At 37.4% G+C, this 42,486-nt stretch carries 40 protein-coding genes and 1 riboswitch; of the genes, 27 read left to right on the top strand and 13 right to left on the bottom strand.

Translation table 11 applies throughout. From position 1 onward, the window contains the following. The first annotated feature begins 272 nt into the window (after positions 1-272). Together BLQ56_RS10680 and BLQ56_RS10675 are read left to right on the top strand one after the other, a co-directional pair. Positions 273-788: a GNAT family N-acetyltransferase gene (locus BLQ56_RS10680; protein WP_090853554.1), complete on the top strand. Its 516-nt coding sequence runs from the start codon at positions 273-275 to the stop codon at positions 786-788. A gap of 245 nt (positions 789-1,033) precedes the next feature. Continuing rightward, entirely contained in the window at positions 1,034-3,148 is a 2,115-nt protein-coding gene (locus tag BLQ56_RS10675; protein WP_238457243.1) for a M6 family metallopeptidase, read from the top strand. Between the two features lie 255 nt (positions 3,149-3,403). Here the strand turns inward: BLQ56_RS10675 and BLQ56_RS10670 are convergent, their stop codons facing one another. Further along, a complete protein-coding gene (locus BLQ56_RS10670; RefSeq protein ID WP_090853549.1) occupies positions 3,404-4,786 on the bottom strand; it encodes a dipeptidase in 1,383 nt (460 codons plus the stop codon). Between the two features lie 341 nt (positions 4,787-5,127). Between BLQ56_RS10670 and codB the strand changes: the two genes are divergently transcribed. Together codB and BLQ56_RS10660 are read left to right on the top strand one after the other, a co-directional pair. Next, positions 5,128-6,393, top strand: a complete 1,266-nt coding sequence (codB, locus tag BLQ56_RS10665) for a cytosine permease (RefSeq protein WP_090853546.1) — start codon at positions 5,128-5,130, stop codon at positions 6,391-6,393. Position 6,394: 1 nt separating this feature from the next. Then, positions 6,395-7,663: a cytosine deaminase gene (locus BLQ56_RS10660; RefSeq protein WP_090853543.1), complete on the top strand. Its 1,269-nt coding sequence runs from the start codon at positions 6,395-6,397 to the stop codon at positions 7,661-7,663. Positions 7,664-7,867: 204 nt separating this feature from the next. Here BLQ56_RS10660 and BLQ56_RS10655 read toward each other — a convergent pair whose 3' ends face one another. Beyond that, complete coding sequence (locus tag BLQ56_RS10655) at positions 7,868-9,283, bottom strand: amidase (RefSeq protein ID WP_090853540.1); 1,416 nt, start codon at positions 9,281-9,283, stop codon at positions 7,868-7,870. Positions 9,284-9,435: 152 nt separating this feature from the next. Continuing rightward, positions 9,436-9,523, top strand: a riboswitch (cyclic di-GMP riboswitch). Positions 9,524-9,566: 43 nt separating this feature from the next. Here BLQ56_RS10655 and BLQ56_RS10650 point away from each other — a divergent pair. From BLQ56_RS10650 to BLQ56_RS10640, 3 genes are all read left to right on the top strand, one after another. Beyond that, on the top strand, positions 9,567-10,466 hold the full coding sequence (locus BLQ56_RS10650; RefSeq protein WP_090853537.1) for a hypothetical protein: 900 nt from the start codon (positions 9,567-9,569) through the stop codon (positions 10,464-10,466). 168 nt (positions 10,467-10,634) lie between these two features. Beyond that, entirely contained in the window at positions 10,635-11,495 is an 861-nt protein-coding gene (locus BLQ56_RS10645) for a Cof-type HAD-IIB family hydrolase (RefSeq protein WP_090853535.1), read from the top strand. A gap of 77 nt (positions 11,496-11,572) precedes the next feature. After that, positions 11,573-12,028: a GNAT family N-acetyltransferase gene (locus tag BLQ56_RS10640; RefSeq protein WP_238457242.1), complete on the top strand. Its 456-nt coding sequence runs from the start codon at positions 11,573-11,575 to the stop codon at positions 12,026-12,028. Between the two features lie 45 nt (positions 12,029-12,073). Here the strand turns inward: BLQ56_RS10640 and BLQ56_RS10635 are convergent, their stop codons facing one another. Then, a complete protein-coding gene (locus tag BLQ56_RS10635; protein ID WP_090853532.1) occupies positions 12,074-13,576 on the bottom strand; it encodes a glycine betaine uptake BCCT transporter in 1,503 nt (500 codons plus the stop codon). 99 nt (positions 13,577-13,675) lie between these two features. Then, on the bottom strand, positions 13,676-13,948 hold the full coding sequence (locus BLQ56_RS10630; protein ID WP_090853530.1) for an alpha/beta-type small acid-soluble spore protein: 273 nt from the start codon (positions 13,946-13,948) through the stop codon (positions 13,676-13,678). Positions 13,949-14,121: 173 nt separating this feature from the next. On the opposite strand from BLQ56_RS10630, the gene BLQ56_RS10625 reads away from it, so the two are divergent. Further along, positions 14,122-14,478: an HU family DNA-binding protein gene (locus BLQ56_RS10625; RefSeq protein WP_338011850.1), complete on the top strand. Its 357-nt coding sequence runs from the start codon at positions 14,122-14,124 to the stop codon at positions 14,476-14,478. A gap of 143 nt (positions 14,479-14,621) precedes the next feature. Here BLQ56_RS10625 and pflA read toward each other — a convergent pair whose 3' ends face one another. After that, on the bottom strand, positions 14,622-15,350 hold the full coding sequence (gene pflA / locus BLQ56_RS10620) for a pyruvate formate-lyase-activating protein (protein ID WP_090853527.1): 729 nt from the start codon (positions 15,348-15,350) through the stop codon (positions 14,622-14,624). A 163-nt stretch (positions 15,351-15,513) separates the two neighbouring features. After that, entirely contained in the window at positions 15,514-17,742 is a 2,229-nt protein-coding gene (gene pflB / locus BLQ56_RS10615; protein WP_090853525.1) for a formate C-acetyltransferase, read from the bottom strand. 389 nt (positions 17,743-18,131) lie between these two features. On the opposite strand from pflB, the gene BLQ56_RS10610 reads away from it, so the two are divergent. From BLQ56_RS10610 to BLQ56_RS10585, 5 genes are all read left to right on the top strand, one after another. Beyond that, the gene (locus BLQ56_RS10610) at positions 18,132-18,806 is read left to right on the top strand and encodes a uracil-DNA glycosylase (protein WP_090853522.1); all 675 of its coding nucleotides are present in this window, start codon (positions 18,132-18,134) and stop codon (positions 18,804-18,806) included. 20 nt (positions 18,807-18,826) lie between these two features. Further along, on the top strand, positions 18,827-19,006 hold the full coding sequence (locus tag BLQ56_RS10605; RefSeq protein ID WP_238457241.1) for a uracil-DNA glycosylase: 180 nt from the start codon (positions 18,827-18,829) through the stop codon (positions 19,004-19,006). Between the two features lie 16 nt (positions 19,007-19,022). Then, on the top strand, positions 19,023-19,280 hold the full coding sequence (locus BLQ56_RS10600) for a YwdI family protein (RefSeq protein ID WP_090853519.1): 258 nt from the start codon (positions 19,023-19,025) through the stop codon (positions 19,278-19,280). A gap of 83 nt (positions 19,281-19,363) precedes the next feature. Then, on the top strand, positions 19,364-19,678 hold the full coding sequence (locus BLQ56_RS10595) for a hypothetical protein (RefSeq protein ID WP_090853516.1): 315 nt from the start codon (positions 19,364-19,366) through the stop codon (positions 19,676-19,678). Positions 19,679-20,317: 639 nt separating this feature from the next. Beyond that, positions 20,318-20,689 carry a DUF423 domain-containing protein gene (locus BLQ56_RS10585; protein WP_090853510.1) on the top strand — a complete coding sequence of 124 codons (372 nt, stop codon included), beginning with the start codon at positions 20,318-20,320 and terminating at the stop codon, positions 20,687-20,689. A gap of 51 nt (positions 20,690-20,740) precedes the next feature. On the opposite strand, the gene gerQ is transcribed toward BLQ56_RS10585, so the two are convergent. Both gerQ and hemQ read right to left on the bottom strand, forming a co-directional pair. Next, complete coding sequence (gene gerQ / locus BLQ56_RS23870; RefSeq protein ID WP_238457240.1) at positions 20,741-21,289, bottom strand: spore coat protein GerQ; 549 nt, start codon at positions 21,287-21,289, stop codon at positions 20,741-20,743. A 263-nt stretch (positions 21,290-21,552) separates the two neighbouring features. Continuing rightward, positions 21,553-22,299, bottom strand: coding sequence for a hydrogen peroxide-dependent heme synthase (gene hemQ / locus BLQ56_RS10575; RefSeq protein WP_090853508.1), 747 nt, complete (start codon positions 22,297-22,299; stop codon positions 21,553-21,555). A gap of 916 nt (positions 22,300-23,215) precedes the next feature. Here hemQ and pta point away from each other — a divergent pair. Then, positions 23,216-24,184, top strand: a complete 969-nt coding sequence (pta, locus tag BLQ56_RS10565; RefSeq protein WP_090853502.1) for a phosphate acetyltransferase — start codon at positions 23,216-23,218, stop codon at positions 24,182-24,184. 113 nt (positions 24,185-24,297) lie between these two features. Further along, positions 24,298-25,128 carry an octanoyl-[GcvH]:protein N-octanoyltransferase gene (gene lipL / locus BLQ56_RS10560; protein WP_090853499.1) on the top strand — a complete coding sequence of 277 codons (831 nt, stop codon included), beginning with the start codon at positions 24,298-24,300 and terminating at the stop codon, positions 25,126-25,128. Between the two features lie 57 nt (positions 25,129-25,185). On the opposite strand, the gene BLQ56_RS10555 is transcribed toward lipL, so the two are convergent. Next, a complete protein-coding gene (locus tag BLQ56_RS10555; RefSeq protein WP_175490261.1) occupies positions 25,186-25,878 on the bottom strand; it encodes an RsfA family transcriptional regulator in 693 nt (230 codons plus the stop codon). Between the two features lie 726 nt (positions 25,879-26,604). Here BLQ56_RS10555 and BLQ56_RS10550 point away from each other — a divergent pair. The 4 genes from BLQ56_RS10550 to BLQ56_RS10535 all read left to right on the top strand — a co-directional run bounded on the left by BLQ56_RS10550 (position 26,605) and on the right by BLQ56_RS10535 (position 29,868). Further along, the gene (locus BLQ56_RS10550; protein ID WP_090853496.1) at positions 26,605-26,829 is read left to right on the top strand and encodes a YuzB family protein; all 225 of its coding nucleotides are present in this window, start codon (positions 26,605-26,607) and stop codon (positions 26,827-26,829) included. Positions 26,830-27,175: 346 nt separating this feature from the next. Then, on the top strand, positions 27,176-28,477 hold the full coding sequence (locus BLQ56_RS10545; protein WP_090853494.1) for an HD domain-containing protein: 1,302 nt from the start codon (positions 27,176-27,178) through the stop codon (positions 28,475-28,477). Positions 28,478-28,531: 54 nt separating this feature from the next. Next, a complete protein-coding gene (locus BLQ56_RS10540; protein WP_090853492.1) occupies positions 28,532-29,041 on the top strand; it encodes a YwgA family protein in 510 nt (169 codons plus the stop codon). 122 nt (positions 29,042-29,163) lie between these two features. Continuing rightward, positions 29,164-29,868, top strand: a complete 705-nt coding sequence (locus tag BLQ56_RS10535) for a Dps family protein (RefSeq protein WP_090853488.1) — start codon at positions 29,164-29,166, stop codon at positions 29,866-29,868. A gap of 312 nt (positions 29,869-30,180) precedes the next feature. Here the strand turns inward: BLQ56_RS10535 and BLQ56_RS10530 are convergent, their stop codons facing one another. Further along, positions 30,181-30,369 (bottom strand): 2-hydroxymuconate tautomerase, encoded by a 189-nt coding sequence (locus BLQ56_RS10530; RefSeq protein ID WP_090853485.1) that lies wholly within the window; start codon positions 30,367-30,369, stop codon positions 30,181-30,183. A gap of 118 nt (positions 30,370-30,487) precedes the next feature. Between BLQ56_RS10530 and BLQ56_RS10525 the strand changes: the two genes are divergently transcribed. Together BLQ56_RS10525 and BLQ56_RS10520 are read left to right on the top strand one after the other, a co-directional pair. Beyond that, a complete protein-coding gene (locus BLQ56_RS10525) occupies positions 30,488-31,159 on the top strand; it encodes a site-2 protease family protein (RefSeq protein WP_090853971.1) in 672 nt (223 codons plus the stop codon). A gap of 34 nt (positions 31,160-31,193) precedes the next feature. Continuing rightward, positions 31,194-31,703 carry a YwhD family protein gene (locus BLQ56_RS10520; protein WP_090853482.1) on the top strand — a complete coding sequence of 170 codons (510 nt, stop codon included), beginning with the start codon at positions 31,194-31,196 and terminating at the stop codon, positions 31,701-31,703. 174 nt (positions 31,704-31,877) lie between these two features. On the opposite strand, the gene BLQ56_RS10515 is transcribed toward BLQ56_RS10520, so the two are convergent. Continuing rightward, positions 31,878-33,947: a transglycosylase domain-containing protein gene (locus BLQ56_RS10515; RefSeq protein ID WP_090853479.1), complete on the bottom strand. Its 2,070-nt coding sequence runs from the start codon at positions 33,945-33,947 to the stop codon at positions 31,878-31,880. An 819-nt stretch (positions 33,948-34,766) separates the two neighbouring features. Between BLQ56_RS10515 and speE the strand changes: the two genes are divergently transcribed. The 6 genes from speE to BLQ56_RS10485 all read left to right on the top strand — a co-directional run bounded on the left by speE (position 34,767) and on the right by BLQ56_RS10485 (position 39,796). Then, positions 34,767-35,594, top strand: coding sequence for a spermidine synthase (speE, locus tag BLQ56_RS10510; protein WP_090853476.1), 828 nt, complete (start codon positions 34,767-34,769; stop codon positions 35,592-35,594). Positions 35,595-35,691: 97 nt separating this feature from the next. Beyond that, positions 35,692-36,570: an agmatinase gene (gene speB / locus BLQ56_RS10505; RefSeq protein WP_090853473.1), complete on the top strand. Its 879-nt coding sequence runs from the start codon at positions 35,692-35,694 to the stop codon at positions 36,568-36,570. A 133-nt stretch (positions 36,571-36,703) separates the two neighbouring features. After that, on the top strand, positions 36,704-37,114 hold the full coding sequence (locus BLQ56_RS10500) for a cytochrome-c oxidase (protein ID WP_238457239.1): 411 nt from the start codon (positions 36,704-36,706) through the stop codon (positions 37,112-37,114). A gap of 285 nt (positions 37,115-37,399) precedes the next feature. Beyond that, positions 37,400-37,843, top strand: a complete 444-nt coding sequence (locus tag BLQ56_RS10495; RefSeq protein ID WP_090853470.1) for a YwiB family protein — start codon at positions 37,400-37,402, stop codon at positions 37,841-37,843. Next, positions 37,840-39,510, top strand: coding sequence for an arginine--tRNA ligase (gene argS / locus BLQ56_RS10490; RefSeq protein ID WP_090853467.1), 1,671 nt, complete (start codon positions 37,840-37,842; stop codon positions 39,508-39,510). The genes BLQ56_RS10495 and argS overlap by 4 nt, the downstream gene beginning before the upstream one ends. A gap of 109 nt (positions 39,511-39,619) precedes the next feature. After that, entirely contained in the window at positions 39,620-39,796 is a 177-nt protein-coding gene (locus BLQ56_RS10485; RefSeq protein ID WP_090853464.1) for a XapX domain-containing protein, read from the top strand. 234 nt (positions 39,797-40,030) lie between these two features. On the opposite strand, the gene uvsE is transcribed toward BLQ56_RS10485, so the two are convergent. Both uvsE and cls read right to left on the bottom strand, forming a co-directional pair. After that, positions 40,031-40,987 (bottom strand): UV DNA damage repair endonuclease UvsE, encoded by a 957-nt coding sequence (uvsE, locus tag BLQ56_RS10475; RefSeq protein WP_090853458.1) that lies wholly within the window; start codon positions 40,985-40,987, stop codon positions 40,031-40,033. A gap of 30 nt (positions 40,988-41,017) precedes the next feature. Next, positions 41,018-42,220, bottom strand: a complete 1,203-nt coding sequence (gene cls, locus BLQ56_RS10470) for a cardiolipin synthase (protein ID WP_238457238.1) — start codon at positions 42,218-42,220, stop codon at positions 41,018-41,020. Between the last annotated feature and the right edge of the window lie 266 nt (positions 42,221-42,486).

Here is a 42,486-nt window from a genome sequence, read left to right as displayed (position 1 = left end):
GGGTGTTCTGTCCGATAGAGGGGTTCTATCAGACAAAATGAATGAAGCGCGTGGGTGTTTTGTCCAATAGAGATGCTCTATCAGACAAAATGAATGAAGCGTAGTTGTGTTTTGTCCAATAGAGGGGTTCTAGCATACAAAATGAGAGATGTTTTTCGTATAAGTATGATGGTCTTGTTAACAAGATTGGAAAACCTATACAAGTTTCGAGTAATTTCTCCGTTTGCTTTTGCTAAAATAGGTTCATCATATTGTGTTGGAGTGAAAAACCTATGTTAAGTCCTGTAGTAGATTCTTCATTAATCAAACTTCGTTATTATCATCAAGAGCATTTTTTACAACTTCAATCCTTTTATTTAACACCTTCTCAATTAAAGTTTACTGTTCTCCCAACTGATGTCCTTGCTATCGCTATAAAAGACCCTTATCGATTTCCAATTGTAATAGAGTTAAAAGGGGTACCTGTAGGTTTTTTTATTTTACATCATGGACCTGAAGTTAAAGAATATACGAATAACTCTCAAGCCATCCTTCTTCGTGCTTTCTCAGTGAATTTAAACGATCAAGGTAAAGGGTATGCAACAAATGCCCTAACTGAGCTACCACAGTTTTTAAAGAGAGAATTTCCAGACTTCAATGAAGTTGTACTAGCTGTTAATAAGGGAAATAAGACCGCTATAAACCTATATAAAAAACTAGGATTTCATTATCAAGGCCGAAAGCGCTATGGATTTATGGGTTTGCAATACATCCTCCATTTTTCTCTAAAATTGAAGAGAAGAATCTAGTAAATCAAATCTAGTAATGAAATTGTCGAACGGAAATGACAATAGTCACAGGGTGATGTAATTAATATGTAAGAAAATGGTGAACCTTTTGTGAAGATAGGTATTAGTGACTATATGAAAAATATTGAAAAAAGTCGAGAATAATCTAATGTTTGCACCATGAATGTCCCTTGAAAAAAACTTAATAATCCCTTGTGATATGATGGTTCTACTCAAAAAAACGAACATAGGAAAGAGGGATTATTTTGAAAAAGAAATTATTATCTGTCTTATCAACTAGTGCTTTAGCTCTATCATTATTAACACCACTAGCAACAACCACTCAGAGTGCTGAAGCGGCAACAACACCAAATTGGAACATAGAAAGATATGGGGACAAGATTGATATTGATACATACTTAGATAGTCTTTCTAAGGATGAAGAATTTTTAAAAAATGCGGAGCAATCTATTAAAGATCAGGCGGCTGAGATAAATTTTGATGAAATAGAGGCAGCTGATGCCGAGTCAGATGATTCTTCATTTTCATATAATGGTGGAACAAAACTATTCCTGGATAGGAATCTAGCTTTTAAAGAATTCACTCTTCGTAGTGTTGGTGAAAATGTTGAGATATGGGTAGCGGATGATTTAAGTTTCCCAGAAGGTGACCCACGCCCTGCTCACGTCGTGACACAAGAGCAGGTGGACAAGCTTCGAGATGAATTTGATAGCAATATGTATCCTGTGGCAACTGAGTTCTTCGGAACGCCGGACACATTAGATGGATCTCATTCACCACTGGTTGATTGGGGTTACTTTGATGAAGGGTATTATGAAACAAGCGATAAGATCATTATGTTAGTTGATAATGTTCAAGATGAAAATTATACTGACCCAACTTATCCATTCTTTGTTGCAGGCTTCTTCTGGCAAACACTAGAAAACTATATTGATAGAAATATTATTACAATCGATACAAACAGCTGGGAAACGAGATTAGAATCAACGTTCTTTGCTACTACTATTCATGAGCTTCAGCATTTGATTCATGCTGATAATGATCCTGCAGAGGAAACGTGGATTAATGAGGGAATGTCAACTTTCTCTGAATTTTTAGGTGGATATGGTCATGGTGAAGGGTCGATTAACTTTTATTTAGATCACCCAGAAAATTCATTAGTGAATTGGGATGAGCATCGAGTAACCGAAACAGGTCCTGAAACAATTGCTGATTATGGACAAGTATACTTATTTACTTTATATATGAATGACAAGTTTGGAAAAGAGTTTATTAGAGATCTTGCAAAGAGTGAATATACTGGGATTAATGGTGTAAATGAGACCCTTAAAGCACATGGATATGATCTTGATTTTACCGAGCTTTATCAAAACTTTATTACAGCATTGTCGATGGATAGTGGTGATGGAATCTATAATTTTGATAGTATCGACCTAAGAGATATTCCAGTTGATAGTGATGGAACAAAGCGTGGAATGACAGTGAACTATGAGAAGGCACTAGAGTTTGAAAAAGAGGGAGTCCCTGCTTGGGGTGGAGACTTCAAAATACTAGACTTCCAAGACAAGATTGATAAAATCAGCTTTGATGGTGTTGACTTCCTTCCAATCCCATGGGAAACAGTGGTCGATCCTCTAGGTTCAGATAACCAAGTTTTATGGGGGAATAACGGTGACGAAGCTGATAATGCGTTGATTTTTGAAGCGGATTTAACGGCGGTAGAAAATGCAACTCTTAACTTCGATAACTTCATTGATATTGAAGAACAGTGGGACTTTGGCGTGGTTCAAGTGTCAACTGACGGTGGAAGTACATGGACAAGTCTAGCAAATGAAAATACAAGATCAGATGTGGTGGAAGAAGGTTATCCTAAAATCAAGGAGAATCTACCAGGATTTACAGGTCACTACGATGAGTGGCAAACAGAGACCTTTGATTTAAGTGAATATGCTGGACAGAACATCCTTGTATCCTTCCGCTATTTAACAGACTGGGGCTATAATGACAGTGGTTGGTTTATAGATAACATCGAAATTCCAGAAATCTCTTACTCGAATGATGGAAGTTCAACAGATGGATTTAAGTCAATGAATGAGGTTCTAGGGAAATATGTAGATTATACAGTGACATTTATCAATGAGAAGGAAGTTGGTAAGAAGAAGGGTGCGAAAATAAATTATAAAGTGGTAACCGTTGATCCGTTCAATGTTACTGAAGAAAATGCATTGCAGTTAAGACAGTTGTTTAAAGATGGTACAAACTATATGATTACATCTTACGCGGCACCTGAGGGTGATAAAAACCCTGTTGATTTCACATATGAAGTGAATCTAAAAGAAAAAGGACCAAAGAAAAAATAATATGATAATTGAGGAAGAGGACTACTTTGGGCAGGTAGTCCTCTTCTTTTTATTTAAGGCTGTTTTCAAAGTTTGTGTTTTTGGACATTAAACATTGAAATGGTAATTACAAGCAGGCTGAATACACGTAGACTCCTGCGGGATCAGTGGCCAAAGTGAGACCCCACAGGAGCGTTAGCGACGAGGAGGCTCACTGGTCACCCGCCGGACGCGGAGAGTATTCAGCCTGCGGCTTTCAAAGAGCAACAATCTATATTATTTAACTTTTAATGTCTTTTCTAATTCATACCAATAATGACAAAGCGTTAATATCCCTTTATCGTAATTTTCTAAATGGAAGTGCTCGTTTGGTGCATGGAAGTTCTCTGTTGGTAACCCAAATCCCATCAGCACAGTTGGAATGTTTAAAATTTCATCAAAGGTAGCAACGATTGGAATTGAGCCACCACCACGCGTATACGAGGTTGGAACTTGATACACTTTTTCATATGCACGTCCTGCTGCTTGGATAGCAGGGTGATCAAATGGAGTCACAAATGGTGCTCCTTTATCAAATAGTGAAACCTTTACCTCGACCCCTTTTGGTTTATGTGCTTCAATATGCTTTTGCAGTAATTCTGCAATTTCATCAGGATCTTGATCAGGAACTAAGCGACATGTGATTTTAGCACCTGCTTCAGAAGGTAAAACAGTCTTAATTCCTTCACCTTGAAATCCGCCGTAAATCCCATTTACTTCTAAAGTAGGCCTTACCCAAGTTCTCTCTAGATACGTATAGCCTTCTTCTCCGAATAGTTCTGGAACATGTAATTCTTTGAGAACAGCTTCTTCATCAAAATTCAATTCGGCATATGCTGCCTTTTCTTCGTCAGTCAGAGCTGCAACCTTATCATAAAATCCTTCAACCGTAACTTGGCCATGTTCATTATGAAATGTAGATACCAGGTTAACTAATGCATGGATTGCATTTTGAACACCGCCCCCATAAAGGCCTGAGTGTAAGTCACCTTTCGCTCCTTTTATATCAATTTGAAGCCCACATAGCCCTCTTAATCCATAACAGATGGTAGGCTTTCCAGGCTCAAGCATTCCAGTATCAGAGATCACGAGGATGTCTGCAGCTAAAAGCTCTTTGTTTTCCTCAGTGAATGCAGGTAAATTTGGACTTCCGATTTCTTCTTCTCCTTCAATACAGAATTTCACATTAATAGGAAGTGTACCGGTTGTTTCTAAAATCGCTTGAATCGCTTTTAAATGCATGAACGTTTGTCCTTTATCATCACTGGCTCCACGCGCATAAATCTTCTCGTCTCTAATTTCTGCCTCAAAAGGAGGGCTATCCCATAAATGAAGGGGATCGACTGGTTGGACATCATAGTGGCCATAAATGAGCACGGTAGGTTTTCCAGGTGCATTCAGCCAATCAGCATACACGACAGGATGTCCTTTTGTTTCATGTACTTTAACATGCTCCATGCCAATTTCAGTTAATGCATCTGCCATCCAATTCGCTGCCTTTTTGACATCATCTTTATGTTCAGGCAATGCACTAATACTTTGGATCGATAGTAAGTCAACTAGTTCAGTTAGGTGTTTGTCTCTGTTCTCAGTTAAATAATCTTGTGTTTTTTGTTCCATAACAATTCCTCCAGTTGAAAGTATGTATATGTAACTTATTTTCCTTCTTTAGATGACTAAAAGCAAGACTGGGAATAATTTCAATCTCTTTTTTTGAAAATTTAGTTTGACGTTCGAAATAATTCGAGTATAATAAAAACTAGTTTAATATTGGTACCTTTAATTCAGTCCCGTGAGACTGGCAAGGTAAGCGGAAAATATGCAAACATGTTTGGGTGAGGTGTATCCTATCCAACTATATTTGCATGATTAGAGGCTTCTTGTCAGAAACGGCAGGAAGCCTTTTTTTGCCGTTTCTAACGAAGTGTACCAGTTCAAATAATGAATTGGAGGAATACATCATGACAAAGAAACACACGATTGACCACGACTTTTCACTTGAGGCAGTGCCACAAGCAAACCGAAATGGATTTTGGAAAATGCTCGTCGTAATGCTCGGATTTACATTCTTCTCGGCAAGTATGTTATCCGGAGGTACGCTAGGAGCGGGACTAGACTTCAAACAATTTGTTTTAATTGTTTTAGCAGGTAATCTTTTATTAGGTTTATATACAGGTTCACTAGCTTACATTGCAGCAAAAACAGGCTTATCAACACACCTATTAGCTAGATATGCATTTGGAGAAAAAGGGTCATATCTTTCATCTTTTCTTTTAGGAGCAACACAAGTAGGTTGGTTTGGGGTAGGAGTTGCGATGTTTGCCTTCCCTGTTCAAAAGGTTACAGGACTTAATGTTCATATGTTAATCATTGTAGCAGGACTTTTAATGACAGCGACAGCTTACTTTGGAATGAAGGCACTAGCGATCCTTAGTTTTATCGCTGTTCCAGCAATTGCAGTGTTAGGTAGTATTTCAGTAGGTAAAGCGACAGATTCTTTAGGTGGTATGCAAGGGTTAATGGAGTATCAACCAACAGAAGCGCTAGGACTAGCTGCGGCATTAACGATTTGTATTGGTTCTTTTATAAGTGGAGGTACATTAACGCCTGATTTTGCTCGCTTTGCAAAAACAAAACGTTCTGCAGTGACGACAACAGTGATTGCATTCTTCATCGGAAATTCATTAATGTTCATTTTTGGTGCAGTAGGTGCAGTAGCAACAGGACAGTCAGATATTTCAGAAGTAATGTTTATTCAAGGATTAATAATCCCAGCAATTATTGTACTAGGATTAAATATTTGGACAACAAATGACAATGCACTATATGCTTCAGGTTTAGGTTTCTCAAATATTACAAAAATCTCGAAAAATAAGGTTGTTATTTTCAACGGTATAGTCGGAACAATTTTTGCAATCTGGTTATATAACAACTTCGTTGGTTGGTTAACATTCTTAGGATCTACTTTACCACCAATCGGTGCCATCATTTTAGCGGATTATTTCCTTGTAAATCGTGGAAACTATAAAGGTTTTAATGAAATGAAGTTCAAAGCAGTTAATTGGATTGCAATCGTAGCGTGGTTAGCTGGTGTGCTGTTTGCGAAATTTGTACCAGGACTTCCTCCAGTAAATGCTGTGCTTGGATCAGCAATCGTTTATGTTATCATTACAAAAGTAGTAGCAGCTAATGCATCTGCACCAACTGAAATGAAAAAGGTGAGTTAATTTGATTATAAAAAATGCAAAACTTCGTCAAAAAGAAGGGCTCTGGCAAATTCAAATAGTAGATGGAACGATTGTTAAAATAGCTAGAGAGATTGAAGGTACATCAGACAAGGTGCTCGATGTAAATGAGTGCCTTGTACTTCCTCCATTTGTTGAACCACATATTCATTTAGATACGACGCTAACAGCGGGAGAACCTGAATGGAATAAAAGTGGGACATTATTTGAAGGGATTCAAAGATGGTCTGAACGGAAGGAATCTTTGACACTTGAAGATGTTAAAACGCGAGCAAAAACGGCACTGAAATGGCAAATTGCCCAAGGAATCCAGCATGTTCGTACACATGTTGATGTAACAGATCCTGACCTTACTGCGTTAAAAGCACTTCTTGAAGTAAAAGAGGAAATGTCTCGTTTTGTAAATCTACAATTGGTTGCATTTCCACAGGAAGGTATCCTTTCTTATCCAAATGGAGCGGAATTAGTAGAAGAAGCACTTCGGATGGGTGCAGATGTTGTGGGTGGGATTCCACACTTTGAATTCACAAGAGAATATGGTGTGGAATCAATGAAAATTGCGTTCGATCTAGCGGGTAAATATGATCGATTAGTAGATATCCATTGTGACGAAATTGATGATGAGCAATCACGTTTTATTGAGGTTGTAGCAAATGAAGCCTATCGTCTAGGTATGGGTGAAAAAGTGACTGCTAGTCATACAACTGCAATGGGGTCTTACAATGATGCATACACATATAAGCTTTTCCGTCTGTTGAAATTATCTAAAATCAATTTTGTAGCAAATCCGCTCGTAAATATTCATTTGCAAGGTCGCTTTGATACGTACCCAAAACGACGTGGAATGACGAGAGTTAAAGAATTACTTGAAGCTGATATTAATGTTTGCTTTGGTCATGACGATATATTTGATCCTTGGTATCCACTTGGCACAGGGAATATGCTTCAGGTCTTGCATATGGGAATTCATGTTGCGCAATTAATGGGCTACGATCAAATCGTTAACTCAATCGATTTAATTACAAGTAATAGTGCAAAAACGATGCATATTGAAGATCAGTATGGAATTGAAGAAGGAAAGCCTGGAAATATGATTGTTCTGGCTGCAGAGAATGAATATGATGCAGTCAGAAGACAAGTTCCGATTTCTTATTCAATTCGTAATGGTGTAGTCATTTCAGAGACAGAGCCAAGTCGTACTCGACTTCATTTAGATAATGGCAAAATGGAAGATGTTACATTTAAAAAATAGTTTTGAAGGCTGTCGCTTTTTTAGGCGATGGCTTTTTTATGTTGTTTTGTGTGTTCGAAGATAAAGAGGTGAATTTCGTAGATATATTTTGTTTTTCGTAGATAAAAATGAATTATCGTAGATAAAAACAGATTTTCGTAGATATATCTATTTTATCGTAGATAAAAGCAAAAGAGAGGACCAAAACGAACAGGTCCTCGAGCCTTACACACTCACAGCCGGATACCGCTCTTTCCAAGGACGAGCTTCTTCCAATTGTCCAGCAAGTTGAAATAAGGTGGCTTCATCCCCATAAGGAGCCATAAAATGAACACCAATAGGAAGTCCCTCTTGATTCCAATAGAGTGGGACATTCATCGCTGGAATGCCTGTCGCATTTGCAACAGGTGTATATGGAACCCACTCATTAATCACTTTCGAGTATTCTTCTAAGTTGTCTTGATAACTTATTTCTCCTATTTTAACTGGAGGCTTTGACAAAGTTGGAGAAAGAAGTAAATCATATTTGGTGAATAAGAATGCCATTTCTCTGCTTACCATTTGCATATAAGCAACTGAGTTTAAGTATTGATTGGCAGTCATTTCTCTTGCTTGTCTTACTATTTCCCAGGTAAGTGGTTCAAAGTCATCGCCTGTTGGTTTCCGACCGACCAGTCTTTCCATTGAGGTTACACCAGCTAAAAGAAGTTGATACCAAAGGGTTGTAAAGGCATCGGTAAATCCTTTAACATCAATTGTTGGTTTTGTTTCAATCACCTCGTGCCCAAGACCCTCTAATAGATTCACAGCATCCTTTACTGCATCAGAACAATCCTTGTGAATAGGTGATCCATCAAAAGCGGTTGTTAAAAAGCCGATACGTAGCTTTCTCGGTGTCTTGGATACCTCTTCTAAAAAGCTGCCCTCAAAAGGTGGTGCTGAATATGGGTCTCCTAAGGCACTACCATGTATTGCATCAAGAAATGCAGCGCTATCCCGAACTGAACGTGAGATGCAATGACTGATTGAGATCCCTACAGGGTCAGGACTTTTCGGATTTCTCCCACGACTAATTTTCAGGCCAAATAAGCCACAGCAAGATGCTGGAATGCGGATAGAACCACCTCCATCAGAAGCATGAGCAACAGGAACTATACCGGCTGCAACGGCAGCGGCAGCACCACCGCTTGACCCTCCTGCTGTATAGTTAGTGTTCCATGGGTTTCGTGTGGGACCAAACAGGCTAGGCTCTGTAATAGGCTGGATTCCAAATTCACATGTATTGGTTTTCCCGATTGTTTCAAAGCCAGACTTACGTATTCGTGAGACTAACTCAGAATCAACAGGTGCGATAAAATTCTTTAAATAGTTTGAACCTCCTGTATAACGTGTTCCAGCAAAAAACTCTAAATCCTTCATTAAGAAAGGAACACCACTAAAGATACCAGAGAGGTCATGGTCATGTTGTAGGTTAATAGGCTGTTCAGAATTTCTTTCTAATAAGCTATTCACAGCATTAATCTTAGGATTTACCTTAGTAATTCTATTCAATACTACTTCGACTAACTCATCAGAGGTCACTTGTTTGTCGCGGATTAACTTAGCTAAAGATAATGCATCTAACCATTTGAAATGATCCATTCCTACCTCCCGTAAATATGTAATACCTACAAATTAACATAAGTGAATAAAGGATAGTCATATTTTATGTAAAAATAATCCTGATGAATTAAATAGTCCTTTAGTCACGTTCGAAAAGGACTATTATATTTTATAATATTAGTATTAAACTAACTGAAAAAAGGCAAACTTGTTGAAAGGCAAGGACGCAAAGCCGTGGACCTAAAGGATCTCTTGATTTATGGTAGCCAGGCTGCCAGGCTCCTTTTGAATAGAGCGCTGGGTTTCAAAAGGAGAGAAGAATATGCCAAAGACGAAGCTGTTAATGAAGAGTTCGCTTGTTTTTATTTTAATAATGGGGGTTTTTAGTCCTTTGTTCCAATCTCCCGTGAATGCTCAAACCACTGCAGCTAAATCAACATGGTTATGGCACACAGATGAAATTATTCAGAATTCGGCTGAAATCATTGACTTTGCCACACAAAATGGAGTTAAGACAATCTATCTGCAGATTAATAAAGATATTGCTGATCAATACTATATCAACTTTATTAAAAGTGCGACTGAAAAAGGTGTACAAGTCTATGCATTAGATGGAGCACCTGATTGGGTATCTCCAAAAGGTGGAGTATATCAAGATCAATTCTTTAATTGGTTAACAAACTATCAGTCAAAGGTACAACCGAATGAACGCTTCACTGGTGTTCATTTAGATATCGAACCTTATATTTATAGTGGTTGGAAGACGAATTATAAGAAAACAGTTCATGCATACCAAACGTTAATCTCAAAGGCATCATTATCCTCGAAATCATTAGGGTTAACATTTGCTGCTGATATTCCGTTCTGGTTCGATGAACAAACGTATAGGAACACATTTGGTAAAGGTAATTTGGCTAGCTGGGTGATAAGTAAAACCGATTCTACAACAATTATGGCGTACCGAGATCAAGCAGTTGGTCCTAATGGAATCATAGAACTAGTGAGATACGAAATGAATGAGGCAAAAAGACAAGGGAAGAAAATCGAAATTGCTGTTGAAACACTTCAATCATCAGAAGGGAATTTTCTTTCGTTCTATGAAGAAGGACGCGCACATATGAATAGCCAGCTAAGCTTGGTCGAAACAGAATATGAAGGGTATACTAGCTTCCATGGATTTGGGATTCACTATTTACAAAGCTGGATGAATTTAAAGCCATAAAACTATACAAAATAGAAGGGGATCCCCTTCTATTTTTTTCTTTTCCATGGGGAGTTGGTTAGTTAAACTTGAGTGTATAATTTTATTTTTCTATTAAAGACTCGTATAATTAAGAGTTATAAGTAAAATATTTAACAATAGGCTTATTTAAAGAAGGGTGTTGGCATAGTGATAAAATGTATTGCGATTGATATGGATGGAACATTATTGAATGAACATCATGTAGTGAGCGAATTTAATAAGCAAGCAATTGAACGCGCTCAAGCAAACGGGATTGAAGTGGTCATCGCAACGGGTCGATCCTATCTTGAAGCAAAATCCCCATTAGATGAAGTTGGTCTTAATTGCCCGATTATTTGTGTGAACGGTGCAGAGGTGAGATCGATTTCAGGTGAGAGGCTGGATGAAAGTCCAATTGAACAAACAACGGCATATAAGATTATGGAAATTTTAGATAAAAAACAAGCATATTATGAGCTATATAATGAGGATGGAACATATTCTAAGGACTATGAGAAAGGTCTTATGATTATAATGGATATATTTATGAGCCCGAACAAACATGTCAATTATGAAGAAACACTAAAGGCAGCAAAAGAGCGATATGAAAATGGGCTTATTCATTTAGTAGACGAGTTCAAGTCAATCGTTGAAAGTAATAAATCGGTATACAAATTTATCTCATTTTCGTTTGACCCTAAAGTACTAGTCGAGTTGAAGGAAGAGTTATCAAAACTTGAAGGAATTGCAGTAAGTTCATCAGGAAAAGAGAATCTTGAGATCAATAGTATTCACGCACAAAAAGGATTGGCATTAACACAATTTGTAAAACAGAGAAATATATCGCTTGAAGAAACAATGGCCATAGGTGACAATTTTAACGATATTTCGATGTTTAAGTGTGCAGGTAGATCTGTAGCGATGGGGAATGCCCCAGAAGACGTGAGAATACATAGTAATCATAGTACTGATACGAATAAAAATGATGGAGTAGGTAAAGCCATTTTAGAGGTACTGAATCAATCTTAACAATATCCGGTTTTGCAGGTGAAATTGGGTAAAACCTCGAATACATATGGTTGTAATGGATATGTGGGGGAGAGGTTATGATGGAAGTAGAAGTAATCAAAGGATCAGAAGAACAGATTGACCAAATTTCAGACTTATTTAATCAATATCGTATTTTTTATGAGCAACAGAGTGACTTAGAAGGAGCTACTGCGTTTATAGATGAACGATTGAAAAATAAGGATTCGGTTATTTTCTTGGCCGTTAATAAGGATAGAACAGAAGCATATGGCTTTACACAGCTATATCCTTCCTATTCTTCCGTATCGATGAGGAAAATTTGGGTTTTAAATGATTTATATGTAACGAAAGCATCCAGGAGAAAAGGTGTGGCACAGGCCTTAATCGCAAAAGCAAATACACTTGCCTGTGAAACAGGAGCCAAGGGATTAGCACTTGAAACGGGTGAAAATAACATCCATGCTCAAAAACTGTATGAATCATTAGGTTTTGAAAAGGAACAAGGTATATATCATTATTTTCTTACGGTATAAATTTTAAAGAGGTTGCCCCAAAGTGAAGTGGGCAACCTCTTATTATTATCTTTTTTTTCTTTTGTTCGCTTCTACAATTTCTGCCTGGAACGATTTGAGCATAGCAACGGTTGTAAAAATCAGGACAATAGCAAGTGGAAAGGCACTTACAATGATGGCCGTCTGCATTGCACTCAGACCTCCTGAGAGCATTAAAACGATCGCAGATAATGCTAAAATAATGCCCCATGTATACTTAACAAAATTTGATGGTTCTAATGATCCGTTTGTTGTTTGAATCCCGAGAACAAAAGTAGCTGAATCAGCTGATGTGATAAAAAAGGTTGAGATTAGAACAAGCGTAACGATTGATAGAATGTTGGTTAATGGAAGCTGCTGAAATAAGTAAAACAATGCTGTTTCAGTACTTTGGCCAGCAACATCTGTACCCATATTATAATCATAGAAAATTCCAGTACCACCAAAAACGGCGAACCAGAAGGCACAAACAAGTGTGGGTACTAGAAGTACTGCAATGACGAATTCTCTAACTGTTCGTCCTTTGGAAACACGTGCAATAAAGGTCCCTACAAATGGAGCCCAAGCAATCCACCATGCCCAATAGAAAATGGTCCAGCCTTGTACCCAAGCAGCTCTTTCTTCATTGAAGGGTGACAATCGAAGTCCCATACTCGGGAGATTCTGAATATATCCCCCTAATGTAGTAGTAAATAAATCTAGCAGAAAAACAGTCGGTCCTAGAAAGAGGACTGCAAATAAGATGACAACTGCTAATATCATATTTGCGTTACTTAAATATTTAATTCCTCGTTTTACCCCTGTACCTGCAGATATTAGAAATAAAACTGTAACAATAGAGATAATAATTAACTGAATTCCAAAATTGTTAGGGATACCAAATAAGTAGCTTAATCCCCCATTGATTTGCTGTGATCCCAATCCGAGAGATGCAGCAACACCGAAAATGGTCGCAAAAACGGCAATGACATCGATTGTAACTCCTATGGGACCTTTTGTTTTCTCACCTAATAATGGGTATAGAGTAGCACTCATTAATCCTGGAAGATCTTTTCTGAACTTATAGTAAGCTAGCGCAAGTGCTATGACTGCGTAAATCGCCCAAGCGTGGAATCCCCAGTGTAAATAAGTATATCTAAGGGCAATTCTAGCTGCTTCACTTGATCCGGGCTCTACATCAATTGGTGGGTTAGTAAAATGTGAAATCGGCTCTGAGACACCAAAGAATAGTAATCCAATTCCCATTCCTGCACTAAATAACATAGCGAACCAAGTTAGGTTGGAGAACTCTGGTTTATCTGTATCTTTACCTAGCTTTATTTTACCATATCGGCTGAAGATCAAAAATAAGGCAAAAATTAAAAAGAAGGTAGCGGTCAACTGATAAAACCAACCGAAGTTAACAAGGAAAAACCCCTGTGCCACTCCCATTGCAGCTTCTAGAGAGGATGGTAGAAAAACACCCCAAGCTACAAATAGGACTGCAATAACAAGAGAAATCCAAAAAACGTTGGTTACATCTTTTCTCATAATAAACCTCCTTTTTTAAAAGTGTTTGAGGTTGCATGGGTTTTTATGTATGGTAGTTGAAAACCAGAAAGACACCTTATTGATAATGTATTTATGATTTTATTCTTTTGTCAGGTTTTGTTGTGCCATCTTAATCATTTCTTTCACCATACTACCGCCTATTTCTCCCCCTATTTTTCCAGCTTGTTTAGAGGTTAATGTGCCATTATAGTCCTTTGATAATGGGATATCAAGATCTCTCGCCACTTCATACTTAACCGAATCAGGGGAGGTGTTAGTAGGTTGATATCCCTTTTCTTTCATTACATTCACTTTTAACTGATCAAGTCCAGCTCTAGCTTCTCGGACTAATGGTCGACGCTTTCTTGCCATGAGCAATCCCTCCTTATTAATTCCTGTTGATATTAATAAATTGTCCAAATTGCTTATAAATTAACAATCCCATCGAAAAATAAATAAATGATTAAGAAAAAATTTTAGTATAGATGTTTTAAAATCATGAGTTTTGGCTAATCTAGTAAAGTGATTTAGCATACACAAGATTAATAGGTAAATTTCTGATTAAAAGTTGCCAATCAAAGCAAAACATGGTAAAAAGAATATATGTTCTTTTGAGAGGAGAAAAAATAATGAATAAAACTGAATTAGTAACTGCAGTAGCAGAAAGCTCAGAACTATCAAAAAAAGATGCAACAAAGGCTGTTGACGCAGTATTTGAAGCAATTCAAGAAGCATTAGCAAGTGGAGATAAGGTTCAATTAATTGGATTTGGAAACTTCGAAGTTCGTGAACGTTCTGCCCGTAAAGGTCGTAACCCACAAACAGGTGAAGAAATTGAAATCGCTGCTAGCAAAGTTCCTGCATTCAAGCCAGGTAAAGCATTAAAAGAAGCAGTTAACTAATAGAAAAAAGCTGACTCCAGGAGTCAGCTTTTTTTATTCTTTTTAAGAAGGTATGATTTGAACCGAGTTTTAGTTTCCTAGCTCATAGACGCCATCGAGGCGCGGTTATAAACAGTTGTGAGAGCTTCTTCTGCTTTTTTAATTTATTTATCTATCAGAATACTAGTTGCCATTTTTACGACTTCTTCTGTTGGTGGCTCGACATGTTCTAGAGGATATTTTAATCCTAATGTATGCCATTTATAAACACCAAGCTTGTGATAAGGTAAAATTTCAACCTTTTCAACATTGTTTAATGTGTCAATAAACGCTCTAAGTTTCTTTAAATCTTCCTGATCATCCGTAATCCCTGGTACAAGCACATGGCGAATCCAAACAGGGATGTTTCGATCAGACAAGTAGTTTGCAAATTCTAAGATATGTTCATTTGGTTTTCCAGTTAACTTACGATGCTTCTTTGAGTCGATTTGTTTAAGGTCTAGGAGTAAAAGGTCTGTATATTCAAGCACTTCTGCTAGTTTTTGTTGAAAAGATTCCTCGTTGCTATAGCAGCCACCAGATGTGTCAATGGTCGTATGAATTCCTAACTTCTTACATTCTTTAAAGAGTGCTAATAAAAAATCAAGTTGTAGCAATGGTTCCCCACCACTCACCGTAATGCCTCCGTTTGACGCTTTCATAAATGGAAGATAGGATTGCAAGTCTTTAATAACCTCGTTCACTGTGATCTCACGGCCAGTACCGATTTCCCATGTGTCTGGATTATGGCAAAATTGGCACCGTAGCAAACACCCTTGTGTAAAAATAATATAACGTAAACCAGGTCCATCCACCGTTCCGCAAGATTCGATCGAATGTATATATCCGTTCATGCCTGAGATCCTCCTTCTTGGGGATGAAACTAGTATTACATATATTCCCCTAAATTATTTTCTTTGACCAGTATAGCTTATTGATTAAAACTCTACTGTGACATTTGATGCTTTAAAATAAACAGAAATGGAAAAGTATCTTCCCATTTCTGTGATCTAGAACTTATAAGTTATCGTGGAATGTACGATTGATTACGTCGATCTGTTGTTCACGAGTTAATTTAATAAAGTTTACAGCATATCCAGAAACACGAATTGTTAATTGTGGATACTCTTCTGGATGCTCCATCGCATCTAAAAGTGTTTCACGATTAAATACATTGATATTTAAGTGGTGACCAGATTTTTCAGCATAACCATCAAGGATTGCTACTAAGTTCAATACTTGTGTAGCATCTTCTTTACCTAGAGCCTTTGGTACAATTGAGAACGTGTTAGATACTCCATCAAGTGATGATGTGTAAGGAATCTTTGCAACAGAGCTTAATGATGCTAGGGCACCTTTTGTATCACGACCATGTAGTGGGTTTGCTCCTGGAGCAAATGGCTCACCAGCACGTCTTCCATCAGGAGTATTTCCTGTTTTCTTACCATAAACGACATTAGATGTGATTGTTAAAATAGACATTGTGTGTAGTGAATCACGATATGTTTTGTATTTTCTTAGTTTTGTCATAAATGTCTCAACTAACTGTACAGCAATTTCATCAACTGCATCGTCATTGTTTCCGTATTTAGGGAAATCACCATCAATTTCAAAGTCTACAACAAGACCATTTTCATCACGAATTGTTTTTACTTTTGCATATTTAATTGCACTTAGTGAGTCAGCAACAACAGATAAACCAGCGATTCCGGTTGCCATCGTACGAAGTACATTTGTATCATGTAATGCCATTTCAACTCTCTCATATGAGTACTTATCATGCATGTAGTGGATCACGTTTAGTGTATTAATATAAAGCTCAGCTAGCCATTCCATCACTGTGTCATACTTCGCCATTACTTCGTTATAATCTAATACCTCAGAAGTGATTGGAGCGAATTCTGGTCCAACTTGGAATTTCTGTTTTTCGTCAACTCCACCATTAATTGCATATAATAACGCTTTTGCAAGGTTAGCGCGTGCACCGAAGAATTGCATTTGCTTACCAATTCTCATTGCAGATACACAACAAGCAATTCCGTAGTCATCTCCGAATTGTTCACGCATAATGTCATCATTTTCATATTGAATTGAACTTGTTTTAATAGACATTTTCGCACAGTACTTTTTGAATTCTTCCGGCATCTGTGTTGACCAAAGTACTGTTAAGTTTGGTTCTGGAGCAGGACCTAAGTTATCTAATGTGTGTAAGAATCTGAATGAGTTCTTTGTCACTAGTGGACGACCGTCTAGTGCAACACCACCGATTGACTCTGTTACCCATGTTGGGTCACCACTGAAAAGTTCATTATAATCAGGTGTACGAGCAAATTTTACAAGGCGTAGCTTCATAACAAAATGGTCAACTAATTCTTGTGCTTCTTCTTCTGTAAGAACACCATTTTCTAAGTCGCGTTCAATATAGATATCAAGGAATGAAGATGTACGGCCTAAGCTCATTGCAGCTCCATTTTGTTCTTTAATTGCAGCTAAGTAACCAAAGTATAACCATTGAAATGCTTCTTTAGCATTTGTTGCAGGTTCTGAAATATCAAAGTTGTAAGAATTTGCTAATTGCTTTAGTTCTTGAAGAGAACGTATTTGCTCAGATATTTCTTCGCGTAAACGAATAATATCCTCAGACATTGTTTTTGAACCTGTTTGTTTAAGATCCTTTTTCTTTTCTTCAATCAAGCGATTAACCCCGTAAAGTGCCACACGACGATAGTCACCAATAATTCTTCCGCGTCCATATGCATCTGGTAAACCAGTAATAATTCCTGCTTTTCTTGCTGCTTTCATCTCATCTGTATAGGCATCAAATACACCTTGGTTATGTGTTTTTCTAAAGTCAGAAAAGATTTTGCTTACTTCCTCACTTACTTTGAAACCGTATGATTCAGCAGCAGCCTCAGCCATACGAATACCACCAAATGGTTGAAGAGAACGTTTGAATGGTTTGTCAGTTTGTACGCCTACTACTGTTTCAATCTCCTCATTTAAATAACCTGGACCATGAGAAGTAATGGTTGAAACAATTTCAGTGTCCATATCAAGAACACCACCATTATCGCGTTCCTGTTTTGTTAATTCCATGACTTGCTTCCAAAGTTTGTTTGTATTTTCAGTAGCACCGGCTAAAAACGATTCGTTTCCTGTATAAGGTTTAATGTTTGTTAGGATAAAATCTCTAACATTAATTTCTTTCATCCATTTACCTTCTACAAATTTTTCCCATTGATTCATATTTAAAACCTCCTTAGGATATATAACAGTTTGTGTTTTGCTTATATAACAGATTCTAATAATAGGATACTACGGTTCTGTCTTAGATGATAGGGGGGAGAGGTGAAATATTTGTGAACTATTGCACAATAAGTGCTTATATTCTTGTTTTATAAGTGTTTGTTTGCCATTTTACATTATGAATGGACGATAGAAAATGATCGTATTATTAGTAAGTGCATTTTCTTGTGATTTTATTCACAATTATATAACAGTTCTAATAAAAGTGATAACTGTATTATAAAAATGAAAAATAGCACAATTAAAACCAAATATTAAATGTGTTAAGATAATGGAATGAATGATAAAATTTAAATAGTTTTAATAAATATTATTGGGAGTTTTGATTGATGAATATGATTGATAATCAATGGGCGAGAGTGTTGGAACATGAGTTGCATCAAGATTACTTTCTAAGATTATCACAGTACTTAAAGTGTGAGTGTGATACTTTTAACATCTACCCAGAGATGAATGAAATTTTTAATAGCTTTCAGTTAACAGATTTTCATGAGGTGAAGGTTGTGATCTTAGGACAAGACCCTTATCATGGTCCTGGGCAGGCACATGGGCTGAGCTTTTCTGTTAAACCGGAAGTGAAGATTCCTCCTTCATTACTGAATATTTTTAAAGAGTTACAAGATGATCTTGGGCATTCTATTCCTAATAATGGCTGCTTGGAGAAGTGGGCTAAACAAGGGGTATTGCTTCTAAATACTGTTTTAACAGTACGACAGGGTGAGCCGAATTCACATAAAGGGCAGGGGTGGGAGCTTTTGACCGATGCGATTATTAAACAGTTAAATGATAGAGAAAAGCCGGTAATATTTATACTGTGGGGAAAACATGCTATTTCAAAGTCAAAGTTGATCACCAATTTACAGCATTTTATATTAACAGCTCCACACCCAAGTCCGCTTTCTGTATATAGAGGTTTTTTTGGAAGTAAGCCTTTTTCTAAAGTAAATGAGATTTTGCGTAAACAAGGACTTGAGGAAATTGATTGGCAAATAGAAGATATTTAAGGATAAAGGTGGGAGAAAAGTTGAAGAGAATCAATTGCTTTACATGCCAGCATTTTTATACAACATGGGAGCCTCAATATCCGAAAGGTTGTAAGGCATTTAATTTTAAGACGAAATCAATGCCCTCTTTAACCGTTTATCAATCTTCAGGTAACCACTGTATGAAGTTTAGTCAAAAACAGGCTGCTAAAAGTAAGTGAAAGAGAGGTTGCTATAATGAATATACCGATGAACCGAATATTAGATAAAATGTCAAATGAGCTGGCAAAAGCAAAACAAGAGCAGAGTGAAGTGAGAATTAGAGAGCATTTAATTGTTATGAGAACTTTATGCGATTTGGTGTTAGAAGAAAAACAAGATTTAAATGAAAGAACATATAGTAACAATGAGTTAAATCTGGTTGAAAAGAAGATGATGTCCACACCTTCAAGGGTTGATGATGATGGGAATGGAGACTCATTGCTCGATTTTTAATCAGAATGACTGAATTTACCATTAATATATCTGTTATCCATGGAAAATCTATGAATGAGATAAAGATGTATGGAGGTAATTAAATGTCAGATACTAGAAGTGGCATGATGGGTGCAGGGCGCTTACCTGGTATTCCTTTTTATGATATTAATGAGCCCGATTTAAATCAAGGGTTATCAGGGGATCATTATGAAATCATGTTAAATAATCATTATATAGGGAACAAGAAGTTACTATATGAGAATGATTCTATGGCAGATGTGGATGATTTCTTGAAATTACAAGGCTATACTGAGTTCAAATCTGAACTTGAGGGAGATCATTATCATATTCAAACAAGTAAGCAGCATGAAGCCGATATTAAGAATGCTTTAACGGTTTATTTGAACAATCGATAATTTGTTGAGGACGGGTTGGTCACTTCTTTTGAGGTGGCCTTTTGTTATTTTGATACTAGATGTGGTTGAGGTTCGGACAGGTGTAGCGGGAGGTGGTAAAGAATTGACCGAAGCCGGCCCGAGTTCAGACAAGTATGATAGGGAAAGGGTGGAGGGTGTCTGAAGTCGATCCAAGTTCAGACAAGTGTGATAGGAAAAGGTGAAGGATTGTCTGAAGTCGATCCAAGTTCGGACAGGTGTGATAAGAAAAAGTGAAGGATTGTCTGAAGTCGACCCAAGTTCAGACAAGTGTGATAGGAAAAGGTGAAAGATTGTCTGAAGTCGATCCAAGTTCAGACAGGTGTGATAGGAAAAGGTGAAAGATTGTCTGAAATTGATCCAAGTTCAGACAAGTGTGATAGGAAAAGGTGAAAGATTGTCTGAAATCGATCCAAGTTCAGACAGGTGTGATAGGAAAAGGTGAAAGATTGTCTGAAGTCGATCCAAGTTCGGACAGGTGTGATAGGAAAAAGGTGAAGGTTTGTCCGAAGCCGATTCAGATGAAGTCCGAAGGTAGTTCTCGTTGTTTGATTGAGTGGAAGGACACGGATATAATGAGAAGAGGTAATGATTGTTTAGTTGAATGGGGGAATTAAAAATATGAAGGTTTTTTTAATTTTAGGTGCGGTTAATGCCTTTTTGGCAGTAGCGCTTGGTGCTTTTGGGGCACATGGATTAGAAGGGAAGGTAACAGAGAAGTATTTGAAGGTGTGGGAAACGGGTGTTACATATCATATGTATCATGCGTTAGGGCTTATTTTTATTGCATTCTTAGTTGATAAATGGCCAAATTCATCGATTGTTAGTTTCTCCGGATGGTTAATGGTTGTTGGGATCATACTCTTTTCAGGTAGCTTATATGTTTTAAGTACCTCAGGAATTAAAGTGCTAGGAGCGATTACTCCTCTCGGTGGTCTTGCTTTTCTTGCGGCTTGGGTATTAATAATCATTGCCGCCGTTAAAAATGTATAAGTAAAAAAGAAGGAGTGTGCTTAACTAGCAACACTCCTTAATTATTTTTGGTTATCTTGGGGGATATGCGCTTAACCCAGGAACACCAGCAGCATATGGATATTCATAATCAAGCTCTTCATCAAATGTTACATAATCTAAGTAGACCATCAGAAGTAAATAACGCATTCCTGATTGTGGGTCACTTAAAATAAGGTGATCACGTCCAGCCGCTTCAATAATACCTTTAAAGATTTTTGCATTCCACTGAGCGTTGTTTTCGAAAGTCATATAAACAGTTGCTAACTTTCCTTTGTTTAAACGTAGGATATTCTCAATATACGATTGCTCTAACGGAAGCATTCCTGGTTCTTGCCCTATGGCTGGAACTTGTTGCTGGTAAGGCAATTGGAATTGAGCTTGTGGCGGTTGTTGATAGACCTGTGGCTGATATGGTGTTTGATACTGCCCAGGCTGATAGCCACCGTAAGCTGCAGTAGGATCTGTATACCCTGCATACGGGTTGTATGCAGTAGAAGGATCATACCCATATCCGGCATAAGGGTTTTGTTGTCTTGCTTCACTTTCTTGATTTTGATTCTGTGGGTTTTGTTGACTCATAAAGAAACCTCCTCTGGAAACTAAGTATAAAATACTCGTAAACTTCTTTTCTTCTATAAATTGATTGAAGCAACACTTTGGTACAGAGCCTAGGTATAGAAGACTCTTTGTGAAACAATTACCAAGCTGGAAAAGGGTTCCTGAGTTTTTTTAAAAATATCAAGCACATACACTACAATAACTATGTGGTGAATTGGTCGATTATTCCAAATGAGAAAACAAAAAAAGATGACTACATTTGTAGCCACCTAAATAATGATTTATTAATTTACATGTAAAAATTGATAAAGATTTTCCTCGGATAAATGATGACCTACGAAGAAAGAACCAAACTCTCCATAACGAGCACTTACTTCATCAAAACGCATTTCATAGACTAACTTTTTAAATTGAAGTACATCATCAGAGAATAAAGTCACACCCCATTCGTAATCATCGAACCCAACTGAACCTGAAATGATTTGTTTCACTTTTCCTGCATATTGACGTCCAATCATTCCGTGACTTCTCATTAGTTGACGACGTTCTTCCATAGGAAGCATGTACCAGTTATCATTTCCTTGACGACGCTTGTCCATTGGATAAAAACAAACATACTTAGATTTCGGCAAGATCGGATAAAGGCGAGCAAGAACTTGTGGATTTTCATATGGATTTTCTCCTGCAGGTAAATAATTACTTAACTCAACCACTGATACATATGAATGAACAGGAATCGTAAATTCAGCTAGCTTCGATTTGTTAAATTCCATTTCCATTTGATTTAGTTCTTCCATTGTTGGGCGAAGAAACATCATCATGAAATCTGCTTTTTGTCCAACGATTGAATAAAGAGCATGACTTCCTTTTTTCTCATTTTGTGTTACATTCCATTTTTCTAATAATCCTTGATACTCATAGATTGCTGTTTGTCGCTCATCACTTGAAATGCTTTTCCATAGTGTCCAATCCATCGTTCGGAAATCATGTAAACAATACCAACCGTCCAACGTTTGTGCTGCTTCACTCATTTTTTTCACTCCTACTTTATAATTAGTATTATGTATCTATAAAATAATATATCATAGTTTTGCCTTCCATTTCCTCATTTAACCTCATGAGACATGATTAGGATATAAAATCCCACCGAACTAAGCTTATGAAAGACAAAATTAAGTTGAGCAAGAAGAAAAAGTCCTTCATCAAGCTTATGAAAGACAAAATTGAGTTGAGCTAGAAGAAAAAGTCTTTCATCAAGCTTATGAAAGACAAAATTGAGTTGAGCTAGAAGAAAAAGTCTTTCATCGAGCTTATGAAAGACAAAATTGAGTTGAGCTAGAAGAAAAAGTCTTTCATCGAGCTTATGAAAGACAAAATTGAGTTGGGCTAGAAGAAAAAGTCTTTCATCGAGCTTATGAAAGACAAAATTGAGTTGAGCTAGAAGAAAAAGTCCTTCATCGAGCTTATGAAAGACAAAATTGAGTTGATTCAAGAAGAAAAAGTCTTTCATCGAGCTTTATGAAAAGAAATGATTAAAGGGTGACTAGAATTCGTGGATAAAGGGAAAATAGTTAAGAGTTGGTTATTTTTACAAAAAGGATGAACATAAATAATAGTAACTCGATTTAATTTGAGAAAAACTGTAATAATCGTTTTCACAAATTTGTTAGAACACTTTTGTTGTAATTTATCCGAAAAGTTTTTACTATAGAGTGGTACACACTTAATTGTTTAGAACTTGTGCCAATCCATAGTGTATCAACCTTTTATAAGGTAGTAGACTTATCCTAGAGTAGACATTAGTGAACGTGAATTTATTCGCTTATTGTTTTGGTCTGTAAACTGTAACAGTGTTTTTCACAAATTTGTTAGAACACTATTATTGCATTTTATTTAAAAAGGTTTAACCTATAGTAGGTACATAATTAGTTACTGGGAGGATTTACGGTGAGTTTATTTAATGGTTTAAAAGAAAAAGTATCTGGCAAACAATTGAAGATTGTTTTTCCTGAAGGATTAGATGAGCGTATTTTGGCGGCAGTTAGTCGATTAGCTAGTGAAAATATCATGACACCTGTTGTTGTTGGAAATAAGGAAGAGGTTACACAAAAAGCAACTGATTTAGGGATTACTTTAGAGGGAGTAGAGATCTATGATCCAGCTAATTATCCTGAAATGGAGGAATTAGTTTCTTCATTTGTTGAAAGACGAAAAGGAAAAGTGTCTGAAGAGGATGCTAGAAAGATTCTATTAGACGAAAATTACTTTGGGACCATGCTAGTATATTTAAAGAAGGCCAATGGACTAGTGAGTGGAGCGGCACATTCAACAGCGGATACAGTTCGTCCAGCACTTCAAATTATCAAGACAAAACCTGGGGTAAAGAAAACATCAGGTGTCTTCATCATGGTTCGTGAAGATGAGAAATATGTGTTTGCTGATTGTGCAATCAACATTGCTCCAGATAGCCAAGACCTTGCTGAAATTGCGATCGAAAGTGCGCGTACAGCATCAATGTTTGATGTTGATCCAAGAGTAGCTATGCTTAGCTTCTCAACAAAAGGTTCAGCAAAATCTCCAGAAACAGAAAAGGTTGTTGAAGCTGCAAGAATCGCAAAAGAATTAGATCCAACTTTAGTTCTTGACGGTGAATTCCAGTTTGATGCAGCATTTGTACCATCTGTAGCAGAGAAAAAGGCACCAGGTTCAATTATTAAAGGGGATGCAAATGTCTTTATTTTCCCTAGTCTTGAAGCAGGAAATATCGGGTATAAGATTGCACAGCGTCTTGGAAACTTCGAAGCGGTTGGACCAATTCTTCAAGGCCTGAATGCACCTGTAAATGATTTATCACGTGGGTGTAATGAAGAAGATGTATATAAGCTTGCTCTAATAACTGCTGCACAAGCTTTATAAAACGTAATTCTAGATAAAAAATGAGGTAGTCATCTGGCTACCTTTTTTTGTGATACATATAAGTATTATGCTATAATAAGCTGGTTTTGCTAGAAAAAAATGAAGGAGTAATCATGATGACCAGTCTACTATCACAACAAAAATGGCGTTTTATCGATCATACTAGTTTTGGTCCACATTTTGACGCGATGCAATCCTTTGCCTACGATGATACTCTTTGTGCTTCTGTTGGGAAAGGGAATAGTGCGACAACAGCTAGGGCATGGATTCATCATGATACCATTGTATTGGGAATTCAGGATACAAAGCTACCTTTTTTGGATGAAGGAATCGATTTCTTAAAGAGTAAAGGCTATCGAGTTGTTGTCCGAAACTCGGGAGGACTTGCTGTAGTATTAGATCAAGGTGTCTTAAATCTCTCTTTAATTTTCCCGGATGCTGAAAAAGGGATTGATATCAATCGTGGCTACGCGGCGATGGTTGAATTAGTAAAAGAGTTATTAATAGAAGAAAATGTCCAAATAGAAGCAAGAGAGATTGTTGGTTCATATTGTCCGGGAAGTTATGACTTAAGTATTAATGGTAAGAAATTTGCAGGGATCTCGCAACGAAGATTAAGGGGCGGTGTTGCTGTTCAAATCTATATTAGTATAACGAACAGTGGTTCTGAACGTGCTCAGGTTATTAAAGAGTTTTATGATAGATCTTTGAAACAAGAAGAAACTAGGTTCATATTTCCAAAGATTATTCCTTCTACAATGTCCTCCTTGTCAGAGCTACTGGAAAAGGAATTATCAGTTCAAACCTTCATGCTCCGTTTACTTCAAACATTGAAAAAGAAGAGTCAACAAATCTATACATCATCCATAACAGATGAAGAGAACGATTTATTCAAGATAAACTACCAGCGAATGATTGATCGAAATTATAAGGTATTTAAGTAAAAAAGAGGCTGCTCCTAAATATGACTTTAGGAACAGCCTCTTTATATTTTCAGGATGTTACTCAGCAACCTTCTCCAGGTTACCGTTACGATCCATTTTAAACTTAGTTGCTGGACGTTCTTCTTCTTCAAATAGTACTAGTTTTCTTGCGCGATTCATAATTTTCACCAGTGTTTCGTAGTCCTCTTGAATGTTCTTTGATTGTTTCTCCAACTGCTCTACCTTCATTTCAAGCTCTTTATTAGCAGCAATCATTTCTTGGTTTTCCTTTTTCAATCTCTCATTCTCTCTTTGAAGGCCACTAACGGAACCGGCTTTTCCTTTCATGGATTCCAAATAAGAGATTACATGATCAATGGTTGCCATATTAGATGAGGGAGACGTAGTCTCAGCTACTATTTGCCTTACAACTGGTTGTTCAATTGCTGAGAATTCAACAGGGTCCTCAAAAGTATCAATAGAAGGTACAGGAGGTGTATAAAGTAACTTCTTTTTCACTGGTTGATGCTGACCTAACGCACGTTGTCGTTGTTTTCGTTGTTTTTTTGCTAGTTGTAAGGCCTTTTCATAATCATGGCGAACAACTGCATTCCAGCGAAATCCACATGCTGCAGAGGTTCTATTTAGAACATCCCCTACTTCATCAAAGGCATTTAATTGTGTGCTACCTTCTCTCACATGTCTAAGAACCGTTTCAGCTAGTAATAAATCATTTTCTTCAGTCCAAGCATCTTGTCTTTCTTTCATCATTTCTCTTCAACTCCCAAGGTTATAATAGTCTCATATGATATCAACTGGAACATTCTTGTTAGAGTAGCCTTTAAAAAAGAATCTTTTCGCAACTTTGTTGCTATTTGCATAGGTTAAGGTTGATTTGCACTCCAGGTATGTGCTTTCCGCGGGGCAGGTGATGAGCCTCCTTTATCTTACGGTCTCATGGGATATCCTGCGCATCCCGCAGGAGTCACATACCTTCCGTTCCAATCAACGAGCTCTACCTAATTAAATAGTCTAAAGCAACAATCTTTTAGAAAAGAGTCTTAAAAAAAGAGGTTACCTAGTTGATAGTTTGCAATTTTGACTTTTGAATAATTTTTTTGATAATTATATGATGGACAAGAAAGTTGATATATATACCAGGAAATTAAAAAGGATGATAGATTTTAATTTATTTACCTTTGGATTATAATCGAGGGCGCGCTCAACAAGGCACTAAGACAGCTTGTCTTAGGCCTGTCGCCGATAAACGGGCGCCTTCCGTTTTTCTGTGGTGTCTAGCTCCAGGCGCCATCGGCTCGGGGTCATAAGCCAATCCGTCGTGAAGGTTAAAAAGCAACCTTCAAGCCGGCTTGTCTTATGCCTGTCGCCGATAAACGGGCGCCTTGCGCTTTTCTTCAGTTGCAAAGGCTGATAATAATATGTAAAATAGCCTATAGTATATGAAACAGGTAACTAATAGAAAGAAGGATTTATCTTATGTCAAATGAATTTAGAATATGTGACGACTGTCAAGCAACTAATATTAAGTCACTCGTTCCGCGTTTGAAAAAAATAGATGAACAAGCAACAATTGATATCGCCTGCCAATCATATTGTGGACCAGGAAGAAAAAAGTCATTTGCATTTGTAAATAACCGCCCGATATCAGCACCAACAGAGGACGAACTGATTGAAAAAATAGAAAAGAAGCTAAAGAAGTAAAATAGATCACCTTAGACTCTGAAGAGAAAAGGTGATTTTTTAATTAGATATATATAAATAGTTGGAATGAATCTAGTTCTGGAATGAGCGAAGAACCACTCAACTCCTGCGGGATATGCAGTACACGGGAGACCCCACAGGAGCTTGCGACGAGGAGGCTTCCGGACTGCCCTGCGGAAAGGGAGTGGTTCGTAGCGAATGGAAGTTTAAAAACCGTTGTATTACCGTTTTATCTCTAGCTTAACCAAATATTAAAAAATGATCGAAAATTGTTCAATAATGGGTTTTTTTGTCTGAGATAAGATACTATAATAAGAGATACATGTATTGATGGAAGAGGTAAAATATGACATATTCCAATGAAAAACTAAGTGAAGAAAAAGTGTTTAAAGACCCAGTCCACCGTTATGTCCATGTTCGTGACAAGCTCATTTGGGAATTAATTGCCACGAAAGAATTCCAAAGACTCCGTAGAATTAGACAACTAGGCACAACCTATGTAACCTTCCATGGTGCAGAGCATAGCCGTTTTAATCATTCTCTTGGGGTTTATGAGATTATTCGTCGAATGGTCGATGATATCTTTGTGGATCGTCCAATGTGGGACTCTGATGAACGTCTTCTTTGCTTATGTGCAGCCCTTCTTCATGATTTAGGACATGGTCCTTTTTCACACTCATTTGAAAAAGTATTCCACCTAGACCATGAAGATTTTACGCAAAGTATTATTTTGGGTGATACAGAGGTTAATAGTGTCTTGAAAAAAGTAGGGAAGGATTTCCCGAAGAAAGTAGCAGAAGTGATTGCAAAAACGTACGAAAATAAGCTTGTTGTAAGTATGATTTCCAGTCAAATTGATGCAGACAGAATGGATTACTTACAAAGGGATGCTTATTATACAGGGGTAAGTTATGGCCATTTTGATATGGAGCGTATTCTCAGGGTTATGCGTCCACAAGAAGATCAGGTGGTAATAAAAAGCAGTGGCATGCATGCTGTTGAAGACTATATAATGAGTCGTTATCAGATGTATTGGCAAATCTATTTTCATCCTGTTACAAGAAGCTCAGAAGTCATTTTGACGAAGATTTTGCATCGAGCAAAAAAATTGCATGAAACAAACTTCAGCTTTGAAACGAAGCCTGTCCATTTTTATTCAATTTTCAACAATCAAGTAACGGTCAAAGATTATTTAAAGCTAGATGAAGCGGTTATTCTCTATTATTTCCAAGCTTGGCAAGAAGAAAAAGATGAAATCTTAAGTGACCTATGTCAGCGGTTCATTGACCGTAAGTTATTTAAATATGTGGAGTTTAATCCTAGTAAACAGATGATGGATTTAATGGAACTGACGACTCTTTTTAAGAAGGCAGGCATTAATCCGGATTATTATTTAGTAGTAGACTCATCATCTGATTTACCTTATGATTTTTATCGTCCAGGAGAAGAAGAAGAACGACTTCCTATTCATCTACTTATGCCAAATGGAGAAATTCGCGAGCTTTCACGTGAATCAGAAATTGTAGATTCCATTTCTGGGAAAAGACGAACCGATCATAAGCTTTATTTTCCAGAGGATATGATTAACCATCTTTCATCAAAATCAACCGTGAAGAAAAAAATAAAAGAATTATTAAACTTGGAATAAAAAGATAGATACAAAAAGGTTTTCTAAAGACCCAGATGAGGAGTTGACGGGGGATTGTTAACAGAACACGCTAAAATTATGAAAGCTTTCTCTAGTGCTGGAGAAATTATTGGTAGAAAAAAGCTGCAAAAAATGATCTATATTGCAAAAAAAGTAGATTTTCCATTCTTTGAAAAATATAATTTCCACTTCTATGGTCCATACTCAGAAGAATTGACACTACGTGTTGAAGAACTTTGTAATTTAGGTTTCCTACATGAGGTAAAAGAAAAAGTAGGTGGCTACAGTCAGTATAAATACTCTTTGACAGACAAAGGGGAACAGTTCTTAAGTCATTACGAATTGGACATGCCACCACTAGATGAAACCATTCAAAATTTAAATAACCAAAATGCAAGATTTCTTGAGCTTGTGTCGACAGTTTTGTATTTCGATACCTTACCTAAAGAAGAAGTGAAGAACAAAATTTTCACCTTGAAAAGCAAGCAACGATATACAGATGAAGAGGTTGAAGAAGCATATAACTATATCGAAACACTGCAAAAACAATTGGTTGTTCAATAGAAACAATTTAAGGCCGCTCACAGGACGGCCTTTTTATTTTCTGCTTAAAAAGAAATACATCGTTTTTTATTGTTTGGTAAAGATAAATTTGTTACATATTTAAACAATAGGAGATGAAAAGAATGCAACAGCATGATAATCATGGGTTCTCTCCAGATGAATTCAAGCTAAATAAATCTGGGTTTGATCCTAAAATGCCTGGTCATACAAGCACACATGAAAATGAAATGATCCTAAGACAGGAACCAAGAACAGCGAAAAAGCAGGGAAGTGGAATCAGCCTTCCATATGAAACTCGGCTGGAAATGGGCCTTCAATTGGATGAGCATATGTGTGCTTTAAATGTTGCCCTACATCAATATACTAAGCACCATTGGTTAACTGAAGGGGCAGAAAGCTTTTTAAGTCTTCACCATTTATTTGAGGAGCATATTGAAAAGACAATCAAACATATTGATAAAGTTGGGGAGAGAGTGGCACGCCTAGGGGTTGTTCCTACAGCCCATCCGGTGACACAACATGAGATCTCTTATATTAAGCATGAAGTCGAAGGTCGTTATACAATGAGAGATTTTGCTCGTAATGATTTGGAGCATGAAATAAAAATTCAAGGTATGCTTCGCAAAACAATCGATCGAGCTCATCAATTAAAAGACTTTGGTACGGTTCAAGTTTTAGAGGAAGTATTAGTTGATCGAGAAGATTTAGGGTATCACTTATGGAGTCTGCTTGAGGATGATTCAATTGTACGTGGTATGACACATATCCTTGATGGAAAATCAGACCTTGCTGACAATCGCCATTTAAATGATAATTTGATTCAATAACAGTAATGTTGAAAAAGAATGGTTGTCCCATTCTTTTTTTTAGAAGTATAAAAGTTAATACTTAGTTTTAGTGTCCAACTCCAGCGCCTAGCCCCTCGGGGTCATAAGTCAAATCACTACGGAAAACAAGATTTCCTACGTGATTCGCCTTATGCCTGTCGGGGCTGACCAAGGCGCTTCCGCTTTTCTTAGGTGTCCAGCTCCAGCGCCTAGCCCCTCGGGGTCATAAGTCAAATCACTACGGAAAACAAGATTTCCTACGTGATTCGCCTTATGCCTGTCGGGGCTGAACAGGCGCTTCCGCTTTTCTTATTATTCTTCGTCACTCAGACGTTTTCCACCGATTGCATAATTGTTCTTGGACATTTCCTCAATGAATACCACGATTTTCTCTTCAGGAGCACCAGTCGTTTCAGATACAGCTTCAGTTACCTTTTTTGCAAGCGCCTTTTTTTGTTCTTCAGTACGACCTTCAAGCATTTTTACTGTTACGTATGGCATTGGTAATCTCTCCTTTTAAATTTTATGTAAAACATATATGTCCATTATTTTAACTTATTGGATGCAATATTGTATACTGATGATATTGAACATAAAAAGGAGAACTCATGTGGATATTATTCAACAGTTTATTCGGTACCCATTAGAATCAATTCCGTTTGTCGTTATATCACTTTTAATTGCGTTTACGGTTCATGAATTTGCACATGCATTTGTTGCCTATAAGTTTGGGGATCACACTGCACAGAAACAAGGTAGATTAACGCTCAATCCGATTGCTCATCTAGATCCAATTGGAACCCTTCTGATTTTTATTGCAGGTTTTGGGTGGGCTAGGCCAGTACCAGTTAATCGATTCTATTTCAAAAATCCTAGACTTGCAGGTATTCTGGTCTCGATTGCTGGGCCGATTAGTAATTTATTGGTTGCACTAATTGCCATTATCCTGTTTTACTTACTTGCTACTTTAGGTGTTTTTTCTTCATTATCAGGAATAGCATTAGAAGCGGTGGAGCAATTTTTCAATATCCTAATTAGTCTCAATATTATGCTGTTTGTTTTTAATCTACTTCCTTTTCCACCACTGGATGGTTACAGAATCATAGAGGATTTGATGCCAGGGAATATTCGAGCAAAAATGACACAATATGAAAGCTATGGAGTCATTTTATTTTTATTTTTAGTAATCACTCCAATCGGAGATCGCACAATTTCTCCTTTTTTATCAAATGGAATTTACCTAGTACAAGAGACATTATTCAACTTAATTCGTCCATTGTTTGGATTTTAGTTGATTCATTTAAACTGGTTAGGAGGAAACATCATTGGAAAAAAAGAAAAAAAGCATTGGATTTAATATCATTAAAAGTGACCCAACCGATGGTCATGGAGGGTATGGTGTAGGTGCCTTAAGTCTAGATAATGTTTCACCTGTATTTGTGGATATTGATGAAGAAGAGGTATTCGTTGATATCGGTGCAATGCATGCCCGAAGTGTTGTGGAAAAAGGGATTAAGTTCTTACCAAATAAAGAAGATGTCCCTAATGGTAAGCCATTCTGGTTAGTGTGGGTAACGATTGATCGCCATGTGGAAGGGCCTTATTATGCAGGTGTGACGGCATGTGAGATGACTGTAGATCGAGAAATTCGCAGAGGGTATAAATCATTACCTGAGCATGTAAATAAGATGGATAAATCACTAAAGCGAAAGATTATGGTTGAACATATGGATGATAAGTCTAAAACATTACTATCAACATATTTAAAAAATCATGATCAAGGCATGTGGGAGCGATCAACAGAAGAGTTAAAAACTGGATTAAAGGTCACATGATTCTGTAAATGTGACGATATTGTGAACGGAATCAGTTGTACTTGAGCTTTTCTTGTAAAATAAGTAAACTTAATTTACAATGTTAACGCATTGATACTAGGACACGAAAACCCCGGGCCAACACTCCCGGGGTTTTCATTATATTTATTTAAGACAGGCGCTTCCGCTTTTCTTTTAAAACCAATCCCAGATTCGTTTAAACCAACCTTTTTTCTCTTCTTCATCGGCTTCCTTAGGAGCTTCTTCATTAGTAATTTCAGCTTTCCCTATACAAGATTCAGTAGGCTCTGTTCCTTTTACATAATAAGTTAATCTCGCTTTTTCAGAGCATTTCTTTGTCGCCAGAAGACCACTATCAGGATCAACCTGTACAGCTACTACCCCTTCAGGAGCTCGGAATGGGAGAACTGGTAAATCTTCATGAGCCTTTTCCATAAAGCTAGCCCAAATTTCCTTTGCATAGGTTTTTTCTGCAGTTAAATCAATTGTTTTATCACGATCATACCCAGTCCAAACGGCTGAAACTAATTGTGGAGAGTATCCGATCATCCAGCTATCAGTTCTCGTTGTTCCGGTCTTGCCTGCATAATGTCGTGTTAATTGATCCATAACTGTTCGACCTGTTACTCTAGTATAATTATTTAATTTCTCATCAAAAATCCCTGTCAACAGATGTGTTGTTACAAAGGCTTCCTCAGGCTTTAACACTTGTTTCTTTACAGGTGTACTCTCATAAATAACTTCCCCTTTATGATTTAACACCTTTTCAATTAAAAGTGGCTCTTGCTTCACTCCTCCATTAGCAATCGTACTATAAGCAGTTGCCATATCCTGAACTTTCACAGTAGAGGTACCTAAAGCTAATGATGGAACTGATGCTAGTTGACTTGTAATTCCAAGCTTCTTTGCTGTATTAACTAAAACATCCTGACCAAGGAAAATATGTGTTTTCACAGCATAGACGTTATCTGAAAGTGCAATTGCTTGGGCAAGTGTAATTTTATCATTTGCATAATAATTATTGAAATTATGTGGAACATATCTTTCTCTACCATCATCAAACGTAAAAGCAGTCACTTCACTACGCATTAAAGTCGAAGGGGTAAATCCTTTTTCTAATGCTGCATAATATAAAAATGGCTTAAAGGTAGAGCCAGGTTGCCTCTCAGCTTGCGTCACTCGGTTAAAAGGGCTTTCAGTATAGTCTCTGCCACCTACCATTGCCTTCACTTGACCTGTATGCTGATCCATTGCAATAAATCCTACTTGAATCTCCGAATCTTTGGCAATGGTTTGCGTGATTTGTTCTTCAGCAATACTCTGAAGCTCTGGATCTAAGGTTGTGAATACCCGAAGTCCGCTTGTGTTAATGGTTTCTTGGTCTAGCTTTAGTTTACTTGCTAATAACCTCTTGACCTCATCTTGAAAATAGGGAGCAATGACAGGTCTTTCCTTTGTACTTCCAAAGGTATAGTTAAGTTCTTGAGAAGAGATCGTCTCTAATTCAGGCTTTGTGAGATAGTCATTTTCAACCATGGCCGAAAGAATCAGCTGTTGACGGTTTTTTGCACCATCTTCATTCACCTTTGGAGAATAATGAGTAGGCCCTTTTGGAATTCCAGCTAAAAGCGCAGCCTCACTTATGGTAAGGTCTTTAGCATGTTTACCAAAATAGTAATTAGCAGCTGCTTCGATTCCATAGGCACCATGCCCATAATAAATCGTATTTAAATAACCTTCTAGGATTTCTTCTTTAGTATAATTAAGCTCAAGTCGAACCGTATAAAGTGCTTCTGTAATTTTCCGATGCCATGTTTTATCATGAGTTAAAAACAAGTTTCTTGCATATTGTTGAGTAATGGTACTGGCTCCTTGTACCTTTGCTCTTGCTTTAATGTCAGCCAGGATAGCCCCAACAATCCGCTTATAGTCAAACCCGTGATGAGAATAAAAACCTCGATCTTCAATCGAAAGTGTCGCCTCAACAACGGCAGGACTAATCTCATCTAGAGGTACCCAGTACCTTTTCTCACCATAATGAGTTTCACCGATTAGCGAGTCATCTGAAGCATATATTAAAGTTGATTGAGGCACAGCTAGTGGTGGAGCACCTTTTGATTTCGCATAAATAACTACGCCTGTTATAAAAAGCATAAATAGAATCAAAAGAATGAGACTGAAAAATAAAAACGCACGCACATATTTTAATGTTGCTTTTTTTCGATTATTTGTGATGATCTCCAACACAATCACCTCACTATTGCATTCTCTTGAATCAGGCTGAGATGCAGTTTCCTCTTAGTATTTATACATATACGCCTCAGTATTAAGTTCTTTTGCCCTTTTTAAACCTCTATCTTCTAAAAAAAGAAAGTTTTTCTTGTAATTTTGCTAGATTCCTCTATACTTTTTTACGGAAGACTCGGAGAAGACTCACGGCTACCCTGCGGCATCACGAGAGTGGTACGTAGTGAGTGATAAATAATAAGTTTATTTAGTGAAGCCATATGCAAACCATATATGCTCAATGAAAAATGAAAAATAGACGATTACCAAGTACTGAAATGAACGAAGAACCACTCAACTCCTGCGGGATTTGCGATATGCGTGAGACCCCGCAGGAGCTTGCGACGAGGAGGCTCACGAAGCGCCCCGCGGAAAGGGAGTGGTTCGTAGTGAATGGAAAGTTACCTACACCTATATTCAGGATAGATGAACAAAAGTGATAGCTAAGCAATAAGATTCCAAAGTATACGTTTTTATTTAAATCAATAGGGAACGATAAAAACAGATTACTCTTTTTGTTAATACTTAGTTGATTGGAACGGAAGGTGCGAGACTCCTGCGGGATTTGCAGGATATCCCATGAGACCGTAAGATAAATGAGGCTCATCGCCTGCCCCGCGGAAAGATTGCACCTGGAGTGGAAATCAACGACTAAGGTATAATTAGCCACAATGGTTATGAAACAGCAAAGGAGAAAAAGAATTATAATCAACTGCTTAAGGTACCATGGAGCACATGTTACTAAGCAAAACTTCTTTGAAAGGATGATCATACAAAATGGAATTATGGTACACAGAAAAACAAACAAATAACTTCGGTATCACTGCAAAAATTAATAAAACATTACATACAGAACAAACAGAATTTCAAAAGCTAGATATGATAGAGACAGAAGAGTTCGGGAACATGCTTGTCCTTGATGGAATGGTCATGACAACACAAAAAGACGAGTTTGTTTATCATGAAATGGTCGCACACGTTCCTTTATTCACACATCCAAATCCTGAAAATGTTTTAGTTGTCGGTGGTGGAGATGGTGGAGTAATCCGTGAAGTGTTAAAACACCCAAGTGTAAAGAAAGCCACTCTTGTAGAAATTGACGGAAAGGTTATTGAATACTCAAAACAATACCTTCCTGAAATTGCTGGGAAATTAGATGATCCTCGTGTCGAAGTGAAAGTGGATGACGGATTCTTGCATATCGCCCAAAGCGAAAATGTATATGATGTCATTATGGTTGATTCAACTGAACCTGTTGGTCCAGCCGTTAACCTATTCACGAAGGGATTTTATGCTGGAATCTCAAAAGCGCTTAAAGAAGATGGCGTGTTTGTAGCACAAACAGATAATCCTTGGTTTACACCAGAGTTAATCTCAAATGTTCAACGTGATGTAAAAGAGATTTTCCCTATTACGAGACTATACATTGCGAACATCCCAACTTATCCAAGTGGATTATGGACGTTCACAATTGGATCAAAAAAGCATGACCCATTAGAAATAAGTGAAGAGCGTTTCCACGAAATTGAAACAAAGTATTATACGAAAGAGCTACATAAGGCAGCATTTGTATTACCGAAATTTGTAGCTGATTTGGTAAAATAATCTTAAGTCTATGATTTACATGAGGTTGCCCTTTAGGTGGAGAGCACTTAACTGGGGCAACCTCTTTATGAGGAGTTTATTAGAGGAGGAAAATAAATTGAAATTTGATGAAGCATATTCAGGAAATGTATTTATTAAGAGTCACCCATCTTTTGAGGAAAGTGAAGCAGTAATCTACGGAATGCCTATGGATTGGACGGTAAGTTATCGTCCAGGCTCAAGGTTTGGTCCGGCGCGTATTCGCGAGGTTTCAATTGGTCTCGAAGAATATAGTTTATATCTAGATCGTGAATTAGAAGAAGTGAAATATTATGATGCAGGGGACATTCCATTGCCATTTGGAAATCCGCAAAAGAGCATTGAAATGATTGAAGAGTTTGTTGATCAAGTTTTAGCAGCGGATAAATTTCCTTTAGGTATGGGTGGAGAGCACTTAGTTTCATGGCCTGTGATGAAGGCAATGTATAAGAAATATCCAGACTTAGCGATTATCCATATGGATGCTCACACAGATTTGCGTGATCATTATGAGGGAGAGCCTCTCTCACATTCAACACCAATTAAAAAAGTCTGTGAGCTAATCGGACCTACAAATGTGTATTCATTTGGGATTCGTTCTGGGATGAAGGAAGAGTTTCAATGGGCAAAAGAAGTAGGCATGCATATTTCACCATTTGAAGTACTTGAGCCATTGAAGGAAGTGCTGCCAAAGCTTGCAGGTAGACCTGTATATGTCACAATCGATATTGATGTATTAGATCCTGCACATGCACCAGGTACTGGAACTGTTGATGCAGGTGGGATTACATCAAGAGAATTACTAGCATCTATTCATGCGATTGCAAAGTCTGACATTAAGGTAGTCGGTTGTGATTTAGTTGAAGTTGCTCCTATTTATGACAATTCTGAACAAACGGTAAATACAGCTAGTAAGCTGATTCGTGAAATGATACTTGGATGGGTACAAAAGAAATAAATAGGTAAAACACGTCGCTTCTTGATGCAAAGAGGCGGCGTTTTTTTGGGTGATCTTTTCAATTGTAAGGATAAATATGGTATTTATGTTAGTTAGTCCTAATATATTAAAAGTGGAAAGGGGGCGGGCGAAGATGATAGGAATTCGGTTTATTAAAATGGCAGTCATTTATTTTGTGATTGGGGTTAGTATGGGGTTATATATGTCAATTGTACACTCATACACATTGACATCTGTACATGTTCATATCAATTTATTAGGTTGGGTTTCAATGGCTATTATTGGTACTGTATACTGTTTATTTCCAGCAGCAGCTTCAACTAAATTGGCAAAGGTTCAATTCTGGCTTTATAATATTTTCTTACCAATTATGATGATTGGCTTAGCATTTGTCGTGAATGGCAATGAGGCATTAATACCAGCAGTTGCTGTGGGTGGCACGATTCTTGTAATAAGTGTTATTTTACTAGCAATTAATATCATTATTCATGTAAAACCAGGAACTAATCATAATGTGGGACCGAACCACACGACTTATTTATAATTTATTATGTTAAGGGGGCACTCAGGCATTTTTGAGTGCCTTTCTCGTATGGAAAAAGGACGTTTTACCCCCTTTTTTAAAGTTTATCAACCAGATTTTGTCGAATATCCGCGACTTTTTAGAGTTTATCCGTCACTTTTGAACATTTATCCGCGAGATTCAATGATTTATCGATTTTTCGACAAAAACACCCTTAACCAACACCCTCTACCTATTGAACTTTCACGCAAGAATCTTTATACTTATTGAACGGTATCTATATATAAAATCAGAGGAGTGTAACAATTGAGCGTTGCTGCTGACACTGGAACACCCATTAAACTGAAATTTGTCACAGAGATCAATGACCAAAATCAAAAACAAACCGTTGCATTCCATGCTACTGGTCAATACTACATAAAAGGAAATCATACATATCTTACATTTGTTGAGCCAAATGATCTTGGTGACGTCAAGACGATTGTGAAAATAAAAGAGTCCGAAGTAATCATTCTTCGTTCTGGTGCTGTAAAAATGAGGCAGCAATTTCTCAAAGGTGAACTGGCGATTGGTAGTTACCAAAGTCAAGCGGGAAACATGGAGATGCTTACCAAAACCAATAATATTGAATATACATTCTATGACAAATCTCAAAAAGGGAAATTGTTTTTAGCATATACACTTGTCCTACAGGGTGAACCAACTGGACGATATTCAATCACCATCACATTCAAGGAGGAAAAAGAATGAACGTTTTTGATCAAGCAAAAGAACGTCTTAAAGATGAGATAAAGGCATCTGTTCAAAGAGCAGGTCTTGCTACAGAGGAGCAAATTCCTGAGGTTGTATTAGAAATCCCGAAAGAAAAAGCGCATGGTGATTTCTCTACAAACATGGCGATGCAGCTAGCTCGTATTGCAAAGAAGGCACCAAGAGTGATTGCTGAAGAACTTGTACAAGCCTTTGATAAGTCAAAAGGATCGATTGACAAGATTGAAATTGCTGGCCCAGGATTTATTAATTTTTACATGGATAATACCTATCTGACAGACCTTATTCCTACGATTTTAAAAGCTCAAGGAGCATACGGAGAGACGAATACAGGGAAAAACCAAAAAGTTCAAGTCGAGTTTGTCTCAGCAAATCCAACAGGAGACCTACACTTAGGACATGCTAGAGGAGCTGCAGTTGGTGATTCTTTAAGTAATGTTTTAGCAAAAGCAGGGTATGATGTTTCTCGTGAATATTATATTAATGATGCTGGAAATCAAATTAATAATCTTGCTTATTCAGTGGAAGCTCGTTATATGCAGGCTCTTGGTCTAGAGAAAGAGATGCCAGCAGATGGGTATCATGGTCAGGACATTGTCGGAATCGGAAATAAATTAGCTGAAGAATTTGGCGATAAATACATACAAGTGGAAGAGCAAGAACGGTTTGATTTTTTCCGTGAGTATGGCTTGAAATATGAAATGGCTAAGCTACAAAAGGACCTAGAGGAATTCCGTGTATCGTTTGATGTATGGTACTCTGAAACTTCTCTTTACCATGATGGAAAGATTGATAGAGCACTTGCTACTTTACGTGAAAAAGGTCATATCTATGAAGAAGAAGGAGCAACATGGTTCCGTTCAACTGCTTTTGGAGATGACAAAGACCGTGTATTAAAAAAGCAAGATGGTTCATATACTTATTTAACACCAGATATTGCATACCATCAGAACAAGCTAGAGCGTGGCTTTGAGAAGTTAATAAATATTTGGGGTGCAGATCACCATGGTTACATTCCACGTATGAAGGCTGCCATCCAAGCGTTAGGGTATGGTGAGGATACTTTAGAAGTAGAAATCATTCAACTTGTGCATTTATATAAAAATGGCGAGAAAATGAAGATGAGTAAACGTACAGGTAAGGCAGTAACAATGCGTGACCTGATTGAAGAGGTTGGTCTTGATGCAGTTCGTTATTTCTTCGCGATGCGTAGTGCTGATACACATATGGACTTTGATCTTGATTTGGCCGTATCTAAATCAAATGAAAACCCAGTGTACTATTCACAATATGCACATGCGAGAATTTGCAGCATGTTAAGACAAGGTGAAGAACTAGGGATTGAACTGAGTGGTGATCTTGCACTTGAGCATGTTACTTCAGAGAAGGAAGTTGACTTGCTTAAAAAGCTAGGGGAATTCCCAGCGGCTGTTGCTGAAGCAGCTGAAAAAAGAATCCCGCACCGTGTAACAAACTATACGTATGAGCTTGCGTCAGCACTTCACAGTTTCTATAATGCTGAGAAGGTACTTGATCATGACAATCTTGAAAAAACAAAAGCTCGTTTAGCTTTAATGAAGGCCGTACAAATTACATTGCAGAATTCATTAGCTCTTATTGGAGTGTCTGCACCAGAAAAAATGTAAAAAAATATAATAAAGACCCTCTAAGTAAGAGTAGAGGGTCTTTTAATTGGATATAAATAAGGTGATTGTTATGATGGTAAAGCTTTCTTTAGTATAGGAGGAAACCTTAATGAGGGAAACAATATTAGCATTAATCACTGGAGTTATCGTAGGATTTTTATTTGCTTTATTAAGATTACCAATTCCAGCTCCTCCAGCACTGGCAGGGGTAACTGGGATTGTCGGAGTATATTTGGGATTTAAGTTATTTACATGGGTCTCTGTCTTTTTTAATAAAGGAGTATAAAAGCTAAAAGCCGCAGTTCCAATTTTGGAGCAGCGGCTTTTTTAAAAATTATAGGAAAGAAAAAAAGGGTCCTCAAGCAATTTTCGGGGCTGAGCAAGGCGCTTCCGCTTTTCTTGGTGTCTAGCTTCAGCGCCTAGCCCCTCGGGGTCATAAGTCGAATCACTACGGAAAACAAGATTTCCTACGTGCTTCGCCTTATGCCTGCCTGTGGCTGAGCAGGCGCTTCCGCTTTTCTTATTTCCATTCAATTGTTGCGCCACCTGTTCGCTTCACCCCTCTAATTTTTGAAAGGTCTGCTACAAGTTGATGAAGGGCTTTATCTTTTTGCTTTGCTTCAATCATGACATCAAAGTCTTGACCAATCTCTCGACTGACATCTAAAAAAGGTCGTATAAAGTCAGGGTCTACGAAATCTGCATGACTTCTGAATTCTTTTTCTGTTTTAGGTGATGATAGGTGTACTTTTGGAAGGATTTCAAGATGATCCCATGTGTGATGAATATCAACCAATAGCTCTGATAAGTTTCGCTCAGAAAGATTTGCAACATGGTGATGATAATCAAAGACCATTGGGATTCGTTCATTTTGACATACCTCTAACGTTTCCTCTGCAGTATATGTTTTATCATCATTTTCTAATGTCATTCGTTCCTTTACATGGGAAGGCAGCCTCTTAATGTTTTCGTAAAAACGACTAACTGCAAGACCCTTGTCCCCATAAGCACCACCAACATGGATATTGATGACCGTTCTGTCGGCAATCCCCATTCCTTCAAATAAATCGTAGTGATACTGCATATCTAGCACAGCATTTGCAGTGATATGCTCCTTATCACTCGTAAAAAGAGTGAACTGATTTGGATGTAGACTCACCCGAAGGTTATGCTTTTTCACTAATTCTCCAATTTCGTTAAGCTCTTTTTTAAATGGAGAACGAAAGTCCCATAAAATCTCTGGGTGTGTTGCAAGCGGTACAATGGAAGAAGACATCCGGTACAATTCAATTTCATGTGCAATGTTATAATAGAGCATTCGCAACGTGTTACGTAAATTAGTGCCAGTAACCTCTAATAATTTTCTCTTTCGTTCATCCTGATCAAGTGACTTCCAACGTGTAAAAGTTAAAGTCTTTGCAGGGGAGCACTCCCAGAGTGAGAGTGCATGTGAAACGTAGCCGAACCTGATTTTCACTCTTTTTTCACCACCGTAAATAGCCTAAGGTTATAAGAAACCTGAAATTAATGTTGAAAATTTTTCTTTCCCACGGTGAAAAATACTTCTTTTTCTTAACTCCTCAAATGTAAGTGGAGTAGCATGAGCAAGGTCCTTTCGTATTTCACCTTTTACATAATGAATAAACGCTCTATCATAAATATAACAGTTAATTTCGTGATTGAGAAACAAACTGCGCTTATCAAAATTTGCTGTTCCAATATCACATAATTTATCATCAATCACAAACACTTTTGCATGATAAAATCCTTTTTCATAAAAATAAAACTGGATGCCAATACCCATGAGTGGTTTAAAATAAGGATAGGCGGCTTCCTTAACAAAGGGATGATCTCCGATTCGCGGAATCAAAATTTTAATTTTTACCCCTCTATGTGCTGCATTTTTCAATGCCTGAACTAATTCCTTGCTTGGGATGAAATAAGGAGAGCCAAGTATCACTTCATGTTCTGCTGAATTTAGAAGTTCGGTAAAATGTTCTTGTAAAAAGGCACCATCTGTCGGGACCATTTTCATTTTGATAGGTCCCTCTTGAAGCTCTGGAAAATACTTTGTATTCATAAGAAGATCTTCACTCGTTCTATCTTGATAATCATATAAAAATTGGGTTTGCAGATCATGAACCCCTGGACCTGTTATTTTAAGGTGGTAATCCCTCCAAAATCCAAATTTCGGATCTCTACCTAGGTACTCCTTACCAATGTTAAAACCTCCAACAAATCCTACCTTGCCATCAATGACTGCAATTTTGCGGTGGTTTCTTTCATTTAATGAATACCATAAAAAGGGAAACTTAGGTTTGTGGCAATAAAAAAATTGTACACCACTTTTTTTAAGTGCTTTTTCATTTTTCTTTGATACTTTATTTCCTCCAACCCAATCAACTAGCAAGCGCACTTTCACCCCTTGCTCTGCTTTTTCCATAAGAATTGAGAGAAATTCATTGCTAATTGGATCATCTTTCACTATATAAAATAAGAGGTGAATATGCTCCTGAGCAGCTCTTATTTCATCAAATAAATTCTTAAATAATTCCTCGCCAGTTGTAAAAAGAGTGAGGTCTCCATTTCGCACCGGATATTCTCTTTTTGTCACAGCGGATAAGTGTTTTTTTCGCCCTAATTTGTAATCAATCACTAACCATAAACAAACGAGTAGTAAGAACACGATGATCGAAAGTGTAATACCCAAATATTGACCCTCCTGTCTTAGTCTTCTTAATAGTTTGGATTAAAATGGCGTTGTTTATGAGTTTTAATTATGAGAAAAACATCAAAGCCTAACCAATTCCACGGGTTTCTACCGAAAGTTCGCGGGGTTCACCGTGGATTTCGAGGGATTGGGTCTGATTCTGGTGGGAATCCGTGCTGTTTGATTAGCATAATAATCCCTTCCGCGGGTTTCCACCTGAAGTTCGCGGGATTCACCATGGATTTCGCGGGATTGCGTCTGATTCT

This window comes from Litchfieldia salsa (assembly GCF_900104555.1).
GTDB classification, from domain to species: domain Bacteria; phylum Bacillota; class Bacilli; order Bacillales; family Bacillaceae_L; genus Litchfieldia; species Litchfieldia salsa.
This window is presented reverse-complemented; position numbering and strand designations above follow the sequence as displayed.

Bases quoted from the DNA above. Each gene is read 5' to 3' on its own strand.
- argS (WP_090853467.1), top strand. From the start codon at position 37,840: ATGAACGTTTTTGATCAAGCAAAAGAACGTCTTAAAGATGAGATAAAG.
- BLQ56_RS10550 (WP_090853496.1), top strand. From the start codon at position 26,605: ATGTCAAATGAATTTAGAATATGTGACGACTGTCAAGCAACTAATATT.
- BLQ56_RS10555 (WP_175490261.1), bottom strand. From the start codon at position 25,878: ATGATGAAAGAAAGACAAGATGCTTGGACTGAAGAAAATGATTTATTA.
- codB (WP_090853546.1), top strand. From the start codon at position 5,128: ATGACAAAGAAACACACGATTGACCACGACTTTTCACTTGAGGCAGTG.
- pflB (WP_090853525.1), bottom strand. From the start codon at position 17,742: ATGAATCAATGGGAAAAATTTGTAGAAGGTAAATGGATGAAAGAAATT.
- BLQ56_RS10670 (WP_090853549.1), bottom strand. From the start codon at position 4,786: ATGGAACAAAAAACACAAGATTATTTAACTGAGAACAGAGACAAACAC.
- BLQ56_RS10650 (WP_090853537.1), top strand. From the start codon at position 9,567: ATGCCAAAGACGAAGCTGTTAATGAAGAGTTCGCTTGTTTTTATTTTA.
- pflA (WP_090853527.1), bottom strand. From the start codon at position 15,350: ATGAACGGATATATACATTCGATCGAATCTTGCGGAACGGTGGATGGA.
- gerQ (WP_238457240.1), bottom strand. From the start codon at position 21,289: ATGAGTCAACAAAACCCACAGAATCAAAATCAAGAAAGTGAAGCAAGA.
- BLQ56_RS10655 (WP_090853540.1), bottom strand. From the start codon at position 9,283: ATGGATCATTTCAAATGGTTAGATGCATTATCTTTAGCTAAGTTAATC.
- BLQ56_RS10640 (WP_238457242.1), top strand. From the start codon at position 11,573: ATGATGGAAGTAGAAGTAATCAAAGGATCAGAAGAACAGATTGACCAA.
- BLQ56_RS10635 (WP_090853532.1), bottom strand. From the start codon at position 13,576: ATGAGAAAAGATGTAACCAACGTTTTTTGGATTTCTCTTGTTATTGCA.
- BLQ56_RS10535 (WP_090853488.1), top strand. From the start codon at position 29,164: ATGCAACAGCATGATAATCATGGGTTCTCTCCAGATGAATTCAAGCTA.
- BLQ56_RS10595 (WP_090853516.1), top strand. From the start codon at position 19,364: ATGTCAGATACTAGAAGTGGCATGATGGGTGCAGGGCGCTTACCTGGT.
- BLQ56_RS10610 (WP_090853522.1), top strand. From the start codon at position 18,132: ATGAATATGATTGATAATCAATGGGCGAGAGTGTTGGAACATGAGTTG.
- lipL (WP_090853499.1), top strand. From the start codon at position 24,298: ATGATGACCAGTCTACTATCACAACAAAAATGGCGTTTTATCGATCAT.
- hemQ (WP_090853508.1), bottom strand. From the start codon at position 22,299: ATGAGTGAAGCAGCACAAACGTTGGACGGTTGGTATTGTTTACATGAT.
- speE (WP_090853476.1), top strand. From the start codon at position 34,767: ATGGAATTATGGTACACAGAAAAACAAACAAATAACTTCGGTATCACT.
- BLQ56_RS10530 (WP_090853485.1), bottom strand. From the start codon at position 30,369: ATGCCATACGTAACAGTAAAAATGCTTGAAGGTCGTACTGAAGAACAA.
- BLQ56_RS10545 (WP_090853494.1), top strand. From the start codon at position 27,176: ATGACATATTCCAATGAAAAACTAAGTGAAGAAAAAGTGTTTAAAGAC.
- BLQ56_RS10600 (WP_090853519.1), top strand. From the start codon at position 19,023: ATGAATATACCGATGAACCGAATATTAGATAAAATGTCAAATGAGCTG.
- BLQ56_RS10630 (WP_090853530.1), bottom strand. From the start codon at position 13,948: ATGGCAAGAAAGCGTCGACCATTAGTCCGAGAAGCTAGAGCTGGACTT.
- BLQ56_RS10485 (WP_090853464.1), top strand. From the start codon at position 39,620: ATGAGGGAAACAATATTAGCATTAATCACTGGAGTTATCGTAGGATTT.
- BLQ56_RS10585 (WP_090853510.1), top strand. From the start codon at position 20,318: ATGAAGGTTTTTTTAATTTTAGGTGCGGTTAATGCCTTTTTGGCAGTA.
- BLQ56_RS10500 (WP_238457239.1), top strand. From the start codon at position 36,704: ATGATAGGAATTCGGTTTATTAAAATGGCAGTCATTTATTTTGTGATT.
- BLQ56_RS10680 (WP_090853554.1), top strand. From the start codon at position 273: ATGTTAAGTCCTGTAGTAGATTCTTCATTAATCAAACTTCGTTATTAT.